At 68.5% G+C, this 56,064-nt stretch carries 51 protein-coding genes (1 of these 51 only partly in view); 12 read left to right on the forward strand and 39 right to left on the reverse strand.

Annotation, left to right across the window (positions count from 1 at the left end):
* From D571_RS0112630 to D571_RS0112655, 6 genes are all read right to left on the reverse strand, one after another.
* On the reverse strand, positions 1–1,711 hold a 1,711-nt coding region (locus tag D571_RS0112630), incomplete at its 3' end, for a methyl-accepting chemotaxis protein (RefSeq protein ID WP_018937057.1).
* A 15-nt stretch (positions 1,712–1,726) separates the two neighbouring features.
* Positions 1,727–2,482: a ParA family protein gene (locus tag D571_RS0112635; protein WP_018937058.1), complete on the reverse strand. Its 756-nt coding sequence runs from the start codon at positions 2,480–2,482 to the stop codon at positions 1,727–1,729.
* Between the two features lie 13 nt (positions 2,483–2,495).
* Entirely contained in the window at positions 2,496–3,017 is a 522-nt protein-coding gene (locus D571_RS0112640; RefSeq protein WP_018869624.1) for a chemotaxis protein CheW, read from the reverse strand.
* 21 nt (positions 3,018–3,038) lie between these two features.
* Positions 3,039–5,105: a chemotaxis protein CheA gene (locus D571_RS0112645; protein WP_018937059.1), complete on the reverse strand. Its 2,067-nt coding sequence runs from the start codon at positions 5,103–5,105 to the stop codon at positions 3,039–3,041.
* A gap of 2 nt (positions 5,106–5,107) precedes the next feature.
* Complete coding sequence (locus D571_RS0112650) at positions 5,108–5,470, reverse strand: response regulator (protein WP_018937060.1); 363 nt, start codon at positions 5,468–5,470, stop codon at positions 5,108–5,110.
* A 295-nt stretch (positions 5,471–5,765) separates the two neighbouring features.
* Complete coding sequence (locus D571_RS0112655; protein WP_018937061.1) at positions 5,766–6,068, reverse strand: lipid asymmetry maintenance protein MlaB; 303 nt, start codon at positions 6,066–6,068, stop codon at positions 5,766–5,768.
* 110 nt (positions 6,069–6,178) lie between these two features.
* Between D571_RS0112655 and D571_RS0112660 the strand changes: the two genes are divergently transcribed.
* Entirely contained in the window at positions 6,179–8,251 is a 2,073-nt protein-coding gene (locus D571_RS0112660; RefSeq protein WP_018937062.1) for a GNAT family N-acetyltransferase, read from the forward strand.
* Here the strand turns inward: D571_RS0112660 and D571_RS0112665 are convergent.
* Both D571_RS0112665 and D571_RS0112670 read right to left on the reverse strand, forming a co-directional pair.
* Positions 8,248–9,672 carry a hypothetical protein gene (locus D571_RS0112665; RefSeq protein WP_018937063.1) on the reverse strand — a complete coding sequence of 475 codons (1,425 nt, stop codon included), beginning with the start codon at positions 9,670–9,672 and terminating at the stop codon, positions 8,248–8,250. The genes D571_RS0112660 and D571_RS0112665 overlap by 4 nt on opposite strands.
* 16 nt (positions 9,673–9,688) lie before the next feature.
* Positions 9,689–10,180 (reverse strand): universal stress protein, encoded by a 492-nt coding sequence (locus tag D571_RS0112670; RefSeq protein WP_018937064.1) that lies wholly within the window; start codon positions 10,178–10,180, stop codon positions 9,689–9,691.
* 289 nt (positions 10,181–10,469) lie between these two features.
* Between D571_RS0112670 and D571_RS0112675 the strand changes: the two genes are divergently transcribed.
* Positions 10,470–11,975 (forward strand): SulP family inorganic anion transporter, encoded by a 1,506-nt coding sequence (locus tag D571_RS0112675; protein WP_018937065.1) that lies wholly within the window; start codon positions 10,470–10,472, stop codon positions 11,973–11,975.
* 39 nt (positions 11,976–12,014) lie between these two features.
* Here the strand turns inward: D571_RS0112675 and D571_RS0112680 are convergent, their stop codons facing one another.
* From D571_RS0112680 to D571_RS0112695, 4 genes are all read right to left on the reverse strand, one after another.
* Complete coding sequence (locus D571_RS0112680) at positions 12,015–13,019, reverse strand: hydrolase (protein WP_018937066.1); 1,005 nt, start codon at positions 13,017–13,019, stop codon at positions 12,015–12,017.
* Between the two features lie 97 nt (positions 13,020–13,116).
* A complete protein-coding gene (locus tag D571_RS0112685; RefSeq protein WP_018937067.1) occupies positions 13,117–13,533 on the reverse strand; it encodes an HIRAN domain-containing protein in 417 nt (138 codons plus the stop codon).
* 99 nt (positions 13,534–13,632) lie between these two features.
* Entirely contained in the window at positions 13,633–14,598 is a 966-nt protein-coding gene (locus D571_RS0112690) for a YafY family protein (RefSeq protein ID WP_018937068.1), read from the reverse strand.
* 20 nt (positions 14,599–14,618) lie between these two features.
* Positions 14,619–17,300, reverse strand: coding sequence for a bifunctional acetate--CoA ligase family protein/GNAT family N-acetyltransferase (locus D571_RS0112695; RefSeq protein WP_018937069.1), 2,682 nt, complete (start codon positions 17,298–17,300; stop codon positions 14,619–14,621).
* A 60-nt stretch (positions 17,301–17,360) separates the two neighbouring features.
* On the opposite strand from D571_RS0112695, the gene D571_RS0112700 reads away from it, so the two are divergent.
* Positions 17,361–18,284, forward strand: a complete 924-nt coding sequence (locus D571_RS0112700; protein WP_018937070.1) for a histone deacetylase family protein — start codon at positions 17,361–17,363, stop codon at positions 18,282–18,284.
* A gap of 7 nt (positions 18,285–18,291) precedes the next feature.
* Here D571_RS0112700 and D571_RS0112705 read toward each other — a convergent pair whose 3' ends face one another.
* The 5 genes from D571_RS0112705 to dksA form a co-directional block, all read right to left on the reverse strand.
* Complete coding sequence (locus tag D571_RS0112705; RefSeq protein ID WP_018937071.1) at positions 18,292–21,243, reverse strand: PAS domain S-box protein; 2,952 nt, start codon at positions 21,241–21,243, stop codon at positions 18,292–18,294.
* A 76-nt stretch (positions 21,244–21,319) separates the two neighbouring features.
* Positions 21,320–23,611 carry a bifunctional diguanylate cyclase/phosphodiesterase gene (locus D571_RS0112710; RefSeq protein WP_018937072.1) on the reverse strand — a complete coding sequence of 764 codons (2,292 nt, stop codon included), beginning with the start codon at positions 23,609–23,611 and terminating at the stop codon, positions 21,320–21,322.
* A 125-nt stretch (positions 23,612–23,736) separates the two neighbouring features.
* The gene (locus tag D571_RS0112715) at positions 23,737–24,375 is read right to left on the reverse strand and encodes a DUF1826 domain-containing protein (protein ID WP_018937073.1); all 639 of its coding nucleotides are present in this window, start codon (positions 24,373–24,375) and stop codon (positions 23,737–23,739) included.
* On the reverse strand, positions 24,372–25,631 hold the full coding sequence (zigA, locus tag D571_RS0112720; protein ID WP_018937074.1) for a zinc metallochaperone GTPase ZigA: 1,260 nt from the start codon (positions 25,629–25,631) through the stop codon (positions 24,372–24,374). The genes D571_RS0112715 and zigA overlap by 4 nt, the downstream gene beginning before the upstream one ends.
* Before the next feature lie 28 nt (positions 25,632–25,659).
* Entirely contained in the window at positions 25,660–26,088 is a 429-nt protein-coding gene (gene dksA / locus D571_RS0112725) for an RNA polymerase-binding protein DksA (protein WP_018937075.1), read from the reverse strand.
* Between the two features lie 76 nt (positions 26,089–26,164).
* On the opposite strand from dksA, the gene folE2 reads away from it, so the two are divergent.
* Positions 26,165–27,079 carry a GTP cyclohydrolase FolE2 gene (gene folE2 / locus D571_RS0112730; protein ID WP_018937076.1) on the forward strand — a complete coding sequence of 305 codons (915 nt, stop codon included), beginning with the start codon at positions 26,165–26,167 and terminating at the stop codon, positions 27,077–27,079.
* 15 nt (positions 27,080–27,094) lie between these two features.
* Here the strand turns inward: folE2 and D571_RS0112735 are convergent, their stop codons facing one another.
* The 13 genes from D571_RS0112735 to D571_RS0112795 all read right to left on the reverse strand — a co-directional run bounded on the left by D571_RS0112735 (position 27,095) and on the right by D571_RS0112795 (position 41,523).
* Positions 27,095–27,955, reverse strand: a complete 861-nt coding sequence (locus tag D571_RS0112735) for a class I SAM-dependent methyltransferase (protein ID WP_018937077.1) — start codon at positions 27,953–27,955, stop codon at positions 27,095–27,097.
* A 31-nt stretch (positions 27,956–27,986) separates the two neighbouring features.
* Positions 27,987–28,763: a metal ABC transporter permease gene (locus tag D571_RS0112740; RefSeq protein ID WP_018937078.1), complete on the reverse strand. Its 777-nt coding sequence runs from the start codon at positions 28,761–28,763 to the stop codon at positions 27,987–27,989.
* The gene (locus tag D571_RS0112745; protein ID WP_018937079.1) at positions 28,756–29,364 is read right to left on the reverse strand and encodes an ABC transporter ATP-binding protein; all 609 of its coding nucleotides are present in this window, start codon (positions 29,362–29,364) and stop codon (positions 28,756–28,758) included. Before D571_RS0112745 ends, D571_RS0112740 begins: the two co-directional genes overlap by 8 nt.
* Before the next feature lie 9 nt (positions 29,365–29,373).
* Positions 29,374–30,297: a metal ABC transporter substrate-binding protein gene (locus D571_RS0112750; RefSeq protein ID WP_018937080.1), complete on the reverse strand. Its 924-nt coding sequence runs from the start codon at positions 30,295–30,297 to the stop codon at positions 29,374–29,376.
* 24 nt (positions 30,298–30,321) lie between these two features.
* Positions 30,322–31,644, reverse strand: coding sequence for a hypothetical protein (locus tag D571_RS0112755; RefSeq protein ID WP_018937081.1), 1,323 nt, complete (start codon positions 31,642–31,644; stop codon positions 30,322–30,324).
* 324 nt (positions 31,645–31,968) lie between these two features.
* Positions 31,969–32,493, reverse strand: a complete 525-nt coding sequence (locus tag D571_RS0112760) for a DNA-deoxyinosine glycosylase (RefSeq protein WP_018937082.1) — start codon at positions 32,491–32,493, stop codon at positions 31,969–31,971.
* Between the two features lie 25 nt (positions 32,494–32,518).
* Positions 32,519–32,995 (reverse strand): Fur family transcriptional regulator, encoded by a 477-nt coding sequence (locus D571_RS0112765; protein ID WP_018937083.1) that lies wholly within the window; start codon positions 32,993–32,995, stop codon positions 32,519–32,521.
* Between the two features lie 64 nt (positions 32,996–33,059).
* Entirely contained in the window at positions 33,060–34,361 is a 1,302-nt protein-coding gene (locus tag D571_RS0112770; protein WP_018937084.1) for a diguanylate cyclase, read from the reverse strand.
* Positions 34,358–34,825, reverse strand: a complete 468-nt coding sequence (locus D571_RS0112775) for a response regulator (RefSeq protein ID WP_018937085.1) — start codon at positions 34,823–34,825, stop codon at positions 34,358–34,360. Before D571_RS0112775 ends, D571_RS0112770 begins: the two co-directional genes overlap by 4 nt.
* 94 nt (positions 34,826–34,919) lie before the next feature.
* The gene (locus D571_RS0112780) at positions 34,920–38,291 is read right to left on the reverse strand and encodes a PAS domain S-box protein (protein ID WP_018937086.1); all 3,372 of its coding nucleotides are present in this window, start codon (positions 38,289–38,291) and stop codon (positions 34,920–34,922) included.
* A gap of 108 nt (positions 38,292–38,399) precedes the next feature.
* Positions 38,400–39,413 (reverse strand): alpha-L-glutamate ligase-like protein, encoded by a 1,014-nt coding sequence (locus D571_RS0112785; RefSeq protein ID WP_018937087.1) that lies wholly within the window; start codon positions 39,411–39,413, stop codon positions 38,400–38,402.
* Positions 39,413–40,948 (reverse strand): inactive transglutaminase family protein, encoded by a 1,536-nt coding sequence (locus tag D571_RS0112790; RefSeq protein WP_018937088.1) that lies wholly within the window; start codon positions 40,946–40,948, stop codon positions 39,413–39,415. Before D571_RS0112790 ends, D571_RS0112785 begins: the two co-directional genes overlap by 1 nt.
* Positions 40,945–41,523 (reverse strand): RimK/LysX family protein, encoded by a 579-nt coding sequence (locus D571_RS0112795; RefSeq protein WP_018937089.1) that lies wholly within the window; start codon positions 41,521–41,523, stop codon positions 40,945–40,947. The genes D571_RS0112790 and D571_RS0112795 overlap by 4 nt, the downstream gene beginning before the upstream one ends.
* Positions 41,524–41,622: 99 nt before the next feature.
* Between D571_RS0112795 and ppsA the strand changes: the two genes are divergently transcribed.
* Positions 41,623–43,998: a phosphoenolpyruvate synthase gene (ppsA, locus tag D571_RS0112800; RefSeq protein WP_018937090.1), complete on the forward strand. Its 2,376-nt coding sequence runs from the start codon at positions 41,623–41,625 to the stop codon at positions 43,996–43,998.
* Positions 43,999–44,001: 3 nt separating this feature from the next.
* On the forward strand, positions 44,002–44,838 hold the full coding sequence (locus tag D571_RS0112805) for a pyruvate, water dikinase regulatory protein (RefSeq protein WP_018937091.1): 837 nt from the start codon (positions 44,002–44,004) through the stop codon (positions 44,836–44,838).
* Positions 44,839–44,845: 7 nt separating this feature from the next.
* Here D571_RS0112805 and cysQ read toward each other — a convergent pair whose 3' ends face one another.
* Genes cysQ through D571_RS0112820 form a run of 3 tightly spaced genes read right to left on the reverse strand, consistent with a single transcriptional unit; the run spans position 44,846 to position 47,062 of the window.
* Positions 44,846–45,697: a 3'(2'),5'-bisphosphate nucleotidase CysQ gene (gene cysQ, locus D571_RS0112810; RefSeq protein ID WP_018937092.1), complete on the reverse strand. Its 852-nt coding sequence runs from the start codon at positions 45,695–45,697 to the stop codon at positions 44,846–44,848.
* Positions 45,694–46,245 (reverse strand): ADP compounds hydrolase NudE, encoded by a 552-nt coding sequence (nudE, locus tag D571_RS0112815; RefSeq protein WP_018937093.1) that lies wholly within the window; start codon positions 46,243–46,245, stop codon positions 45,694–45,696. The genes cysQ and nudE overlap by 4 nt, the downstream gene beginning before the upstream one ends.
* A 55-nt stretch (positions 46,246–46,300) precedes the next feature.
* Positions 46,301–47,062 (reverse strand): hypothetical protein, encoded by a 762-nt coding sequence (locus tag D571_RS0112820; protein WP_026287848.1) that lies wholly within the window; start codon positions 47,060–47,062, stop codon positions 46,301–46,303.
* Between the two features lie 31 nt (positions 47,063–47,093).
* Between D571_RS0112820 and D571_RS0112825 the strand changes: the two genes are divergently transcribed.
* Entirely contained in the window at positions 47,094–47,798 is a 705-nt protein-coding gene (locus tag D571_RS0112825; protein WP_018937095.1) for an HAD family hydrolase, read from the forward strand.
* Here D571_RS0112825 and D571_RS0112830 read toward each other — a convergent pair.
* Positions 47,791–48,042 (reverse strand): hypothetical protein, encoded by a 252-nt coding sequence (locus tag D571_RS0112830; RefSeq protein ID WP_018937096.1) that lies wholly within the window; start codon positions 48,040–48,042, stop codon positions 47,791–47,793. The genes D571_RS0112825 and D571_RS0112830 overlap by 8 nt on opposite strands.
* Entirely contained in the window at positions 48,039–48,680 is a 642-nt protein-coding gene (locus tag D571_RS0112835) for a 7-cyano-7-deazaguanine synthase (protein WP_018937097.1), read from the reverse strand. The genes D571_RS0112830 and D571_RS0112835 overlap by 4 nt, the downstream gene beginning before the upstream one ends.
* Before the next feature lie 125 nt (positions 48,681–48,805).
* On the opposite strand from D571_RS0112835, the gene D571_RS0112840 reads away from it, so the two are divergent.
* Complete coding sequence (locus tag D571_RS0112840) at positions 48,806–49,300, forward strand: TerB family tellurite resistance protein (protein ID WP_018937098.1); 495 nt, start codon at positions 48,806–48,808, stop codon at positions 49,298–49,300.
* 15 nt (positions 49,301–49,315) lie between these two features.
* Positions 49,316–49,981: a sulfite exporter TauE/SafE family protein gene (locus D571_RS0112845; protein ID WP_018937099.1), complete on the forward strand. Its 666-nt coding sequence runs from the start codon at positions 49,316–49,318 to the stop codon at positions 49,979–49,981.
* A 39-nt stretch (positions 49,982–50,020) separates the two neighbouring features.
* Here the strand turns inward: D571_RS0112845 and D571_RS0112850 are convergent, their stop codons facing one another.
* From D571_RS0112850 to D571_RS0112865, 4 genes are all read right to left on the reverse strand, one after another.
* Positions 50,021–50,473, reverse strand: coding sequence for a DUF4426 domain-containing protein (locus tag D571_RS0112850; protein ID WP_026287850.1), 453 nt, complete (start codon positions 50,471–50,473; stop codon positions 50,021–50,023).
* A gap of 113 nt (positions 50,474–50,586) precedes the next feature.
* Positions 50,587–51,156 (reverse strand): YggT family protein, encoded by a 570-nt coding sequence (locus D571_RS0112855; RefSeq protein WP_018937101.1) that lies wholly within the window; start codon positions 51,154–51,156, stop codon positions 50,587–50,589.
* A gap of 94 nt (positions 51,157–51,250) precedes the next feature.
* On the reverse strand, positions 51,251–52,072 hold the full coding sequence (gene proC / locus D571_RS0112860) for a pyrroline-5-carboxylate reductase (RefSeq protein WP_018937102.1): 822 nt from the start codon (positions 52,070–52,072) through the stop codon (positions 51,251–51,253).
* A 27-nt stretch (positions 52,073–52,099) separates the two neighbouring features.
* Positions 52,100–52,798 (reverse strand): YggS family pyridoxal phosphate-dependent enzyme, encoded by a 699-nt coding sequence (locus D571_RS0112865; RefSeq protein WP_026287851.1) that lies wholly within the window; start codon positions 52,796–52,798, stop codon positions 52,100–52,102.
* 111 nt (positions 52,799–52,909) lie between these two features.
* Here D571_RS0112865 and D571_RS0112870 point away from each other — a divergent pair, with 111 nt between their 5' ends.
* The 3 genes in view from D571_RS0112870 to D571_RS0112880 are tightly spaced (at most 58 nt apart) and all read left to right on the forward strand, a layout consistent with a single transcriptional unit that may run on beyond the window.
* Positions 52,910–53,944, forward strand: a complete 1,035-nt coding sequence (locus tag D571_RS0112870; protein WP_018937104.1) for a type IV pilus twitching motility protein PilT — start codon at positions 52,910–52,912, stop codon at positions 53,942–53,944.
* 58 nt (positions 53,945–54,002) lie between these two features.
* Entirely contained in the window at positions 54,003–55,175 is a 1,173-nt protein-coding gene (locus tag D571_RS0112875; RefSeq protein WP_018937105.1) for a PilT/PilU family type 4a pilus ATPase, read from the forward strand.
* Between the two features lie 58 nt (positions 55,176–55,233).
* Positions 55,234–56,064: the 5' portion of a PilT/PilU family type 4a pilus ATPase gene (locus D571_RS0112880; RefSeq protein ID WP_026287852.1), read on the forward strand. 279 nt of this gene lie beyond the right edge of the window; only the first 831 of its 1,110 coding nucleotides appear in the window; its start codon is at positions 55,234–55,236; its stop codon lies off the right edge, out of view.

A 56,064-nucleotide genomic window follows, 5' to 3' on the forward strand; every position in this document is an offset into this window, starting at 1 on the left:
CCTGTTCGCCGGCGCGGGCGGCCTCGACCGCGGCGTTGAGGGCGAGCAGGTTGGTCTGGAAGGCGATCTCGTCGATGACGCCGATGATGTCGGCGATCTTCTTGGAGGACTGGTTGATCTCGCCCATGGCGCCGACGGCCTTGCTGACGACTTCGCCGCCTTCGGTGGCCTTGTCGCGCGCGGCGATGGCGAGCTGGTTGGCTTGTTTGGAGTTGTCGGCGTTGGACTTCACGGTGGAGGTCATCTCTTCCATGGAAGAGGCGGTTTCCTCCAGCGAGGAGGCCTGTTCCTCGGTGCGCTGGGAGAGGTCGGTATTGCCCTGGGCGATCTCGGAGGAGGCCGAGCGGACATTGTTGGCACCCTCGAGGATCTGGCCCACCAGCCGGTCCAGGTTGTCCATGGTTTCGTGGATGGCGTCGCGGAACTCCGCGAACTCGCCGTGGAAGTCGCCCTCCAGCCGTGCGTTCAGGTCGCCTTCGGCCATGGCCTGCATCACGCGCGAGCCTTCGCGCAGCGGCGGTACCACTGCGTCCAGCAGGCCATTGATCTTTTCGCCGACGACCCGGGTGAAGCCGCTGTACTTTTCGGGGTTCAGGCGTTCGCCCAGATTGCCGCTGGCCGCGTCTTCGATCAGCGATGCGATCTCTTCCTCGGCATGCCGGACCTCCGTGACGTCCTGCCACTCCAGCATGTTGCCGGCGTAGTTTCCGTGTGCGTCGATGATGGCGGTGGCATTGATGCGGAAGCGCAGATCCTCCAGAGCGATCTCGGCCTCGTGCGGCAGGCGCGCGGGATTCTGCAGGATCGCGTGCTGGTGCGCAGGGTTTTCGTGGAACCGATCAATGGACTGGCCCACCAGGTTGTGCGGGTCGAAGCCCGCGAAGTGTCGGGCAAAGATTGCCTGATGGCGCTCGAACATCCGCTTCAGCGTCTTATTGGCGAAGGTGATGTTCATGTGCTCGTCGCACATCATCAGGGCGGCCTCGGCGCCATCGATCGCTGCGGCGAAGCGCGCGCGTTCGCGTTCGGAGCGATTGAATTCGGTGATGTCGCTCCACTCCACCATGTTGCCCCGGTAGTTGCCGTCGTCATCCACGACCGCGGTGGCCTCGAGCTTGAATTCGATTCCGCCTACTTCGATGTTCGCGGTCCAGGGCAGACGTTCCGGGTTCTGCAGGATTGCCCGCTGGTGGGCGGGATTCTCGTGGAACTGGTCGATCGACTGGCCCACCAGGTGCTCCGGATCGAAATCGGGGAACCGCTGCCGGATCTGTTGCTTGCGTTCATTCAGCAGGTCCACGACGTGCTGATTCGCATAGATGATGTTCATGTCCGTGTCGCACATCATGACCGACATGCGTGAACCTTCACATGCGGCGCGCATGAACTCGCCGTCGAGTCGTTCTTCGGAGGCGTTGGCGTGCTGCATTTTTTCGGCCATCGTGCTGTCCTCGCTGGAGGCTTGTTTCGGAGTTTCGGTGCGGGCGGACCCGGTGTTCTTGCGGCTGCGGCTCTTCGCCGGTGCCCTGCGGCGCGCGGGGCGGGCCTCGCTCGCGGCGGCGTCACTGGCGTCGCCGGTATCGCCGGTGTCGTCGGACCCGGATGCCTCGGTCTGCGGTGGCTCGTCCGAGGGCCCGGACCGGGATTCGTCGCCGTCGTCCATCCAGCCCAGCGGATCGTTGCCCAGTTTGTTGCGCTTGCGTGTGCTCATTGCGTGTCCCGTCGTTCAGGCCGTTGCCGTCGCGGTTTCCATCAGGTCCCCGGCGAGGGCCCTGAAGTCCCCGGCGGCGCGATGCCGGGGCTGATATTCGAAGATCGTCTGGCCGAAGCTCGGGCTCTCGGCCAGCACCACCGATTCGCGGATCGTGGTGTCCAGCAGTTGCGAGCCGAAGTGCTCGCGGATCCGGTCGCGCACCTCGCGGGCGTGGCGGCGCTGTTCCATGAAGCGCGACAGCACGATCCACTTCGCCCGCGAGCCGCCCAGGCGCTCCTCGATGCCGTGCAGGATGCGCATCAGCCGCGACAGCCCGTTGAGCGAGAGGAAGTCGCCGGCTACCGGGATCAGCATCTCGTCGGCGGCGATGATCGCGTTCATGCCCAGCAGGCCGGCCGATGGCGGACAGTCGATCAGCACGTAGTCGAACGGCTCGTCCATCGCCGCCAGTGCGCGCTGCAGCCGCCAGCCGCGTTGCGCGCCGCCCTCGTTCAGGTTTTCCACTTCCTGCAGATGCTCGCCGGCGGCGACCACCTGCAGGCCGTTGCCGGCCTCGCTGAAGGCGTCGCGCATGCGCGCCTCGCCGTGCAGCACCCGGTCCAGTCCGGCGGGATCCTCCAGGCCGAAGGCCATGGTCAGGTGCCCCTGCGGATCCGCGTCGATCGCCAGCACGCGGTTTCCGGCCAGTGCCAGCGCGTGCGACAGGTTCAGCGTCACCGTGGTCTTGCCGACGCCGCCTTTCTGGTTGATCACCGCGAACGTGCGCATGGGTCGTTATGCCTCAGGCGCCCTGTTCTTCCCGGATCGCGTCTTCGCTGGCGATCAGGCCGGGGCCGAGCAGGGTGTCGATGTCCAGCACCAGGATCATCTTTTCCTCCACCGTGGCCAGGCCGCGCACGAAGTCGATGCCGATGCGGGTGCCGAAATCCGGGGCCGGCTGCAGGTTGTCGTCGCCGATGCTGTACACCTCGGAGACCGCGTCCACCACGATGCCCATCACCCGTTCACGGTCCTCGCTGATCACCCGCAGCATGATCACCACCGTGGTGGGGCCGTACTCCAGCGGCTCCATGCCGAAGCGCAGGCGCATGTCGATGATCGGCACGATCATGCCGCGCACGTTGATCACGCCGCGGATGTAGTCCGGCGTGTTGGGCAGCGGGGTGGGGCGTTCCCAGCCCTTGATCTCCTGCACGCGGAGGATGTCCACCCCGTATTCCTCGTCGGCCAGGATGAAGGTGAGGTACTGGTCCTCCCCGGCGGTGGCCGGGTCCTGGATGGACTGGGTCGCGTCGTTAGCCATTGCGTTGGACTCCATTGGTCATCATGCAGCGCGGGTGTCGCGTCCGGCGGCCATTCGGGCGATGCCCGCGACGTCCAGGATCAGCGCCACCTGGCCGTCGCCGAGAATGGTGGCCCCGGCCGTACCCGGCACCCGGCGGAAATTGGTTTCGAGCGTCTTGATCACGACCTGCTGCTGCCCCAGCAGGTCATCCACCCGCAGGGCCACGCGCTGGTTGTCCGCCTCGGCCACCACCAGCAGGGCCCGATCCGGCATCGGCGTGGGTTCGGCCTGGCCGAACAGCGCGGCCAGATCGACCACCGGGATGTATTCGTCGCGCAGTCGATACAGCGGCAGCTTGCCGAAGGCCTGTTTCACGTTCTCCGGCTCGGTCTGCAGTGACTCGACGATCGCGATCAGCGGGATCACGAAGGTCTCGTCGTGGATCTTCAGCAGCTGGCCGTCCATGATCGACAGGGTCAGCGGCAGGCGAATGGTGATCCGCGAGCCGCGGCCCGGCTCGGAATGCAGCTCGATGTTGCCGCCCAGGCCGCGGATGTTCTTCTTCACCACGTCCATGCCCACGCCGCGGCCGGACAGGTCCGACAGCTTCTCCGCGGTGGAAAGTCCGGGCTCGAAGATGTACTGCAGGATCTCGTGCGGTTCCGGCGTCTGGTCCGGCCGCAGCAGACCGGCGGCGCGGGCCTTCTCCAGGATGCGGTCGGAGTTCATCCCGCGGCCGTCGTCGCGGATCTCGATCACCACGTTGCCGCCGCGATGGTAGGCCTCCAGCGTGACCCGGCCGGTGGGATCCTTGCCGGCCGCGCTGCGCTCGTCGGGCATCTCGATGCCGTGGTCGATGGCGTTGCGCACCAGGTGCACCAGCGGGTCGCCCAGGTGCTCCAGAACGGTCTTGTCGATCTCGGTGAGCTCGCCCTCCATCTGCAGGTCGATCTGCTTGCCGAGCTGGCCGGAGAGGTCGTGGACCAGGCGGGGGAAGCGGTTGAACACCTGAGCGATGGGCACCATGCGGATGCCCATTACACTTTCCTGCAGCTCGCGGGTATTGCGCTCCAGTTCGGCCAGCCCCGAGCGCAGGCGCTCGATCTGCTGCTCCACGCGCGACGGGTCTTCTTCCAGCTGCTCGCTGATGTCGGTGAGCATCGACTGGGTGATGACCAGCTCGCCGACCATGTCGATCAGCGCGTCGATCTTGGCGGCGTTGACCCGCATGGAGCTGGATTCGGTCGGCTTCGAGGCCGTGCGTGCGGGTGCTCCGCCCGCGCTCTCTTCACTGCCGGCGGGCGCGGATTCCGGGCCGGAGCCGTCCGGGGGCGGATCCGCCGGGGCTTGCGCTCCGGCGCTGTCGCCCGCGGTTTCGAGCGGTTCGATGGTCAGGTCGCATTCGTCCTCGACCCATTCGAAGACCTCCTCGATGTCGGCACGTTCCACGTCGCCGCGCAGCTCGAGGGTCCAGGCCAGGTAGCTGGCCTCCGGCTCATAGCCTTCCAGCGTCTCGGGCAGGCCGTCGGGCTGACTGGACACCGTCAGCTCGCCCAGTTCTTCCAGTACCTCGAACATGCGCAGGGGATCGTTGCCGGTGCGCAGCATATCGGCATGCGGGCGGAAGTCGATGCGCCAGCCACCCGATGCGCCGTCGTCGCCCCCGTCGGCGTTGCCGGAGCCAGCGTCATCGCTGCCCCCTCCGGTCGCCGGTGCCGGGGTGTCCTCGCCCAGCGTGGCCTCGATCAGTGCGCGCACCTCGGCCGCCTCGGCCGGGTCGGCTTCGCCACCATCGCGAGCCGCCTGCAGCTGGCCGCGCAGCACGTCCACCGCGCGCAGCAGCAGGTTCACGATCTCCGGTGTCGCTTCCTGCTGACCGTTGCGCATGCGGTCGAGCAGGGTCTCCATGCCGTGGGTGAATTCGGAGATCGCGCTGAACCCGAAGGTCCCGGCGCCGCCCTTGATCGAGTGGGCCGCGCGGAAGATCGTGTGCAGGGTCTCCTCGTCGCCCTCGCTGAGCGCGAGCAGCTCGGTCTCCATGTGATCCAGCCCCTCGAAACTCTCTTCGAGGAACGCCTCGATGAACTGGGACATGTCCATGGACATGGCTAGCGCAGGACCTTGTTGACCGTGCTCATCAGCTTCTCCGGATCGAAGGGCTTGACCAGCCAGCCGGTGGCGCCGGCGGCCTTGCCTTCCTGCTTCTTCTCCGGACCGGCCTCGGTGGTGAGCACCAGGATGGGCGTGAACTTGTAGTCGGGCAGCTTGCGCAGCTCGCGGGTCAGCTCCAGGCCGTCCTTGCCGGGCATGTTCACGTCGGTGATGACCAGGTCGGCCTTCAGCCCCTGCGCCTTGCTCAGGCCATCGTTGCCGTCGCGACCCTCGGTCACCTCGTGTCCGGCCTGCTTGAGCGCGAAGCTCACCATCTGTCGCATCGAGGACGAGTCGTCCACCACCAGCACCTTAGCCATTGCGTGCCCCTGTTATCCGGTTGTATTGAGCGGTTGCGAGACCCGTGGAGCCTGCCGGCAAACCCTTTGCCGGTCCCGCCGCGGGTGTCGCGAGAAAACTTGTACAAACACTGTACAGCAAAGATGGACCCCCGTCACAGAATGTAACGGGGGCAAACGAAGAAACTTGAGTCAATCGGCCGCAGGCAGGGGGGAGAGGGTGGAGGCAAATCCTTGACCGATCTTCCACAAATGGCGCGGCCTTTTTGCGGGGTTTCCGTTGGTTTTTACGGATGTATCAGCCGTTCGTCGTGGATCAGGCGGCGGTCCCGCCGTGATCTTCCATGACCAGTGCGTGCAGTCCCAGACGCTGCAGACCCTCTTCCAGAGCCGGCGTCGGGTATTCGATGTGCATGGGCTGCTTGCGGCGCCGTGCCTCGCGGCGCAGCATGGCCAGCAGCTGCAGGCCGGCGGTGTCCACGTCCTGCACGCTGTTCGCGTCCAGGCGCAGGGCGGCGCCGCGGTCCAGGGTCTCGCGGGCCTGTTCGGTCAGCGCCTCGACCGCGTCGATCCGCAGCCGTTCCGGCAGTTCGATGGCCGGGTGGTCGTGGGTGCTCATGCGGGCTCCTGCTTCAGGCTGCGGTTCTCCGCAGCGGTGGGTTTATATCGATGTGTCGGCGCGATATGGAAATAATTGAGGCCCGTGAACCCCCGTTGAGTTCCCCCGTAATGAAGTCCGTTGCCCACCTGCATCGCCGGACGGTCGTGCTGCCGGATCGCCCGGAGGTGCGCGAACGCGCAGGTGAGTGGCTGCGGACCCTGGCGCGCAACGTGGATGTGCTGTGGGTTGGCGGTGCCGCGCCCGTGGCGGGCCTTCCCTCGGTCCGGCCGGCACAGGCCGGAGACTGGCTGGGCCGCGAGCGCGACGCGGTGGTATTCGAGGCCGGCGAGGTGCCGGCGGCGGATGCGCTGGCGATCGTGGGTGGCATCCTGCGCGGCGGGGGCGTGCTGGTGCTGCTGGCGGCGGAACCGGCCGCCACTCCCTTCGGCCAGCGCTGGCGGCGGGCCCTGGCCGAAACAATGGTGGAACACCCCGATCCCGAGCGGCCGGGCGACTGGCCAAATCCGCGGAAGGCGCGGGAAGACGGGGACTGGACCCCCGGGCAGCGGCAGGTGCTGGAGGCGCTGCGCGCCCCGGAGGACGGCGGTGCGCGACGCTGCGATGTGGTGATCGCCCCGCGCGGGCGGGGCAAGTCCACCGTGCTGGGGGAATGGCTGGGCGAACGGTTGCAGGCGCCGGATGCTGTGCCGGCCGATTCCATCGCCGTCACGGCGCCCGCCCCGGCGGCGGCCGAACGGCTGCTCGCCCGCGCCACGCAGGTGATCGCCCGTGACCGCGGCGGGGCGGATGCGAAGCTGCCCGCGGCGTTCGATCCCGCGACGCGCTATTGCGCTCCCGCCGTGCTCCTGGACTCCGCCGCGCAGCCCGAGTGGCTGATCGTGGACGAGGCCGCGGCCATCCCGGTGGAGCGCCTGCTGGAGCTGACCCGGCGCGCCCGCCGGGTGGTCCTGGCGACCACCACCGGCGGGTTCGAGGGCAGCGGTCAGGGGTTCCGCCTGCGGGTGCTGCCGGCGCTGGAACGGGCCGGCCTGCGACCGCGGATCCTGCGCCTGCATGAACCCGTGCGCTGGGCCGCTGGCGATCCGCTGGAAGACTGGATCAACCGGCTGTTCCTGCTGGAGGCGGCCAGCCACGAGCCGCCGCCCCAGGCCGTGCGTCTGGTTTGGCGCTCGCCGGCCGAGCTCGCGGGCAACGCCGCCCGTCTGCAGGCGCTGACCGGCCTGCTGGCCGACGCGCATTACCGCACCCGTCCCTCCGATCTGCAGCGCTGGCTGGATGATCCCGACCTGCATGTGCTGCTGCTGGAAGGCGTGCGCGACGGTGCCCTGTTCGGGGCGGTGCTGGTGCAGGCCGAGCCGGGGCTGGCGCCGGAGCTGGCGGACGCGGTGTGGGCCGGCGAGCGGCGGCCGCCGGGGCGCTTCCTGCCGTGTACTCTGGCTGCAGTAGGTTCTTTTTCACTGGCGGGCCAGACCGCCTGGCGGATCCACCGGATCGCGGTGCATCCCGCCTGGCAGGGGCGCGGGCTCGGCACGCGCCTGCTGCGCGCGGTGGCCGACCGCGCCGCGCGCGACGGGGTGGCCCTGCTGGGCGCGGCGTTCGGGGTGACCCCGGGCATGCTGCACTTCTGGCGGCGCGAGGGCTTTGCGCCGGTGCGTCTGGGCGTGCGCCCGGATCCGGCGAGCGGGCAGGTCACGCTGATCGTGATGCGTACGCTGGCCGAGGCCGGCGAGGCGGAGCCGGCGCTGGCGGCGGTGCAGGGGGCGTTCGCTCGCGACTGGCCGTTATGGCGAACGCTGGCTGCGGAGCAGCTGGACAGTGCCACCACCCGGGCCATCGAGCAGAGCCTGCCGGCGCCGGACGAGCACGGTGAAGTCGAGGCGGACGATCGCGCCTCGATCGAAGCGTTTGCCCATCGCTGCCGCAGCTTCGAGTGGGCACTGCCGGCACTGCGCCGGGCCCTGATGGCCGACACTCCGCCGGATCGCGAGCCAGATCAGAACCCGAGCCAGGATTCGGGCCAGGACTCGGACCGGGCCCTGCTGCATGCCGCCTGCGTGCAGCAGCAGGACTGGGCGGCCCTGCAAGCGCTGGCCGGGGTCTCCGGCCGGCGCGGGGTCATCCGTCGCCTGCGCGAGGCGGCGGCCCGGTGGCTGGCCGGGAGCCGGCCCGAGATCCGCTAGTCCACCCGCACCAGACGCGAGCTGACCAGCTCGCCGTGGCGCAGCATCGCGTCGTACAGGGCCTCGCTGCGTGCGGCCAGTTCGGCGTCGTCGTCCCAGGCCCCGGGGCGGTCGAATGCGTCACCGGCGCGGTACCCGTTGCCCACGGCCTGCACGAAGGCCGCCGCCGCGCGGGTGGTAACGGTCGGGTCGCTGACCGAGCCGTCGCCATGGTCCAGGCGGGCCGGCACGTAGTCGCCGTCGAGCTGGTATTCGAGCGCGCCGAGGAATATGCGGTCCAGTGCCCGGCCCACCTTCTGCTCCAGTTCGGGGTGGCGTTCACCCATCAGGCCGGAGGTGCCGTCGCGCTCGCGCAGGATGGAAAACCCGCCGGTGACCTGGTGTACGAAGCGCCACTGGCCGCCGACATCCACCTCGTCCGACGCGGCCATGGCCCGGCCGTCGACAAATTCCAGGCGCGCCGGCAGGCCCCAGTCACGCAGCGGCCCGTGTCCGTCCAGCACGGCCGTGGTGATGGCCGCGGCGCGATCCGCCAGGGTTTCCGCCCGTTCCTGGTCGTCATCGTCTCCGTACAGCGCGAGCATTTCATACAGGCCCTTGTGCCCGCGCAGCAGGGCACCGAGCTGATCGACGGACCACTTGGCACCCTCGTCCAGCACGTAGATCCCGGCGTCCGCGTCCCAGGCCTCGTCGGCCCGGTCCGCGACCGCGCGGGCGACCGCCACCAGATCGTCACGCGAATGGCCCAGCCAGCCGGCCAGCGCGTCCAGGTCGAGCTGGCCCATGTCATCTGCGCCACCCGGCTTGTCCTGGCGGACCCAGGCATAGGCCGAGGCGTGCAGCGCATCCATGCCGTAGGCGAAGGCCTCGGCATCGCTGGCGCCGGCACCGTGGATTCGGCCGTCTTCGTGGCGCGTGTTGACCAGATGGTTCTCCAGCTGCGAGATCATCGGACTGGGCTGGTGGGTGAGGTCATCGTACAGCCCGAGGTCCTCGAACCGGCCCGCGCTGTGGTGCATGTGATAGAGATAGCCGGCCTCGGCATAGGCGGACGGGCCGGCCTCGTCCTCCGCACCGGCATGCGACCGCAGGCGGCCCTGGTCGAGGAACGCCCCCTGGGCATAGTCCAGCAGTTCCAGCCAGCGTTCGCCGACCGCCTGCATCGGCTTTCCGGCCAGTTCCGGGCGATAGCCTTCATGGCCCATCTCGCTGTCGCGCATCAGCCGGCCCTTGACCGTCAGGGCCCCGAGGGCGGCAAAGGTATCTTCCGCCCGTGCGCCGTCGACGGAGACCAGCGGCTGGCCGTCGCGGTCCAGGGTCTGGGCGACGGTGGCGGTGCCGGTGTCCGCATGGGCGGCGCCTCCGGCGAGGCTGAGCGCCGCGATCAGGGTGCTGCCGAATCGAGTCGTTGCAGCCATCATGAAACCTCCTGTGCCATCAATCGTGCTGTTCAAAGCCGGGCGGAAGATTTTCGCGCATCGCATCGCTCAGGGGGACATCGTGCACCACCATGACCGGCAGGCTGGCGTGGCGCACCAGCCATTCGGTGGCCGAGCCCGACAGCATGCTGGCGAGCTGGCTGCGTCCGCGGGTGCCCATCACGATCAGTTCGCCATCCCACTCCTCGGCCAGGCGCGAGATCTCCTCGGGCGCACTGCCCACGGCCACCGCGCATTCCTCGTCTTCCCGTGCCCATTCCTTCAGCCGGGCGTGGGCCTGATCCTCCGCCGACTGGCGCATCTCTTTCGAATGCAGCGGCGAGGACCCGGGCCCGGCCATCGCCCCGGCGGCGCTGTCGCGGGCAACGTCCGCGGGCTTGAGTACGTGCAGCAGGCGGCGCGTGGCGCCGGGGCAGTGGTGCCGGGCGATGGCCAGGGCCGCAGCCGAGGCGGAAGAAAAATCGATGGCGATGACGACGCGTTGCAGCATGCGGAAATCCTGGCTTTCGGCGGTGCGTGGCGGGGTAGTCCCGTGGGTGCGCCGGCCGCTGGTTCAGGCCGGACGGGCGAAGTGGTAGAATCCTGCGCCTTTCGCACAGGCGCGATCTCCGAGCACTCACCTGCCGGCGCCTGTCATCGAGCGCCGTAACTGGTGGCCACGGAGCGCCTAGCAGTACCCCACTGGCTGGTATCCGTCAATCCCACCCGTCTTATCGCTGTTGTGTGGCCGAGGCCGCGCTCAGGGCCGGCGCGACAAAGCTCTGATTGGGAGATTTGCCGTGCAGCAGAAGCTACAGGCCTTCTGGCAACGCCAGCGCGATATCTGGTTCTTCAACGTCCGTGCCGACCTGATCGCCGGCATGGTCGTGGCGCTCGCTCTGATCCCCGAGGCGATCGCGTTTTCCATCATCGCCGGGGTGGACCCGTCCGTGGGGCTGTACGCGTCCTTCTCCATGGCGGTGGTGATCGCGTTCACCGGTGGCCGCCCGGGCATGATCTCCGCCGCCACCGGGGCCATGGCCCTGCTGATGGTCACTCTGGTGGCGGAACACGGGCTGCAGTACCTGCTGGCCGCGACCCTGCTGACCGGGGTGATCCAGCTGCTGTTCGCCTGGGCCCGGCTGGGTCGCTACATGATGTTCATTCCGCGCACCGTAATGGTCGGGTTCGTGAACGCGCTGGCGATCCTGATCTTCATGTCGCAGGTGCCGTACCTGGTGGACGGTGACACCACCATGTGGGTGCTGGTCTCCGTCGGCCTGCTGATCCTGTACGGCCTGCCGCTGATCCCGGGTTATCCCAGACTGCTGCCGCCCCCGCTGGTGGCCATCGTGGCGCTGACCATCGTGGTCTATTTCATGGGCCTGCCGACCATGGAAGTGGGCGACATGGGCGAGCTGCCCGACGGCCTGCCGGTGTTCCTGTTCCCCGACATCCCGTGGAACCTCGAGACCCTGCAGATCATCTTCCCCACCGCGTTCTCGCTGGCGGTGGTCGGGCTGCTGGAATCGCTGATGACCGCACAGGTGGTGGACGACCTGACCGACACCCCCTCGGGCAAGAACCGCGAGGCCCAGGGCCAGGGCATCGCCAACATCGTGACCGGCTTCTTCGGCGGCATGGCCGGCTGCGCGATGATCGGGCAGTCGGTCATCAACATCAAATCCGGCGGCCTGGGGCGGCTGTCCACCCTGTCGGCGGGCATCTTCCTGCTGATCCTGATCGTGTTCCTCGGCGACCTGGTCTCCATCATCCCGATGGCCGCACTGGTGGCCGTGATGATCATGGTCTCCATCGCCACCTTCGACTGGAGCTCGCTGACCACCCTGCACAAGCTCCCGCGCACCGATGCCACCGTGCTCATCGTGACCGTGGGCGTGACCGTGGTGACCCACGACCTGTCGCTGGGCGTGTTCGCCGGCGTGCTGCTCAGTGCGGTGTTCTTCGCGCGCAAGATGGTCAATGCCGTGCACGTGGACAGCGAGCGGCCCGAGGGCAGCCGGGTGCGTACCTACCGCGTGCGCGGGCAGCTGTTCTTCGTGGCCGTGGACAAGTTCATCGACAGCTTCGACTATCGCGAACGCATCCATCACGTGGTCATCGACCTCAGTGAGGCCTCGCTGTGGGACAGCTCCGCGGTGGCCGCCATCGACAAGGTGGTGGGCAAGTTCCGCCGCAACGGCATGGAAGTGGAAGTGAAGGCCCCACCCGGCCAGAGCGGCGAACTCCATTCCCGGCTCGCGCAGCACGACAAGGACGGCGGCGGCGAACCCGGGGGCCACTGATCCGCGCCGGCACGTGACCCTGCGCCCCGGGGCGTTCGGCTATCGCCCGGCGCCGGTGTTCAGCGCCGCCTCCAGGTGCGCGCTGATGTGGTCGGCGATGCGGGTGTCCAGCCAGTAACGGGGGCGCCCGGGAACGTCTCCGGCCACAAAGCCCACATGCCCGCCGCGTGCCTGCAGCTCCAGCCCGATCCCGGGGCCCAGTTCGCGGGTGGCGGGAACGCTGGTGGCCGGGACGAACGGATCGTCGGCGGCATGCAGGATGAGGGTCGGCTGGCGGATCGCGCCCAGGCGCGGGCGGCAGCTGGCGCGGGCGTAGTAGTCGGCGCTGTCGCGAAAGCCGTGGAGCGGGGCGGTGATGCGCTCGTCGAACTCGCGCAGCCGGCGCATGCGGCGCAGTTCCGCCAGCGGCAGCGGGGCATCGTCGCGTGCTGCGAACTTGCGCAGCGTCACCCGGCGCAGACCGCGCATCAGATGCCACTGGTAGACCCGCGCGAAGCCGCGCTCCAGTGCATCGGCGCTGGCGGCCAGATCGAACGGCACCGAGACCGCCACCGCCGTGGCCAGCGGCATGTCGCCGCGCTCCCCCAGCCACGACAGCAGCATGGAACCGCTCAGGGAAAACCCGCAGACCGCCATCGGCCGGGCGGGATCGCGCCGGTGCAGGGTCTCCACCACATGATCCAGGTCGTCCCACGCAGCCGCGTGATAGCTGCGGCGCAGCCGGTTGGGGTGCGAACCGGCCCCGCGCGAGATCAGCACCGCGCTGCCGATCCCGCGCCGCGCCAGCGCCGCCACCACGCCCAGGGCGTAGCCCGAGGTCTCGTCGCCGCCCAGACCGTGGCCCACCAGCACCAGACCGCGGCCCGGCGGCCCCCAGGCCAGCTCGAGGAAATCCCCGTCCGGCAGTTCCAGGCGTTCGTGCTCCAGCCGCACCGGCGGCGGCGCACGAAACAGTGCCGGAAAGACCGTCTGCGCATGGCGCCCCGGTAGCCACCAGGCCGGTCGGAACGCCGGATCCGTCTTGCCCTCGGGCGGGTCGCTCAACCTCTGGCCTCCTCGATCGCCACCGGATGGTTTCGCGGACAGCGAGCAGGCCATGAAGTGCCCCGACCGGCCCGGCCAACGGGCGGTGGGGCGCGCCTTACTTGCCCGGCCTCCGCCGGCGGTAGACCCCCAGCTCCAGGCGCTCCCAGGGGTCTTCGCTGTCGCGCTTGTCGATGATGCGGGCCACCAGCTCCTCGTTGCGGTCCAGCAGCTCCGCCGCCATGTCGTTCTCCTCGCGCGGCAGATACCCCAGCTGGTGATCCAGCCAGCACACCGCCACCGCGTTCGGATCGGCCGGATTCAGCCGTTCGCGCTGCACCGTCAGCCCCTGCCCGCGGCGCAGATGCGGCCACAGCCGCGGCGCCTCGTGATGCCGATACCCCGCCAGCGGGATCCGCTGCAGAAGTTCTTCCGTGGTCGCCGTGTTCTGAATCCGGTCGCGCCGCGCATAATAACCGCGCAGCACCGGAACGGGCCGGGCCTGATCGGGAATACGGGAACCGTTGCGTTGCATGGGAACCTCCGGGTTCGTGTTGCCAGTACCCGTATCCCACCACAGGCGGTGGCTCACACAGTGAGCCACCCCGCACGGAGGTGGTGTGGCGAGTGAGGTTCAGGCGTAGCGGGCGGCGGCCTCGCGCAGGGTGTCGGCGACGCGCTGGCGCAGGGATTCGGGGGCGATGACTTCCACGCCGGGGCCGTGGCGCAGGATCTCCTGGATCAGTTCGGTGGGGTCGGAGTAGGGGATCTGCAGTTCCCAGGTGTCGCCGCGGTACTGGCCGATCTGTTCGGGGTGCCAGGTTTCGTCGGCGACCCAGCGGGCGTGTTCGGGGGTGAAGCGCAGTACGGCCCATTCGCTGGCGGGGCCGGTGAAGATGCCGAAGGCGGCGCCGATGTGGCGGTCGAGGTCGGCATCGGCTTCTTCGCGCAGCGGGGTGTCCTGCACGGGGGTGGCGGCGCGGATGCGTTCCAGCGCGAAGGTGCGCAGGGCTTCGGCGTTTTCGCACCAGGCGATCAGGTACCAGTTATCGCGGTAGTAGAGCAGGCGCTGCGGGTGGATGCGGCGGCGGGTGGCGCTGTCGCGGGCGCGGCCGTGGTATTCGATGTCCAGCGGGCGGCCGGCGAGGGTGGCTTCGGCGGCGACGCGGAAGGTGTCGGCGGCACTGGTGCGGTGGGCCTGGGGCTGGATCTGGATGCGCCGGCGCAGTTCGGCGGGGTCGTGGCCGCCGGTCTCCAGCAGGCGGCGGATGCGCGCCTTCATCGGGCCGATGACGGGGGCGAGCAGGCCCGGCTGCATGTCTTCCAGCAGCTGTTCCATGGTGAGCAGGGCGAGCAGCTCGGATTCGTTGAACCACAGCCCGGGCAGCTCGAAGGCCGGGGCGTCGGGGGCGTAGCGGTAGCCGTTGGCCTGCGCGTCGTACTCGATGGGCGCCTGCATGAAGTCGCGCATGTATTCGATGTCGCGCTTGAGGGTGGCGCGCGACACCCCGAGCTGCTCCACCAGCTGCGCCAGCGAGGGCGGCTGGTGGCTTTCCTTGAGCCGCCGGTGCAGGTGGAAGATGCGTTCGGCGCGGTTCATGGGCGCGGCGGACCCCGGCGTCAGTGCAGCCGGCGGCTGACGCGCACGATCTCGTCGTCGGAGGTGAGGATCTCGCGCTGGAAGCCGTGGCGCCGGGCGAGGGCGAGCATGCCGTCGTTCTGGCGCAGGACCTCGCCGAACAGTTCGCGCAGGCCGTTGCGGCGGGCGGAGTCGACGATGGCCTCCATCAGCAGGGAGCCCACGCCGCGGCCCTGCCAGGCGTCGCTGACGACCACGGCGAATTCGGCGCTCTCGCCGTCGGGCTCGGTGGTGTAGCGGGCCACACCCACCTGGACTTCCTGACCGTCGGCGTGATCCACGGCGATGAAGGCCATCTCGCGGTCGTAGTCGATCTGGGTGAAACGCACCAGCATCTCCGGGGTGAGTTCGTCCAGCGAACGCATGAAGCGCAGGTAGCGGGTCTTTTCCGACAGGCTGCGCACGAAGGCCTGTTCGATGGCGGCGTCTTCCGGACGGATCGGCCGCAGTTCCAGCTCGTGGCCGTCGCGCGTGGTCACGTTGCGGGCGACGTGCCCGGGGTAGGGGTGGATGGCCATGTGCGAGTAGTGGCGGGTGTCGTGCCCGGGCTCGGCGAGCTCGATACGGGCGTCCACCGCCATCACGCCGTTCTCGCCGGCCTGCAGCGGGTTGATGTCCAGCGAGGCCAGTTCGGGCAGTTCGCAGGCCATCTCCGAGACCCGCAGCAGGACCTGTTCGATGGCCTCGCGCGGTACCGGCGGCGCGCCGCGGAACTCGCCCAGGGTGCGCGCGGCGCGGGTCTGGTCCACCAGCCGTTCGGCCAGCGAGCGGTTCAGCGGCGGCAGGGCGATGGCCTGGTCGCCGATGACTTCCACCGCGGTGCCGCCCAGGCCGAAGGCGATCACCGGGCCGAACACCGGGTCGCGCGAGATCCCGAGCAGCAGTTCGCGCGCATGCCCGACCTCGGACATGCGCTCCACGGTCACGCCCTCGACCCTGGCATCGGGGAAGCGCTCGCGGATCTGGTCCAGCATCTCCTGGGTCTGCTGGCGCACGGTCTGCACGCTGCGCAGGTTCAGGCGTACGCCACCGAAATCGCTCTTGTGGCTGATCCCGGTTGCGCTGATCTTGAGCGCCACCGGAAAGCCCAGGGTCTCGGCGGCCAGCATCGCGTCGGCCGGGTCGCGCGCGAGGATGCTGGGGTTGGTGGGCACGTGGAAGGCGGCCAGCACGGCCTTGGACTCGCGGATGCTGAGGACCTTGCGGCCATCGTTGCGCGCGTTCTGCAGTATCAGGCGGGCGCCCTCGACGTCCGACGGCGTCTCGTCGCTCACCGGGCCCGGGGTCTGCAGCAGCATGCGCTGGTTGCGGCGGTGTTCGATCAGCCAGGCGAAGGTCTCGATCGCGGCCTCGGGGGTGCGGTACTGCGGGATCCCGGCCTCGTCGAAGCGCCGGCGCGCGCGGGCCACCAGCGGGTCGCCCATCCAGCAGGCGAGCACCGGCTTGTGGCTGTTGCGGGCCTGTTCGATCACGGCCTCGGCGCAGGCGTCCGGGTCGGTCATGGCCTGCGGGGTCAGCAGTACCACGGCCATGCTCACCCCGGGGTCGGCCAGCGTGATGCGCAGCGCCTCGCCGTAGCGTTCGGCGGTGGCGTCACCGAGGATGTCGATCGGGTTGCCGTGCGACCAGTGGCTGGGGAGCAGGGCGTTCAGCGCGTCCATGCTCTTGTCCGACAGGCTGGCCAGGTCCAGGTCGAGGTCGGCGGCGCGGTCGACGGCCATCACCCCGGGGCCGCCACCGTTCGTGAGGATCGCGAGGTTCTCGCCCCGCAGGCGCATGCCCCGGGCGAGGATCTGTGCTGCGGAGAACCACTGCGACACGCGCTCGACGCGGACCACGCCCGCGCGTTCCAGCGCGGCATCGAACACCGCGTCGGAGCCCATCATCGCGCCGGTGTGGGTGGCCGCGGCCTGGGCGGTGGCGGCGTGGCGCGCCGATTTCAGCACGACCACGGGTTTCATGCGGGCGGCCGCGCGCAGGCCGGAGAGGAAACGCCGCGTGTGGCGGATGCCCTCGACGTACAGCAGGATCCCCTGGGTCTCGGGGTCGACCGCGAGGTAGTCCAGCAGCTCGCCGAAGTCGACGTCGGCGGCGTCGCCGGTGGAGGCCACCCCGGAAAAGCCGATGCCGGTGGACTGCGCCCAGTCCAGCACCGCGGTGACCAGCGCGCCGGAACTGGAGACCAGCCCCAGCTTGCCGGGCAGCGCCTGGTTGTGGCTGAAGGTGGCGTTCAGGCCGATGCGCGGGCGCATGATGCCGAGGCAGTTGGGGCCGATCAGGCGCATGCGGTAGCGCTGCGCGATCTCCACGCATTCCTGCTGCAGGCGCTGGCCCTCGCGCCCGGCCTCGCCGAAGCCGGCCGACAGGATCACCGCGCCGCGCAGACCGGCCTCGCCGCAGTTACGCAGGATCGCCGGCACTGCGCGCGCCGGGGTGGCGATCAGGGCGAGGTCCACGCGGTGCTCGCCGGGGCGCAGCTCGGGCACGCAGGGCAGGCCCTGCACCGTGTCATGCTTGGGATTGACCGGGACCAGCGTGCCTTCGTAGCCGGCGGTCAGCAGGTTGGCCAGGATCGTCTGGCCCACGGCCCCCTCGCGCTCGGTGGCGCCGAACACGGCCACGCCTCGGGGGTTGAAGATCTTGTCGAGGATATGGGTGCCCATGCATGCTGCCTGCGTTGGTGGATCCGATGAATTGGTGCTGCCCGGAGGGGCCTTCATAACATGAATCTTGCCTTCCTATCTCCCGATGCCGGGCTGGAACATGACAACGGACCCGGGCACCCGGAGTGTCCCGAGCGGCTGACCGCGATCCGCGACCAGCTGGTGGCCGGCGGGCTGGACCCGTGGATCCTGCACCGCGAGGCGCTGCCGGCCGGGCGCGCCGATCTGCTGCGGGTCCATACCGAGAACCATGTGGCGCGGGTACTGCGGCATGTGCCGGCGGGCGAGCGGATCATGCTCGACGGCGACACCGCACTGTCCCCCGGCAGCCACGAGGCGGCCCTGCTGGCGGCGGGTGCAGGCATGACCGCGGTGGACTGGGTGATGGGCGCGCGGGGCCGGCGGGGGTTCTGCGCGGTGCGTCCGCCGGGGCACCATGCCCGCGCCGACCGTGCCGCGGGCTTCTGTCTGTTCAACAACGTGGTGATCGCCGCCCGCCACGCTCAGGCCCGCCACGGCGTCCGCCGCATCGCGATCGTGGACTTCGACGTGCATCACGGCGATGGTACCGAGGCGCTGGTGGCCGGGGATCCGTCCATCCTGTTCGCGTCGTCCTTCGAGCATCCCGCCTACCCCGGGTCGGGCGTAACGCCGCTGGGCGACAACTGCCTCAACGTGCCCGTGCCCGGCGGGTCATCCGGCGGACAGTGGCGCGAGGCGGTGGCCGCGGCCTGGTTCGAGCAGTGGGATGCGTTCGCACCCGAGCTGGTGCTGGTGTCGGCCGGCTTTGACGCCCACCGTGAGGACGAACTCTCGCGCCTGGCCCTGAGCGAGGACGACTACGCCTGGATCAGCGCGCGCATTGTGGAGCTGGCCGAGCGGCACGCGCAGGGGCGGGTGGTCTCCATGCTGGAAGGCGGTTATGCCCTGCACGCGCTGGGGCGCAGCGTGGCCGCGCATCTGCGTGAACTCGGGGGCTTCTGAACCGCCTTCAGTCGTGCACCGCGACGCGGTTGCGACCGTGGCGCTTGGCATCGTACAGGGCGTCGTCGGCGCGCTTGAAGGTGTCCTTCAGCGGTTCCCCCTGCCGGTGTTGCGCCACACCGATACTGATGGTCAGACGGCCGGAGCCGGGGAAGGTTGTGTCGCTAACGCGGGCGCGCAGGGTCTCGGCTACCTTGCGCGCGCGGCGTAGTTCGGTTGAGGGCAGCAGCACCATGAACTCCTCGCCACCCCAGCGGCCGATTACGTCGGATTTGCGCAGGCGGTCCTGCAGCACCCCGACGAGCTGCTGCAGGACTTCGTCGCCCACGTCGTGGCCGAAGGTATCGTTCACGTCCTTGAACCGGTCCAGGTCCAGCAGCAGGATCGAGAACGCATCGCCGTGGCGATCGGCGCGGTGGGCCTCCTGTTCCAGCAGGCTCTCCAGGTGGCGCCGGTTGGCTACACCGGTCAGGCGGTCATGCAGGGCCTGGCGCTCCAGCTCCGCCTCCAGGTGTTTCTGCCGCGAGATGTCATGGAACACCGCCACGAAGTGGCGGCTCGAGCCGTTGTCGTCACCGTTCAAGCCCGTGATCGACATATACAGGGGGATCAGCGTGCCGTCCTTGCGCCGGTCCCAGATCTCGCCTTCCCAGTGGCCCTGTTCGTCGAGCTGGCCGAACAGGTCCAGGTAGAACTCGCGGTCATGCTCGCCCGACTTGATAAGGTCGCGCGGGGTCTGGCCCAGCACCTCTCCGGCGTCGTACCCGGTGATCTCCTCGAAGGCGCGGTTCGCGCGCAGGATGTGCCCGTCGGCGTCGGTGATGAAGATCGCGTGGCTGGCCTGGAAGGTCGCGGCCAGCAGGCGCAGTTCCTCTTCCAGTTCCCGGCGCTCGCTGATGTCCACCAGGTAACCATGGTAGTGGTCCACCGCGCCGAACTCGTCGCGCTCGATGGTGGTGTAGTCCAGCATCCAGCGCCAGCCGCCATCGCGGTGGCGCAAGCGGTAGGGGGTATGCTGATAGTTGATGTGGTCGCTGGCGGTATGGGCGATGACCTCCCGGCCCATGCGCTCGCGGTCTTCGGGGTGCACCAGCCGGTCGTGGGGTGTCTGCGGGTCCATCAGTTCCTGCGGCTCGTAGCCGAGGACTTCCTGTACGTTGGGCGAGACATACTGGATGGGCCACCCCGGGGCATTGTCCCAGGCAAAGATCACCGTCGGGCCGGCCATGAACAGGTTGCGCTCGCGTTCCAGAGCCAGGCGCTGTTCGCGCCGCGTCAGCTCGTGGCCGATCCATTGCGCCATCAGGGTGATCAGGTCGCGTTCGAAGGGCACGAAGGGCTCGCGCGGGGTCCGCGCGACGAAGCTCAGCACCGCCCGCAGTTCACCGTTCACGTACACCGGCATGCCGAAGCATGCACTGGCCCCGGGGGCCTCGGAGATGCTGCAGCCATCCACCCGGGAAGCCGGTTCGTGGTAGCCGACCGGGCCCGGGTGCCGCAGGGCGTTGTCACAGAACGGGGCCCCGCTGTCGCCGGGGCGCCCCGGGGCCTCCGGCCAGTCGCCGGCGGCCTCGAGGATGCGCCGGCTGCCGTCGTCCACCCGCACCAGGCGGCCATGGTCCATCGCGAATTCGCGCAGGCCGAGTTCCAGCAGGGCGCTCAGCTTGCCGGCGTCCTCCGTGTCCGCGGTGCTGGTGATCCGGTGCAGCTCCTGCAGGGCGTTCTGGCGGCGCTGTTCCAGCGCCTCGCGGGCCTTCTCCGGACGGATGTCGCGTATGATGGTGGAGTAATACTCGGGCTCGCCGTCTGCACCGAAGTGGGCAATGATGCGCTGGGACACGGGAATCTGATGTCCGTCGATGTCCAGCAGCGCGGACTCGCCTTCCCAGAAACCGGTACGGCGCGCGGCCGGAAACCCTTTCTGTTGCAGTTGGCGCCTGGCCCATTCGGGGTGAAGCCATTCGCCCGCATGTTCTCCGGAGAAAAAGTCCTGATCCCGCTGCGGGTCCGCGTCACCTTCCGCTCCGGGCAGTCCGACCAGCTCCTTGCCCCCGCGGTTGACGTACAGCACGTGTCCCGTGGCATCCGCCATGGACACGAAATCCGGCGTGGCCTCGAGGATCTGGATCAGCCGTTCGCGGCTGCGTTCCGCTTCGCGCTGCTCGGTGACGTCGACCCCCACCCCCTGAAACGCGGTGATCCGGCCGTCCGCGTCGAAGAACGCCCGGTTGCTCCACAGGATGGTGCGCAGCTCCCCGTCGGCCCGCGGCAGGGTGTTCTCGATATGCCCCACCGGCCGCTCCGGGGTAAAGCTTTCCAGGTGCGCGCGGACCCGCGCGACGTCTGCTTCGGGCGTCCAGTCCAGCCAGCGCTGGCCCAGCAATTCCTGCGGTGTTCGACCCTGGAACTCCAGCATCGCACGGTTGGCATGCAGGAGCGTGGTGTCCGGGAGGTAGCGGGTGACCAGATGCGGGTGGTCGTCCACCAGGCTGCGGTACAGTGCCTCTTGCTGGGCCAGCTCGCGGCGCGCACGGTGGCGGGTCACCGCATGATTGAGGGTGCGCTGGAGCAGCTCATCGCTCAGGCGGTTCTTGCTGAGGAAATCCTCGGCGCCGGCCTCGATGGCGTGCGCGCCAGTGCCCGAGTGGTCGTCGCCGGTGAGCACCACCACGGGGATCTCGCGCGTCGGTGACAGCACCCGCTGCAGGGTCCGGTCCGGGCCCGAGTCGGGCAGGTTCAGGTCCAGCAGGATCGCATCGAACGCGGTGGCGTCGCGTGCCAGAAGCTCGAGGGCCTCCTGCAGCCGGCGGCAGTGTTCGGTGCTGAACCGGGTGTTGCCCGTCGGGATGGCCAGCAGATCGCGGACCAGGGCCGCATCGTCGGAGCTGTCCTCGACCAGCAGAACACTGAGGCGGGGGGATTCCTCGGGCCTTGGGGTCTCGGACGCTCGGGGCGGCATCGGCTCCTTCCGTGCATGGTTCTCATTGTGCAGGATAACCCCTGCTTCCCTGCGAATACAGCGACGGTGCGCGGGTTCAGTCGGGAGCGGGTGCGGCGGACCACTCCGCCGGGGGTGTCCACCGCGTCAGCCAGCCTTCCAGGGCGTCCGGCAGCATCGGGCGGGCGATGGCATAGCCCTGACCGTTCTCGCAGCCCATGGCCAGCAGGGCCCGACCCTGTTCGATGGTCTCCACGCCCTCGGCGATCACCCAACGGTCGAATGCGCGGGCCAGGCCCACCACCGCCTCGATGATGGCGCGGTCATCGGCGTCTTCCAGCATGTCGCGGACATAGCTGCGGTCCATCTTCAGCGCGTTGGCGGGCACGCGCTTGATGTAGGTCAGGGACGAATAGCCGGTGCCGAAATCGTCGATGCTCATGGATACCCCCAGTTCGCGGACCGCGCGCATGTTCGCCTCCGCGGCGGCGGCGTTCCCGAAGGCGGTGCTCTCCAGCACCTCGATCTCGAGGTCGCCGCGCGGGATCTCCGGGTGGCGGTCCAGGATGTTTTCCAGACGTCGGGGCAGGTCGCCGCTCTCCAGCTGCATCGCGCCAATGTTGATGCTGACCGGCAGGTGACGGCCGTCCTCGCGCCACCGCTCCATCTGGCGCATGGCCTCCTCCAGCATGTATTCGCCGAGCTCGACGGAGACCGGATCGTTCTCGATGGCCGGCAGGAACTCGCCCGGCGTCAGCCGGCCGCGTTCCGGGTGCCGCCAGCGCACCAGGGCCTCCACGCCCAGGATCGTGCCGGTGCGCATGTTGACCTTGGGCTGGTATTCCACGCTGAGTTCGTTGCGGTGGATCGCGTGGCGGAAGGCACTGATGGTGCGATGCCGGCTGGCGACACGCTGGTACTGGCGGTGGTCGAAGTATTCCCAGGCCCGGTCGCGGCGCAGCTTGGATTCGTACAGCGCGTGATCGGCCTGGCGCAGCAGCGTTTCCGGGTCGAGGCCGCTGCGTGGCGGGCGGATCGAGATCCCGGCGCTGACCGAGATGTTCTCGCTGGCGCTGCCGGGGCCCTTGTCGGACACCGGCACGTGACGCCCGGCCTCGATCACGGTACCCATGATCTCTTCCAGGCGTTCGATCGCCCCGGAGCTGCGCAGCACCAGGATGAACTCGTCGCCGCCGCGGCGTCCGAGCAGGGCATCGTCATTCAGACGTTCGCGCCAGCGGCGGCTCAGTTCGGCCAGGATCCGGTCCCCGGCCGCCGTGCCCAGGCGGTCGTTCAGTGCGCCGAAATCGTCCACGTCGATGGAGATCAGGGCCAGGGCCGTATCGTCGTGTTCGGTAGTAACCTGCTCCAGCGCCTGCATGATCCCGGCCCGGTTGGGCAGGCCCGTCAGCGGATCATTGAACGAACGCCATTTCAGTTCGCGGCGGTGTTCCAGCTCGCGGGTCATGTCCTCGTAGAAGGCGACGCGCAGCCTGCGGCCGTGATCGCGGAGTTCGCCGCCGCGAGTGATGCGGACCGGGACATCGCGCTGCGTGGCGGTGCGCACCCGGCTGTACAGCGGCGGACTGTCGTGTCCGGCGGGGGCCTCGGGCGGTGCCGTCAGGTGCGCGGCAATCCGCTCGCGTTCGTCGTCCGGGTGCAGATTGGTGATGGGCCGCTGCTTCAGCTCGTCCTCCGCGTGGCCGGTCATCCTGCAGGCGGCGGGGTTGGCGTCGAGCACGCTGCCGTCTTCGGCATCTAGGATCAGCAGGGGGTGGATGAAGCAGTCGAACAGGGTGCGAAAGCGGTTCTCGGCCTCTTCCTGCCCGCGCGAGGCCAGATGCCGGGCGAACTGCGAGACCTGGCGCTCGATATGCACGTAGGTGTTGAGCAGGGATTCCAGGCCGGTCGGCGACTGTTCGCGGAAATGCCGCGTGGCGCGTTCGCGCGCTTCGGCCACCCCGACGCCGGCCTCCAGGGCGTTGATGGCGGCGGCCATCTGCTTGTCGCTTCGCAGGATGTGCAGGGTCAGCCAGCGGACCAGAAACTCGAGCAACGGCTGCAGGCGGTACTCCTCGGGCCCTTCCAGGGCGGCGATGCGGTCCAGTTCGTCGATAAAGCCGGCGTGCGCGCGGCAGTGATCGGCGAACCACTCGTCATCCTGAAACGCCCGCGCCCAGATGCCTTCCTCGGTCTCGAAGTGATACCGCGCGTAGGCCCGCAGCTCGACCACGATCTCGTCGGCCGTGGCCTCATCGGTGCCCTCCAGCACCGTACGCGCCAGGCGGTTGATGAGGTCCACCAGGTAATGATGCTGGCGGTCCACCTCCGGGATGCGGGTCAGGAATTCCTCACCCCAGGGAAAAATCTCGAATTCGTCCGTGTTCATCGCCCGGTTCCGTTTCCTGCGGATACTGCTGCGCAGAGTGTACGCACCGAAGGGCGGGTTTTCCTACAGGCTGGCTGCGGAAATTCGGGCCGTCGCCCTGCGTCTTCCCGGGCCCGGCGTTTCCTTCAGGCGTCCAGGCGCAGGACGAGCCGCGGGTCGCCCGCAACCGGCTGCGGGGAACGGTGCACCGCGGCCTGTCCGGCGCCGCCGGGAAAGCGTTCGCCCTTCATCAGGATCACGTGCCCGCGGGCGATCCGCAGGGGGGCATGGCCGGCGAGCACGCCGTCGTTGTCGCCGCAGCCCAGGCGGCTGCGGTCGACGTGGCGATCATCCACGTATTCGGTGCCGGGCCCGGTGTAGCTGCACAGCATGCGCAGCTCCAGCTGGTCCACGTGGAAAAGCGGGCAGGGTTGTTCGTCCAGCACTTCCAGCTGGGCGCGCAGGATCACGCGCCGGGTGACCACCGCGAAGTTGCGGGCCAGGTGTTCGATGTCGAGGGCCAGGTGATGGATTTCGAACGGCCGCGTTCCCGCCGCCTCCAGCAGGCCGGTGCGGATCTGGTCCGGCCGGCCCCGGAGGTCGAGTTGCAGCCCGGGGCTCTGTTCCGCCAGGGCCTGTGCCTGCAGCCGCAGCTCATCCGTTTCCGGACGACGCCAGATCAGGGCGTTGACGTCCTCGCGCCGAATGCCATGCAGCTCGGCGGCCCGGTCGATGAAGCGATGTCGGGATACCGCACTCGCGCGGGAGTGTGGTTGCGTGCTCACGAGATTACCTCGGGTTCCTCTTCGGCCGCTTCCGTACTGCTCTGCAGCCGCCACTCGGGGAACGGATCGCGATAGTCGGCCCAGGCCTCGGCGCCGGCAGCCAGTTCCCGGTCGTCCAGCAGGCAGGCATCCAGGCGCTGGCGGATGGAGTCGGGATCCATGTCGATGCCGATCACCACGATCTCCTGGCGGCGGTCGCCGTAGCGCTCGTCCCAGTGGGGCGCGACGTGGTCCTGCCACCAGTCGGCGTCCACCGGCCGGCGTTCCGGTGGCACCGAGGCCCACCAGAAGCCGGCGGCGTGATGGGTCAGCGCGCCGCCGGCCTGCGACAGCGTGCCCACCCAGTCCGGTCGTGACGCCAGCCAGAACCAGCCCTTGCTGCGGATCACGCCGGGCCATTCCCGGTGCAGGAGGTCGAAGAAACGACCGGGGTGGAACGGCCGGGTCGCCCGATAGACGAAGCTGTGGATCCCGTACTCCTCGGTTTCGGGAGTGTGGTTGCCCATCAGTTCCTGCGCCCAGCCCGGGGCCTGGGCGGCGCGGTCGAAATCGAAGCGTCCGGTGCCGAGCAGTTCACGCGGCTGCACTCGTCCATGGTCGATCTCGATTACGTGTGCATTCCGGTTCAGGGCCCGCACTACGCGATGCGCCTGGCGGCGCTGCTCGTCGGTGGCGCGGTCGATCTTGTTCAGCAGGATGACGTCGGCGAACTCGATCTGGTCGACCAGCAGGTCGACCACGGTGCGTTCGTCGTCCTCGCCCAGCGACTCGCCGCGTTCAGCGAGGTCATCGGGGGAGGCGTAGTCCTGCAGCAAGGAGGCGGTATCCACCACCGTAGCCATGGTGTCCAGACGCGCCACGTCATCCAGCGATGCGCCCTTCTCGTCGCGGAAGGCGAACGTGCTGGCGACCGGCATCGGCTCGGAGATGCCCGTCGACTCGATCAGCAGGTAATCGTACTGGCCCGATTCCGCCAGGCGGCGCACCTCCACCAGCAGGTCGTCGCGCAGGGTGCAGCAGATGCACCCGTTGCTCATCTCCACGGTGCGGGCATCGGTTCGCGACACGCCGTCCTGATCACCGTGGTCGCCGTGATCGCCCCGTACCAGGGCGCCGTCGATGTTGATCTCGCTCATGTCGTTGACGATCACGGCGATCTTCAGTCCCTCCTGATTGTGCAGCAGGTGGTTGAGGACGGTGGTCTTGCCGGCGCCGAGGAATCCGGATAGGACGGTTACGGGCAGACGTTCGGTCATGGCGGGCTCCCGGGGTTTGTGATGGATGTTACTCATGGAACAGGTGCTCGGTGGCTTCCATGCGTTCCTTGGCCTCCACGCTGAGTGTGGCGGTGGGTCGGGCCAGGAGTCGGGGCAAGCCGATGGGCTCCCCGGTCTGGTCGCAGAAGCCGTAATCACCGGCTTCAATGCGATAAAGGGCTTCGTCGATCTTTCTCAACAGCCGGTTTTCGCGTCCCCGGATACGCAGTTCGAGCTGGCGGTTCTCCTCTTCGCTGGCTCGGTCCAGTTCGTCCGCGGCCTGACTGCTCTGGCGCAGGTCGGTGCGCACCTGCTCGATATCGTCGAGTACCTGTTCGCGCATGGCCTGCAGGCGTGCGCGGAAGAACTCGAGCTGCTGCGGGTTCATGTAAGCCTCCTCGGGCATCGCGAGGAGCTCGTCTTCGGTGCGTGGGATGTTATGGATCGTCTCGCTCATGGCGTTATACTATAACGTTACTGATGCACGGTCACAACGGCCCCGCGCCGGTGACCCGACCCTTGCGGGAGACACCATGGATTCAGCCAGCGAACACTCGAGCACCGACCTGCCGGACGTGGCGACCGGGACGTCGCGTCGCGCCTCGACCCTGGACTGGGTGGGCATGGAGCGCATTGCACTGCCACTGCAGGTGGCAGGACAGCCGGTCGCCGCGCGCGCCGATGCCGGGGTCAGTCTCGACGACCCGGAGGTCCGCGGCATCCACATGTCGCGGCTGTATCTGGCTCTGCGCATGCTGATCCACCGCGAACTGGACTGCGCGCGGCTGGGCCACGTGCTGGATGCGTTCCTCGAGTCGCACGAGGGGCTTTCGGGGCGCGCCGCGCTCTCGCTGGAGGGCGAGGCGTTACTGGAGCGCCCGGCGATGGTCAGCCCCCTGGCGGGCTGGAAGGCGTATCCGTTCCGGGTGGATGCGGAGAAGGACCGCAATGGCATGCAGATCCGGTTCGCGGTCGAGATCGGGTATTCGTCGACCTGCCCGTGTTCCGCCGCACTGGCCCGCCAGGCGATTCAGGAGCGCTACGACCGCGATTTCGGCGCGAAATCGCCCGTCCCGGATCAACTGCGCGCATGGCTGGGCAGCGAGGCCGGCATCATGGCGACACCCCACAGCCAGCGCAGCCGGGCGTGGGTGGAGGTGGGCGTGCGGCCGGATGCCGAGACCTTTCCGTTCCGCTTCGTGGTCGATCGGGTCGAGCAGGCGCTGGGTACCGCGCTGCAGACGGCCGTCAAACGGGCGGACGAGCAGGCGTTCGCTGTGGCCAACGGTGCGAACCCGATGTTCTGCGAGGATGCCGCGCGGCGACTCGACGAGGCCCTGGAGGCCCCGTTCGGGGCGCGCGGTTACCGCATCCATGTGCGCCACGAGGAGAGCCTGCATGCGCACGATGCGGTGGCGCGGGTCGAGCGGCCGCCGCGCGGGGCCTGAGGCCGTGCAGCAGGGCTATGCCCGTTCTCCGGCCTGCTCCCCGGCCTGACCGTGGAAACGCTGCAGCGGGTCCTCGAAGCTGCGGTGACGGTCGGCCATGGGCTCCGCCGAGATCAGATAGTCGGCACCGTACTTGAGGCCTTCCTTCTGCCGGGCCATCGGCAGGGCGCGGGCGCGCAGCTGCTCGATGTAGCCACGCATGGACTCGGCGGTCTCCGGATCGGTGAAATGATCCAGTTGTCGCAGCGCGAGGTCGAGCTGCCCGTTCACGAAGCGTTCGCGGTAGCGGATCGGGAAGTAGCGCGTCTCCATCACCCGGAAGCCCGCCTGGCCCAGCTGGCGGAGCACCCAGGGCGAGGGATACTCGCGGTATGGCATGCTGCCGCTGAGCAGCAGGCAGGCATCGCGGACGCGGCCGATCTCGCGCACCAGGCGTCCGGCCTCGGTGTCGGGTTCGCTGGGCACGTAGGGTTCCACGCCGATGATGTATAGCCGCTGGCCGACATGCGGACGGATGCGGTGCAGGGCCTGCTCCTGCCAGTAGGGAGAGAAACCCTCGATGGCACCGATGAAGTAGTCCAGCAGGACGGTGTCGAAACGTTCGCCGTACAGCAGGTGTTCGGAGTGCCAGTTGCCCACCAGCACGCGGTCCTGTGGCCGGCGCCGGTCGCCCGCCGCCTCCTGCACCGTGCGCGCCATGTTCTGCGAGGCGGTGATGGCGGTCCAGCGTTCGGTGTCGAGCGCGGTGATCCACTCGATGGACTTGCGGCCGGTCCCGGCATCGAGAAAGCTGCCCCAGGGCAGCGATCCCTGCATCTGCTCGATGGCCTGAAAGATCGGCGAGCTCGTGCCCGAGCCCTGCGGCTTTTCACTCATGGTGTTTCCTTTGTTGCAGAGGTCCGGAGAATCAGGCAGCGCGCCGCAGGGCCGCGCCCGCCCGCGCCAGCAGCGCGAGCAGCAGTAGCACGACCACCAGTACCGGGGCGAAGGGCTGGTCCAGCGGCAGGCTGATGGTCCAGGCGACGAGGAAGCCTGCGATCGCCAGGCCCTGGCTCCACAGCAGCGCACCCGTCAGGCCGCGGGCCAGAAACGCCGCCCCCCAGGCCGGCAGCAGCAGGGTGGCCAGCGCCGCGGGCATGCCCAGCACCATGCTCCCGAGGACGATCACGGCAACCAGCCATGCGGTCTCCAGCCAGCGCGCGATCGCCGGCGGTGCCGGCGCGGCGGACACGTCCGGGGCCAGCTGGGCGTGCAGCCAGACCCGGCGCAGCCAGGGCCACAAGACCGCGCTGGCCACCGCGGCGACCAACACCGCGATCAGCTCGTTCGGGCCGGCGAAATACAGCTGCCCCTCCGCCCACGCGGCGGCGGCAAGGCTCGCCTGCGAGAAGTTGGCCGCCAGCAGGGTGACCGCGGCCAGTCCGCCCAGGAACAGCGCCAGCGGCAGGCGTTCGGCATCGCGGACACGCTGCAGCAGGGCCATCACCCCGGCCCCCAGGGCCAGCGCGACCGGCAGCACCGGCCAGTGCAGGACCGAGGCCAGCACGCCACCGGCGGCGGCCCACTGGCCCAGCGCCAGCGCCTGCCAGACCGAGCCGCGCAGGAACAGGCCACTGCCGGCCAGCGCCAGCACCAGCGTGATCAGGAATCCGGCCACGAAAGGCGTCAGCAGCAGATCAGTCATGGGCGTCGAGGTAGTCCTGCAGGGGGTGGCGCTCCACGCCGAGGGTGCCCAGCAGTTCGTCGTCGTGGCTGGTCATCACCAGAGTGGTACTCGCGGGCAGGGCGGTGATGAGTTCTATCGCATCGGCGCGGACCTCGGCGTCCAGGTGGTTGGCGGGCTCGTCCAGCAGCACCAGGTGGGGGCGGCCGGTGTCGGCGCCGGTCTCCGCTGGCGCCAGTACGGAGGCCAGGCGCAGGAGCTGCCACTGGCCGCCGCTGAGGTGGTCCAGACGCCGGCGCAGCAGTGCCCGGATGCGAGGGTGTTCGGGCACGCGCGTACCCATGGCCCGGAACCAGTCGTGTCCGGACAGGGGCCATGGGTGCGGGCGCGGATGATCCTGAGCCAGCAGGCTGATGCGGGTGCCGGGGGCGGTGGTGAGCCGCCCCCCGTGCACCCGCGCCTGCCCCGTCAGGCATTTGAGCAGCAGCGACTTCCCGGACCCGTTGGGCCCGGTGATCGCCCAGCGTGCCCCGCCCGGGACCGCCAGACTGAGCGGCCCGAGGACGGGGCGGTCGAATCCCGGGCGCGCGGCCCGGGCCTCGATGACGGGGGAGTCGGACATCCGCGCAGCCTAGCGCGTGCGGAAGGTGGATGCCCAGGTTTCCATCAGCTCGAGGTAGCCATCCAGCCCGGCATCCTGCGGCGGATCCAGCGGGACCGCGTGGCTGTCCCAGCCGAGCTCGCGTTCGAGGAACTCGGCCCCGCGCGGCGGCTGGAACTCGGCGTACAGCACGTGGCCGTCCATGCCTTCCAGTTCGCCAACCAGGCTTTGCAGGTGACGCCCGGTGGGCGGAATGCCCGGGGCCGGTTCGAGGTAGCCGACGACATTGGCGGGCAGCCACTCCTCGAGATAGTCGAGATCCTCGTGATAGACCACGATGTTCTGGTCGGGTGCCAGTTCACTGGCGAGATGCTCGGCATGCTCGCGCAGCCGTTGTGCCGTCTCTTCCGCGCGTTCGCGGTAGACGTCCGCATTGGCCGAATCGAGCTCCGCGAGCCGTTCGCCCAGGGCCAGGCCGACCTCCGCCATGCGCAGGGGGTCGGTGTTGAAGTGCGGATTGCCCTCTTCATGGACGTGGCCCATGTTGGGCCCGTCCTGGGTGATGGAACGACGCAGCTCGACCTTGCCGGCGGCATAGAAATGCCCGCGCTGGCCCTCGTTGATGGCCGGGTTGGACGCGCCACGGGTGGCGGCCGGCAGCCAGCCTTCCTCCAGACCGGCGCCCAGTTCCAGCAGCAGGTCGGCGTTGCGCATCGCGGCCATGAAGCTGGGCCGTGCATCCAGATAATGGGCGTCGCGATCGGGGGGAGCGAGCACGCGTACGCTCGTCTGCTCGCCGCCGATCTCGCGCGCCAGCGCGCCGAGGCTGGAGGTGGTCGCGACGACGTTCAGTTCACTGGCGGCGGCCTGCCCCGGCAGCGTAAGGGCGGCGAGCAGTGCCAGCCCCGAGAGGCCGGCGGTTGCGAAGGTTTTCGGGATCGGTTGTTTCAACATGCTGGGCTCCTTGAAGCGGCCGGATCAGAAGCGGTGGGCGCCGTGGGCGCCAAGGGCGACGTTGACCTGGAACAGGAATTCCAGTCCCCGATCACGGTCCCCGTGGTCGTCGACAAAGTCGTTCTGCGTCAGCTGGGCGCGCAGGAATACCGGCTCCACCGGACGGAAGGTGACCTGGGCCGAATGGCGGTACGAGGTATCGAAGGACGGGATGGTGGTATCTTGGCCGTCACGCTCGATGCGGCCGTCATTGGTCAGGCCCAGTGCCTCGGTCCGCAGGCCGGCCTCCCAGCGGGGCGCGAAGCCGTAGACGCCCTGTACGTATAGGCCGTCCTGCTTGGACTTGCCGCTACCCTCGATGCCATGGCGTTCATGGTCGGTATCAAACTGTCGGCGCTGGTAATCGAGGTCGACCTCGCGGTAGAAGTACTCGCCCTGTACGCGCCAGTCGCCATGGCCGTAGGCGCGTCCGGAACTGTACTTGTACACCGCGTCCAGGCCGGCGAACCACGCATCACCATCCCACTCCTCGAGGCCGGAACCATGTTCGGTTTCCTCTTGCCAGGTGTTGGCATAGCCACCGGAGACACCGAACTGGGCCGCATGATCCGGACCCAGTTCCGGGCCGAACTTGGCGAACGCGGTGATCAGGCGGGGCCCGGACACATCGGAGAATGAAGAGTGGATTTCGTTGGGCGGATCGTCATCGTCGGAGTGAGAGCCGCCACCCCCCTCGTACGGGATAAAGCTGTTGTCACCCTGCAGGAGCTCGATACCCAGCTGGGTGTAGGTCGCGGTCGGCGCGACCCAGGTGGCCTGTACGCCGGTCTCCTGGATGCCATGGTTGCCGAACAGGTATTCGTTCACCAGCGGACGGTCGACGAAGTCCCAGTCGTGGACGTGGCGGCTGTTGATGTAGCCGATCTCCGACAGGAACTTGCCCGCTTTCAGCTGGAGGCCGGCCGGCAGGGCGCGGGTGGTCAGATAGGCCTCTTCGATCTCGATGTCGTCCTCGTCGAAGCCAACCATCAGGGTACCGTCCAGCAGGCCGCCCAGGCTGGCTTCGAACACCAGTTCGTTGTGGCCGAGATTGAAGCCGTCGTCGAAGGAATGGTCGTGGTCGTGATCATGCCCGTGGCCATGGTCGTGTCCGTCGTCGAACCCGGCGGGTTCGTGGATCCCTTCGCTCATCTCATTGTAGTAGATCCCTTCCAGGATCAGCGAGATATCCATTCCCCAGTCCGATCCCGAATCGTCCGGGGCCTGGGCGACGGCCAGGGCCGGCGTGGCGCAGGCCAGCACGGTCAGGCCCGTCAGGGCATTGCGGTGGTGTCGTGGGTGCAGCATGAGTCTTCTCCCCTGGATGAGTCTGGCGTGTCCTCACGCACGGCCATACCGACGTTATGGAATAACGTGAGCGGACAAGAACGATATAATGTAACGGTATGCGGACACAAGGGACCCCGGGCCGGCACGGGAGAATGCACGCGGGCGACAAGAAAAAGCCGCCCGGGACAACGGGCGGCGAAACGCAGCGGAGGTGGAGGGACGGGGAAGCGAACAGGTCCCGTCCCGGCGACACGCCAGTGTCCGACAACAATCGCGTATCTGAATGCGAATTATACGCATCTGCGTTCAGATGTCAACGAGTCAACGGGGGTGGGAGGTGTGTCAGGGCGCCGGGGCGCCCAGTCCGGCCAGGCGGAAGGCTTCTGCCCAGCGTTCGAGCTTGGCCTCGAGATCGAGGCGGGCATTGGCCGGGCTGGTGGAGGGCAGGCGCACCGCGGTCACGCCCAGCGCCCGGGTCTCGCGGATGCGGCGGGCACTTTCCGCGCCGTTGTGCACGATCAGGCGCAAGTCGGGGGCTTCGCGCGTCAGCCGGCCGAGGTCGTTGGGCTGCGGGTTGCGGATGGCGCTGTCGAGACTGCCTTCGCGTGCGCAGGCGCCGTAGATGTCCCACAGCCCGACCCCGCAGTCGAGCAGGCGGGCGTAGCGCTCGGGCCAGGGCAGCTCCGGGAACGGCGGGCCGAGGATGCGCGCCATGATCGGCCAGAACTGGTTGCGCGGATGGGCGTAATAGGCGGCCGCCTCCAGCGAGGCGACCCCGGGGAAGCTGCCCAGCACCACGGCCCGGGTATCCGCGCGCAGCACGGGCTCGAACGCCCGCAACACCGGACTGGAAAGCGGCACGGTCATCCCCGGAGCATTCCGGCGAGCCGGATCAGGTCGGCTGGCAGTCGCGGCACAGGCCGTGGAGTTCCACGGTTCGGGTCTCGATGGCGAAGCCCGTCTCGGCCGCGGCGGCGTCCAGGGCGTGGCTGGCGGTGTCCGGGGTGTGGAACTCGATGATCCGGCCGCAGCCGTCGCAGATCATCAGTGCGGATTCGTGGCGTTCCCCGGGGTGGCTGCAGGCGACGAAGCCGTTGAGGCTCTCGATGCGGTGGATCAGCCCCTGTTCCAGCAGGAAGGCGAGCGTGCGGTAGACCGTCGGCGGCTTGATGCTGCGGTCCTCGGATGACAGGGCGTGGATCAGGTCGTAGGCCTTGATCACGCCGTCGGTGCGCAGGATCTGTTCCAGGATGCGCCGACGCTGCTCGGTCAGGCGCGCGCCACGGCGGGTGCAGACGCGTTCGGCGTCGTCCAGGGCCTGCCGGATCGCGGTGTCGTCGGGGACGGGTGCCTGAGAAGCCGTACTCATGGGGCCAGCTTAAGCAAACCGGGCGTGGCGTGCACGCGGCCGCGTCGGATCGGGGGGTTGGAGCTCATTGCAGCAGTGACATCGGAGGGGCCTCCGCGTCCGCGTCTTCCCCGGGGTCGTGGTGGTGGTAGACCACACAGTTGCGCCCGGCGCGCTTCGCCTCGTAGAGGGCATTGTCCAGGCGTTTGAGCAGGGTGTCGGGGTCGTCTTCGCGGTGAAAGATGGTGACCCCGAGGCTGACGGTGACTTCGCCCGCGGCCCCGACCGGCGTCGAGGCGACCTCGCGACGCATCCGCTCGGCCATCCGGCGGGTGCCCTCCGGCCCGGTTTCGGGCAGCAGCACCACGAATTCCTCGCCGCCCCAGCGGGCCAGGAAATCCGAGCGCCGCAGGGTGTCGGCGATACGGCGTGACAGCTCCACCAGTACGTGGTCTCCGACATCGTGCCCATGGGTGTCGTTGAGACGCTTGAAGTGGTCGATGTCGAACAGGATGGCGCCCGCGTCGCTTCCGTAGCGTCGCGTACGGGCCAGCGCCCGCTCCAGCTCCGCATCGAAGCGCTGGCGATTGTACAGCCCGGTCAGGCGGTCGGTGGTGGCCTCCCGTTCCAGTTCCGCCTCCAGACGCTTCTGCTCCGAGATGTCGTGGAACACGGCCACGTAGTACTCGAGCTGGCCGGCGCTATCGTGGACCGCGTTGATGCTTTCCCACTGGGGATACACGGTCCCGTCGCGGCGGCGGTTCCAGATCTCGCCTTCCCAGTGCCCGTTGTGCTGGAGTTCCGTCCACATCCGGTTGTAGAACTCCAGGTCCTGGTAGCCGGACTGCAGGATGCGCGGGTTCTGGCCCAGGATCTCGTCCTCCTCGTAACCCGTGATGCGGGTGAAGGCGGGGTTGGCGCGCAGGACCCGCCCGCGGGGGTCGGTCACCAGGATTGCCTGGGCACTGTCGAAGGCGGCGGCCATCAGGCGCAGTTCCCGCTGGCTGCGATAGCGTTCCATCGCGTAATGGAGGGTGCGCGCCAGCAGGGTGGGCTGCAGGTCATCCTTGGGCAGGAAGTCCTGGGCCCCGAGGCGGATCGCACCGGTGCCGGTGCCCCGCTCCTGGTGGCCGGTCATCACCACCACCGGCACGCGTGCCCGGGTCGCCAGCAGTCCGCGCAGGGTGTCCAGACCCTGCGAATCGGGCAGGCCCAGATCCAGCAGGGCGATACTGAAGGGGCGGTCCTCCAGCAGCTGCAGCGCCTGGTCCAGGCGCGTGGCGCGTTCCACTACATAGCCGGGGCCGGAGGCTTCCTCCAGCAGGTCCTCGACCAGGTCGGCGTCGGCCGGATTGTCCTCGACCAGCAGGAGACGATGCGGGGTCACGGGCACCTCCGGGACGGGTCCGACGGGGGCAGGTCCGCACGCGAGGGCAGGCAGACGGTGTCGATCCAGAAATCGCCCAGGCTGCCGATCAGGTCGAGGAATTCGTCAAAATCCACCGGCTTGGTCAGGAAGGCATTGGCTCGATGGGAGTACGAGTGCACGATGTCATCCGGTGCCGAGGAGGTGGTGAGAACCACGATCGGCAGGGTCTGCAGCTGCGGATCGTTCTTGACCGCGGCCAGCACCTGACGGCCGTCCATGCGGGGCATGTTGAGATCCAGCAGCAGCAGGTCGGCCCGGGGTGCGTCGGCGTACGGACCCTCACCGCGCAGATACGCCATCGCTTCCACCCCGTCGCGTACCGGGCGCAGGTCGGCCGAGAATTGATGGTGCTCGAAGGCCTCTTGCAGCAGCTCGACGTCTTCCGGCGAGTCTTCGGCGAGCAGGATGGTGACGGGTCTCATCGGGTTCCGGTTCCGCGGTGGCAAGCCTCAAGGTGCGCGTAGTCTAGCGACGGGATCGTGGCCGATGCGATTGTCCGCATCTACGCGCTGGAGTTCAGGGGGCACCGGCCGCATCCGCTGACTGCCGCGGCAAGGTGAAGCGAAGCGTCGTGCCGTGGCCCTCGCCGTCGGACTCGGCCCGAATCCGTCCGCCGTGGCGCTCGACGATTCGCCGGGCCAGCGCCAGCCCGGCGCCGGTGCCCGCGTACTCGCCACGGCCGTGCAGGCGCTGGAAGACCTGGAAGATGCGTCCGATCTGTTCCGGATCGATGCCGATGCCGTTGTCGCTCACCCGGATCTCCCAGTGATCGCCCCGGTCCGTGCAGCCCACGTGGATCTCCGGGGTGGCTTCGGGAGCGCGGTACTTGATGGCGTTGGACAGCAGGTTCTGGAACAGCCGCATCAGCTGGCCGGCGTCCCCCTGCACCGTGGGCAGTGCCTCGCGGGTGATGCGGGCCCCGCTGTCCGCAATCGCGGCCTGCAGATTGTCGCTGGCGTCGTCCAGTGCGCGGTCCAGCGCCACCGGCGCGAAGGCCTCGCCCATGCGCTGAACACGGGAGTACTCCAGCAGGTCCTGGATCATTTGCCGCATGCGCGCGGCTGCGTCGGTGGCGGTGTCGATGTAGCGCCGGGCCTTGTCGTCCAGGGCGTCGGCATGGCGTCGCTCCAGCAGCCCGAGGTAGCTGTTGATGATGCGCAGCGGTTCCTGCAGGTCGTGCGAGACCGCATAGGCGAACTGCTCCAGCTCCGCATTGGAACGTTCCAGTTCCATCTCGATGCGCTTGCGCTCGGTGATGTCGCGGATGATCGTCGAGGTCTGGGCGATCGCACCGTCCGCGTCGCGATGGATCAGCACCACCTGCGACGCCGGTCGTTCGCGGCCCTCGGCGTCCAGCAGAGCGGTCTCCCCCTGCCACAGGCCGTGTTCCATCGCGGCCGGCAGGGCCTCCGTGCGGACGCGCTTCAGCGCCCAGGGCGGGTGAACGCGCTCGATCGTGCCTTCCACGGTGTCCATCTCGCGCGGCAGGCCGGCGCGGTTCCAGCCGGTCTCGGGGTCCCAGTGGTCGGCGAGCTCGGGCTCCGGCAGGCCCATCAGCCGGCGGCCGGCGGCGTTGAGATAGAGCATCGCCCCGTCCGGGCCGTGCATCGAGACCACGTCCGGGGTGCTGTCGAGGATCGAGACCAGACGCCGCAGGCTGTCCTCCAGCTGGCGTTGTTCGGTGATGTCCTGCACCGTGCCCAGCATGCGGATCGGCTGGCCGGTGTCGTCGAATTCGGTGTGGCCGCGTTCCCGAACCGTGCGAATCTCGCCGTCCGGTTGCACCACGCGATGCACGATGTCGTAAGGATCGCCGGCGAAGGAGGTCTCCAGCGCGGCCTGTACTGCCGCGCGGTCATGCGGGTGGACCGCTTCCATGAAGGTTTCGTGGGTGACCGGGCCGTCCTCGGGCCGGCGGCCGAAGATGCGGTAGATCTCGTCCGACCAGCGGATCTCGTTGACTCGGAAATCCGAGATCCAGCTGCCCATGCGCGCGATCCGCTGCGCCTGGTTGAGTTCCGCCTCGCGCTGACGCAGCGCCTGCTCGGCCGCGACCCGGGTGCTGATGTCCACCAGCACGCCGTTCCAGACCGTGCTGCCGTCGTCCTGACGTTCCGGGGTGGCTCGGCCGTCCAGCCATACCTCGCCCCGTTGCGGGTGCCGCACGCGGAAGCGCAGCTGCCAGGGTTCGAGGTTCTCCCGCGAACGGGCCGTACTGGCGAGGACTGCCTCCACGTCCTCCGGATGGATGCGCGAGAACATGCGCGCGGCATCCCCGGCGGCCTCCGCGGCGGGCAGACCGGTGAGCCGCTCCAGGCCCTCGCCAAAATACGGGAAGCTGGCGTTGCCGTCGGTGTCCTCGCGGTATTGATACAGGGCGCCGGGCAGGTGTCGGGCGATGGTCCGCAGCCGGGTCTCGTTCTCCACGCGCTCGCTGATGTCCTGGAAGGACACCACCGCCCCGGTCGGCTCGCCCTCGGGGCCATGCAGGGGGGCGGCGTAGACCAGCACCGGGAAGGCGTGTCCGTCGGCGCGCCAGAATGTGTCTTCCCAGGCCTCCAGCGGCTCGCCGGTCTGCAGCACGCGGTAGATGGGGCAGTTCTCCAGCGGATAGGGACGCCCGTCGGCATGGCTGTGATGGGAGGTCGCATGGGATGGCAGGCCCAGGGCGTCAGCCTCGCGTTCGAAGCCGAGCAAACGGCATGCCGCCGGATTCAGGAAGGTGTATCGGCCTTCGCGGTCCAGGCCGAACACCCCCTCGGCAAGGCTCTCCAGCAGCTGGTTCCGGAATGCCTCGGCTGCGCGGATCGCGGAGATCTCGTGGAGGATGGTGGAATAGCGCCGCACCGCGCCGGAGTCATCGTGATGCGCCACGATGGTCTGGGACACCGGGATCAGGCTGCCATCCGCCGTCCGAATTTCCGTCTCGCCGCGCCACACGCCATCGCGTGCCGCGGTCGGCAGGGCCTCTTCGCGTACTCGCCGAGCTGCGGACGCGGGATGGAAATCATTGATCGTGCGTACGCCCGACTTTGCCCGGTCGGTCAGGCCCAGGACTCGGTCGAACGCTGGGTTCTGGTACAGGATGTAGCCCTCGGCGTCGGCCATGCCGATCAGGTCGGGGGTGGCCTCGAGGATCTGCAGCAGCTCGCGGTGTTCGCGTTCCGCCCGGTGGTGCTCGGTGACATCGTGGATGATGGAGTGCAGGTACTGCTTGCCGCGCAGCCACACCGGACCGGAGTAGACCTCCACGTCGCGGATGTCGCCGCCGGCCACCCGGTGGCGGAAGCGGAAATACAGCCGTTCTTCCGCCGCTGCACGTTCCATTTCCGCGCGCACCTCCGCGGCGGAGAGGGTGTTGATCTCCTGGATATGTCGGCCTTTCAGCTCATCGACCGACCAGCCATAAAAGGCTGCGGCGGCCGGGTTGGCGTCCACGATGCGCCCGTCATCGGGGTCGATCAGCAGCTTCACGGCCACGTTCCCGGTGAAGGTCTGCTGATAGAAGTGCTGCAGCTCGTCGTGCTCGGTCTCGGCAGCCTTGCGCGCGTCGATGTTGGTGGCGGTGAGGGCCAGGCGCGGGGTGCGGTCATTGGCGTCGGGCAGGCGGCTCAGCGCCAGCTCCACCCACACCGGCGGTCCCTGCCGGGGGAGCACGCGGCATTCGCCGTGCCACTCGCCGGTGTCGCGGTGAATCAGCGAACGGATCGCGGCCGTTACCTGGTCCGCCTCGGAGGACGTCACCCACTCCGTCAGCGCCTGTCCGGAGAGGGTGTCCGCTTCCCGGCCCAGCAGTCCGCACAGGTGCCGGTTGGCTGCGTGCAGGCAACCATCGGCGTCCACCACGGCCATACCGACCGGGGCGTGTTCGAAGAAGGCGGATTGCATGTGCTCGGGATCCATGGCGCGTAACCCGCCGCTGGTCGGCCGGCGGGTCGGGAACGGTGGCGCCAATTCTGCCACGCGGCGCCTGCCCGCACGAAGCCGGCCCCGGTGTCAGTCGTCGTGGCGTTCGTGTGGCACGGGTCCGAGGCCGACCGGTACACAGCCGAAGTGCGCGGCGGCCCACGCGGCCCGTGACGCCGGGGGCTCATCGCTGACCTTCGCCACGCGTTCGTCCACCGCCTGCAGACGCGGTTGCAGGCCCTGTCCGTTGGCGATCTGGATCGCCAGTCCGGGGCGGGCATTGAGTTCCAGGATCAGAGGGCCGCGGTGGCGGTCGATCACGACGTCCACGCCCAGATAGCCGAGTCCGCTGAGTTCACGGCAGCCCGCGGCCAGTTCCATCAGCTTGTCCCAGCCCGGGATGGCGAGATCCACCAGGCTGGCCTCGGTATCCGGGTGAACCCGGATCGGCTGGTTGTGCTGGACACCGCCGAGGGTCGCGCCGCTGGCCAGGTCGATGCCGGTCCCCACCGCACCCTGGTGGAGATTGGCCTTGCCATCCGACTCCTGGGTCGGCAGGCGCAGCATCGCCATCACGGGATAGCCGCGATAGACCACGGTGCGGATATCCGGGACCCCGGTATGTGCGACCTCCGTGAAGACCTCGGAGAATTGCACCCGTTCCTCGATCAGTGCGGCATCCGGCCGCCCGCCGAGGCTGTACATCCCGGACAGAATCCCGGATATGTGGTCCTGCAGCCCGTTGCTGTCGAGCATGCGTCCGCTGGCCTTGCGCATGCGCTCGCCACGCCAGCCGGTGACCACCAGGATGCCGTCGCCGGCCGCCCCGTGGGCCGGCTTGATGACGAAGCCTTCGGTCTGCTCCTGCAGGGTGTCCGCGAGCCTGCGCAGCTGGTGGTGGCTGTGGATCACCCCGATCAGGCCGGGGACCGCCAGTCCGGCCTCGGTGGCCAGCTGCTTGGTCAGGCGCTTGTTGTCCACCCTCGGGTAATGCCGCCGCGGGTTGTGCTCGGCGATGTAACTGGCGTTGCGCGCGTTCATGCCGAGGATGCCCTGGCGACGCAGGGTGGAAGGGCGCACGAAGCGGGGCCACCAGCCGGCCATCAGTCGTTTCGCCTCAGGGCATCCTGCATCCGGCCGAAGCGGAACAGTTCGGTCAGGCGATAGCCGGTATAGCGTCCCAGCAGCAGGGTCACGGCGAGGATGACCAGCAGCAGCTCGGGGAACACGAACAGCAGGTGTTCGAGCTGGCGACTGGCCATCAGGCCATAGGCCGCGGCGGCCACGATCAGGCTGCCGACCCCCTGGGAGATCGCATCCGCCGGGCCGTGTTCCTCCCACACGACCGACATGCGTTCGATGGTCATGGCCAGGATCACCATCGGGAACAGCGACAGGGCCAGCGCGCGTTCCAGCCCCAGATGGTGGGCCAGGATCGAGAGCGCCAGCATCAGCATGATCACCACGCTCACCACCGCGGCCAGGCGCGGCACCAGCAACAGTCGCAGGTGTTCCAGATAGAAGCGGACCGCCAGCCCCAGCGACACGATCAGGGTGAACAGGATGATCCCGGCCAGCAGCTGAGTCTCGCGGAACGACAGGGCAATGAGCACCGGCATGAAGGTGCCGAAGGTCTGGATACCGACCACGTTGCGCAGCAGCACGATGATCATCGCCCCCAGCGGAACCATCAGCAGCACGCGGTAAGTGTTCTGCGTGCCCAGCGGCAGCTCCAGTGGCGAGAAATCGAGGATCCGGGTGTCCATGGTCTCTCCCAGGCGCTGGGCGGTGCCCACTGCGTCCTGCACGCTGCGGGTCACCGAGAAGCGCAGTTCCTCGTCGCTGCCATTGTCGATGTCCAGCAGCGGCGAGTCGCCGTGACTCCACACCACCACGTTCTCGGGATAGTCCACGCTGCCGTCCAGCGGGTGGATGGGCACCCAGCGCTCGGTGTCGTGTACCTCCAGCCAGGTCTCCGGCTCGATGTTGCGCTGGCCTTCACGCAGCGGGATGACGGTGACCGCGCGGGCCGGAATGCGGGCGACGGAAAGCAGGTCGATCAGGGTCTGCGTGCGCAGTTCGCGGTCGCCCCCGTCCATCACGAACAGCGACGCGTTGCCGTTGGCATCCCCGCTGGCGAGATCCCGGGTCAGCACCGTGGCGAAGCTGCGGATGCCGGAGGACCGTTCGCGGGCATGCTGGACCAGCGCACCGGCAGCGGAGTCGAAGGGTTCTTCCCACTCGCGCGGCGCCACCGGTCCGGGGTAGTCCTCGTCATCGCGGTCGCCGCCATCGCGGTAGAGCGTGGTGCGATAGTACAGTGTCTGTTCTCCCCGGGGCTCGCGCGAGGTCCACTGGGCGATGCGGTCATCGCGGGCCTGGGAGGTGGTCAGGCCATAGCCGCGGGAGACGAAATTCTCATCGAGGCGGGCGTAGTTGGGCAGGCGCTCGGGGATGCGCAGCCGGACGTCGGTCGCGCCGCCGGTCGGCTGGTAACGGATGCGCGCTTCGACCAGCCAGGTATCGGCCATGGCGCCGGGTTGCAGCGGCATATCGAGCGCCGTGACCTTGTAATAGAAGATGCCCAGACCCGTGCCCAGCAGGAGCAGGATCAGCAGCGGCAGATGCAGGCGTCTCATTCGGCGTTGTGGCCTGGTTCAGCGTCCTCGGGGCAGTCCGGTGCCCGCAGGTGCTCGTTGCCCGAGTCCACCAGGACGTGCCCGGCCATGTGGCTGCGCCCCACCAGCAGCTGGTAGGTGAGCTGTGTGCGGTCGACCAGGGTGGTTTCGGCCTCGATCCGCTGGCCGCCCATGCACAGATCGAGACGCACCACATGGCGTTCGTCGGGGTCGCCACTGTGGCGACGGATGCGGGCGGTGCGCTCGATCGGGCGTTCGAGGGTGATGCGCGCGTCTTCGTCCGCGGGGTCGACCACCTCGAACCGGATCCATTCCTCGTCGTCGCGCTCGAAGGTCTCCTGCTCCAGGGCATTGATCGACGAGGAGGTCGCACCGGTATCCATGCGCGCCTCGAGCACCAGGCCCTCGCCCACAACCGCGACGTCTTCCACGGTCCCGAGGATCTCCATCGTGGTCGGATCCTGCTCCCGCTCCGGCGTATCCCCGGCCTCTGCGGCCAGGGGCAGCGGAACGCTCAGCAGCAGGGCAGCGGAAAAAGCCGGGGCAAGTTTGAGTACACTGGCGGGCAGGCGCATTCAGTCGTCTGTCGTTCGGGGCGGAGTTAACAGAGTGTAATACAAGCGGACGATGAGCACCCGAACGCGATTCACACTGCCGTTATCAAGGAGCTGGCCATGAGCTGGGTGATCGATCTTGCCGACCTGACCATGAACGACGTTGCCGAGACCGGTGGCAAGAACGCCTCGCTGGGCGAGCTGCTGGGGCAGCTGGGGACCGCCGGGGTTCGGGTGCCCGGCGGTTTCGCCACCACCGCGTCGGCGTTTCGCACGTTCCTGGCGCGCGACGGACTGGATGCCCGCATCAAGGAGCGCCTGGCCGGGCTGGATATCAACGACATCGAGGCCCTGCGCGACGCCGGCCGCGAGGTGCGCGGCTGGATCGAGGCCGCCCCGCTGCCCGCGGAGCTGGAAGACGCGATCCGCGAGCATTACGCGAAGCTGGGCGAGGACGTGCCGGTGGCGGTGCGCTCGTCGGCCACCGCCGAGGACCTGCCCGAGGCCTCGTTCGCCGGCCAGCAGGAGACCTTCCTCAACGTGCGCGGCATCGATGCGCTGCTGCAGCGGGTGCGCGAGTGCTTCGCCAGCCTGTACAACGACCGTGCCATCGCCTACCGCGTGCACAACGGCTTTGCCCACGACGAGGTGGCGCTGTCCGCCGGGGTGCAGCGCATGGTGCGCTCGGACATCGGCGCCTCCGGGGTCATCTTTACCCTCGACACCGAAACCGGCTTCCGTGACGCAGTGTTCATCACCGGCGCCTGGGGCCTGGGCGAGACCGTGGTGCAGGGGTCGGTGAACCCCGACGAATATCAGGTGTACAAGCCGGCGCTGGCCGCCGGCAAGCGCGCGGTGATCGGCCGCACGCTGGGCACCAAGGCGATCCGCATGGTGCTGACCGAGGACGGCACGCAGACCGAGGATACCCCGGAAGAGCTGCGCCGGCGTTTCTGCCTGTCGGATGCCGACGCCGAGCAGCTGGGCCGTTTTGCGGTGGCGATCGAGCAGCACTACGGCCGGCCGATGGACATCGAGTGGGCGCAGGACGGCGAGACCGGCGAGCTGTTCATCGTGCAGGCGCGCCCGGAGACGGTGGAGAGCCGGGTGGAGATCGGCGGCGGCGAGACCTACCGGCTGGGCGAACACGAGGCCGAGCCGCTGGTGACCGGGCGTGCGATCGGCTCACGCATCGGCAGCGGCGTGGTGCGGGTGCTCGAGTCGCCCGACGAGATGCACCGCATGGAAGAGGGCGACATCCTGGTGGCGGACATGACCGATCCCGACTGGGAGCCGATCATGAAGCGCGCCGCGGCCATTGTAACCAACCGCGGCGGGCGTACCTGCCACGCGGCGATCATCGCGCGCGAGATGGGCGTGCCGGCGGTGGTCGGCTGCGGCGATGCCACCGAAAAGCTGAGCGACGGCTTCGAGGCCACGGTGTCCTGCGCCGAGGGCGACGACGGCTACGTGTACCCGGGGCACATCCCCTTCGAGGTGGAGCAGGCCAGCCCGGAGGAGCTGCCGGAGCTGCCGCTCAAGCTGATGCTCAACGTCGCCAACCCCGGGCGTGCCTATGCCTTCTCGCAGCTGCCGCACGCGGGCATCGGCCTGGCGCGGCTGGAGTTCATCATCAACGGCACCATCGGCGTGCATCCGCTCGCGCTGCTGGACTATGCCGAGGATCCGCAGCGGCTGGAGCCGGCGGTGCGCGAACGGATCGCCGAGCGCCTGCACGGCTTCGATGACGGCCCGCGCGAATTCTTCGTGCGCAAGCTGTCGGAAGGGCTGGCGACCCTGGCGGCGGCCTTCGCGCCGGAGCCGGTGATCGTGCGGCTGTCGGACTTCAAGTCGAACGAATACGCGCATCTGATCGGCGGGACCGGCTACGAGCCGGAGGAGGAGAACCCGATGCTGGGGTTCCGCGGGGCCTCGCGCTACCGCGCCTCGGTGTTCCGCCCGGCGTTCGCGATGGAATGCGAGGCGCTGCGCCGGGTGCGTGACGAGATGGGCCTGGACAACGTGCAGATCATGGTGCCGTTCGTGCGCACCCTGAAGGAGGCGGACGACGTCCTGCAGGTGCTGGAGGAGGAAGGCCTGAAGCGCGGCGAGAACGGCCTGAAGGTCGTGATGATGTGCGAGATCCCGTCCAACGCCCTGCTGGCGGATGCCTTCCTCGAACGTTTCGACGGGTTCTCCATCGGCTCCAACGACCTGACCCAGCTGACGCTGGGCGTGGACCGTGACTCCGGGCTGGTGGCGGACTCCTTCGACGAGCGCGACGATGCGGTGAAGCAGCTGCTGGCGCTGGCCATCCAGGCGGCGCGGCGGAAGGACAAGTACGTGGGGATCTGCGGTCAGGCGCCGTCGGACTACCCCGAGCTGGCCGGCTGGCTGATGGAACAGGGCATCGACTCGCTGTCGCTCAATCCGGATGCGCTGATCTCCACCTGGAAGAGTCTTGCGCAGCTGCGCCAGGCCGGCGGCCAGGGCTGAACGATGGGCGCCGGCGACCCGGGCGAACCCCGCTGCCCGCAGGTCTATCTGGTATCTGACGGTACCGGCATCACTGCGGAGACCCTCGCGCGGTCGCTGTTCACCCAGTTCCCGGCGCTGGCGCCGGACTGGCATCGCCTGCCCTTCGTGCAGTCGCCGGGGCGTCTCTCTTCGGCGTTCGCGCGCATCGAACAGGGGCCACAGCCGGCGCTGGTGGTGGCGACCCTGGCGGATGGCCAGCTGCGGGCCCAGCTGGAGCACTGCCCGGTGCCGGTGATCGACGTGCTCGGGGAACATCTGGGACGTCTGGAGGCGATCCTGGGGGCGCAGGCCGAAGCGATGCCGGGGCGGGCCCACGGGCGCGGCGATGCCGAACGTTACGACCGCCGGATCGATGCCCTCAACTACACCCTGGCGCACGACGACGGCCTGGCCAGTACCGATCTGGCGGTGGCCGACGTGGTGCTGCTGGGGGCATCGCGCTCGGGCAAGACCCCCACCAGCCTGTATCTGGCGATGCACTACGGCCTGTTCGCGGCCAATTACCCGCTGGTGCCGGAGGACCTGGATCACGGCGGGACGCCGCACATGCCGCAGCCCCTGCGCGGGCTGGAAGGACGCATGGTCGGGCTGACCATTCATCCGCAGCGTCTGGCCCAGATCCGCGAGGCGCGGCGCCCGGGCAGCCGTTACGCCAGTCTGGAGCAGTGCCGCTCCGAGACCCGCGCGATCGCGACCTTCCTTGAGGTCTGGGAGATCCCGCAGCTGGACGTGACCGAGCGCTCGGTGGAGGAGATCTCCACCCGGGTGCGCGACCTGCTGGACCCGCCGGCGCGCTGAGCGCGCTTTACGCGGCGTCGGGCAGTCCGAGGCGGGCGAGCCAGTCGGCGGGGTCGCCGTTGCAGACCAGGAATTCGGGGTTCAGCAGGCTGTCGCGGGTGTTGTAGCGCAGGTCGTTGCCGTCGAGGTCGGTGACGCGGCCGCCGGCCGCGCGCACCACCGCGTGGGCGGCGGCGGTATCCCACTCCGAGGTCGGTCCCAGGCGCGGGTAGATGTCGGCGCTGCCTTCGGCGACCAGGCACAGCTTCATCGAGCTGCCGAGGCTGACCAGCTCGTGCGGGCCAAGGCGTTCCAGTACCGCGTTCAGGCGCTCGGCGCCGTGCGAGCGGCTGCCGGCCACCCGGACCGTTTCTTCCGGGGAGCGCGGCGTGGACACGTGGATGGGCGTGCGCGGTGCGTCACCGTCGCGGCGGAAGGCCTCGCCGTCGATCTGCCCGGCGTACAGGCGCTGCAGCACCGGGCACCAGACCACGCCCAGCACCGGTTCGTGGTTGTGGATCAGGGCGATGTTGACGGTGAACTCGCCGCTGCGCTTCACGAACTCGCGGGTGCCGTCCAGCGGGTCGATCAGCCAGTAGGTATCCCACGCGCGGCGGGTTTCGGCCGGGATGTCCTGACCTTCTTCCGACAGCACCGGCCACTGCGGGGCGATCTCGCGCAGACCGTCGCTGATCACGCGATGGGCGGCCAGATCGGCCTCGGTCAGCGGCGAGCGGTCGTCCTTCTCGGTGACGGCAAAGCGGGTCTCGTAGATCTCGAGGATCGCGCGGCCGGCGTCCTCGGCCACGGTGCCGACCTCGTTGAGCAGGGCGGACAGGGCCGCGCCTTCGGGCGCGGCGACGGATGCATTGTCGGTCAAGATCGATTCCTCAGGTGTTCGCGAATCATGTACAGCGCGGCGATGGAGCGGGCCTCGGTGCAGTCTTCGCGCTGCACCAGTTCCTCCAGGGCATCCAGGGGCCAGGGTACGACCTCGATCGCTTCGGGTTCGTCACCTTCGGCGCGCTGCTCGTAGAGGTCCTCGGCCAGGACCAGGTGGGTCTGATGGCTCATGTAGCCGGGGGCCACGGTCAGGCTGCCCATCGCCGTGAGGCGACGGCCGGCATAACCGACCTCCTCCATGATTTCGCGATTGGCCGCGGTGACGATCTCCTCCCCGTATTCCATGCGCCCCTTGGGCAGGCCGAGCTCGTAGCGGTGGGTCCCGGCCGCGTATTCGCGGATGAGGAGGACATGGCCGTCGTCGCGGACCGGGGCGATGATCACGGCCCCGTTGCCGCGGCTGACCAGGCGTTCGAAACAGGCGTGGGCCCCGTTGCTGAATTCCAGGTCCAGCTCCTCCACTTCGAACAGGCGGCTGCGGGCCACCGTGCGGCGTTCGTGGACGGCGGGCTTGTCGCGGCTCATTGCGGGTCCATCGGTCGGGGCGTCCGGGAGCAGACAGGCCGCTCCCGGACGCGGGTCACTCGTCGCGGCTCAGCCGGATCCGGGTCTCCAGCTGGCCCTCGAAGGTGGTGTCCAGGATCATGCCGTGCTCGAAATCCCGGACGTCCACGCCGGGCTGCCGTTCGGGGATGGTGTCTTCCAGCGACAGGTCCAGATCCCCCCAGGACAGCGTGAGCGTCACGCGCATGGGGAAATAGCCGTCCAGGAAGCGGCGCATGAACGGCCCGTTCTCCAGCACGTACTCGCCGTTGCCCCGGCTCTCGACCACGCGCATCTCGGCTTCGACACACAGCTCCGAGGCCTCGGTGACGCCCGTGAGGACGACCCGGTCGTCCTCGGCCCAGGCATCTTCGACCTCGTCGGCGCTGGCCACCCGCAGGCCCCGGATATTCGGCTCATTGTACACGATGGACATACGGCTGATCTCGGCCAGGCCACTGTGGCACTGGCGCAGCCGGACCCATCCGTCGTTCAGGCTGTCTTCGTCGAGGGTCAGGTGGTTGTCGTGGTGATGCAGCGGCGTGTCACGCTCTTCCGGCGGCTCGGCGTAGATCTGCAGTTCCGGGCTGGTGGTCTGGGCGTCCTCGGGATCCACCTGACCGGGGCCCGGGGGGGCGTCCTCCCACAGGCTGTCGTCCTCCAGCGGATCGTAGTCCGGGTCATCCGGGTCCAGGGCCATGGCGGGTGCCGTCGCCAGAGCGCCGCCCAGGGCCAGGATCAGTCCCGTCGCAATCGCGCCGGGTCCTCGTGCGGTTCGTGTTTCGGTTATTCTGTGCATGGTCAATCCCGTCATTGCTTCCCCACATCCCATGGACTCGCAGACCCGCGCGAAAAATCCCGAGACGCCCGCCGCGCCGGTGGACTGGTCGCGGGTGGATACCGTGCTGTTCGACATGGACGGCACGCTGCTGGACCTGCATTTCGACAACCGGTTCTGGGGGGAGCTGATCCCGCAGGAATACATGCGCTGCCAGCCCGATGACCCGGAATGTGCCCGGCGGCGTCTGGAAGACGAGATGCAGCGGGTGCGCGGGCGGCTGGAGTGGTACTGCGTCGACCACTGGACGCAGTTCACCGGTCTCGACGTGCTCGCGCTCAAGCGCGAGCTGGCCCACCACGTCGCGATCAAGCCGCACGCCATCGAGGTCCTGGACCGGATCGCGGCCAGCGGGCGCGAGCGCGTGCTGGTGACCAACGCGCATCCCGAGGTGTATGCCTTCAAGCACCGCCTGACCGGGATCGGGGACCATCTTGACCGCATTGTCTCCGCTCATGACCTGTTCTGCGCCAAGGAGGACGCGACCTTCTGGGAGCGCCTGCAGGCGGTGGCACCCCACGACCCTGCGCGCACCCTGCTGGTCGACGACAACCTGCATGCGCTTGCCAGCGCGCACAGGGCGGGTATCGCCCAGCTGCGCGGCATGCGCTACCCGGACGAGCGCGGTGCCCCGATGGCCAGCGATGACCGGGTGCTGCTGGAGGACCTGTCGGATCTGCTGGACGGGCTCACTTGACCGGCGTGGGCATGTTCCGGATCCGGTCCAGACGGATGTGCACCGTCTCGCCCTCGCAGGTGCCCTCCAGCCAGTGATGCCCGTGGTCGTCCGCGGTGACCTCGCGCGGGGTGACCCGGCCCATCCAGGCGCGGCCGGCGTCGGGACCGTCATCGGGTCCGGCCCAGTGCAGCTGCAGGGTCTCGCCGGTCAGGATGGCGATTTCCAGGCGTTCGAGGATGTGGCGCGGGGTTTCTTCGGTCATGGTGTCCGTGGTCCGGGTGGCTGGCGGTAGTCGGTCGGGTCGGGGACGCCGGCGGCGGTGAAGGCGGCCTGGCGGGCGTGGCACTGGGGGCAGCGGCCGCAATGGCGTTCCTGACCCAGCAGGCAGCTCCACGTCAGGCCCCACGGCACCCCGTCCTCTGCGCCCCGACGGATGATATCGGCCTTGCCGAGTTCCTGCAGCGGCGCGGCCACCGACAGGCCGGGAACCAGCCGGGCGGCCAGCGAGCCGAAGTCCTGCAGGAAGGCCGCGCGGCTGCCCGGGCCGTGGCCGGCGTCCTCGCGGTTGAGCGCGAGCAGGATGCGTCCGGCACCGTGGTGTTGGGCCAGGTTGACCGCCAGGGCCAGGATCAGCAAATTGCGCTGCGGCAGCGGGACATGCCCGACCCAGTCGGAACGCCGGGTGAACGCCTCGCGCAGGGCCCCGGTTTCCACGGTCTCCAGCCGCACGCCCTCGGCTTCGGCCAAGGCGTGTACGGCAGCCCGCTCACGTGCGGCATTGCGCTGCCCGTAGTCGGTCCAGGCGGCGACGACGGGGCGGTTTTCGGTGCACCATCGGCGCAGCAGCGCGGCGCTTTCGATGCCGCCGGAGAGCAGGAGCAGGTCGGGTTGCGGGTCCATGGCTACAAATTATGGGCCGTGCGGGAACGCCGCCAGAGACCGGGCCGGGGCCGGGGTGGTCGCCGCGGAACCCGGGGGCATGGTCATGGCCTCAACCATGGGCCTTCACCGGGAGCAGACAGACGATGATTGAGCAGTTGCGGGCGCGCTGGCAGCAGCTGATGCGCGCCGAACGCAGTGACAGCGAGACCGGCGACGAACAGGAGCGCCTGCAGCGGGCCGCAGCCGCGCTGATGATGGAGGTGTGCCGGGCCGACTTCCAGCTGGTGGATGCGGAGCTGGAGACCGTTCGCAACAACCTGATCGAGATGTTCGGACTGGACGACGAGGCGGCCGATGCGCTGCTGGACATCGCGCGGGAAAAGAGCGATGCGCTGGTCTCCCTGCATCCGGTGGTGCGCGAGGTGAACGCTGCCTTCGATGCTGATCAGAAGGAGGCGATCATGAAGGCGCTGTGGCGTTCGGCCTTGGCCAACGACGAGCTGCACAAGCGTCAGGAGGCGGTGATCCGGCACCTGGCCGATCTGCTCTACGTGCCGCACGCCACGTTCATCCGCACCAAGCTGGCGGTGCTGGAGGAGCGTGGCGAGGCACCGGAAGAACAGGGCGGCCGGGAATGACGGTCGCACGGCATCATGGCTGATCCGGGTACGCTGCTGGCGGCCGCCGCGGTGGGCATCCTCGGCGGGGTGCACTGCCTCGGGATGTGCGGCGGCATCGTGGGGGCCATTTCCATGGGGCATGCCGGGCGCCGTGGCCCGGTGTGGCCGCTGCTGCTGGGTTACAACATCGGCCGCATGACCAGCTATGTCATCGCCGGGGCGCTGGCGGGGTGGCTGGGTGCCACGCTGCTCGGTGGGCTGCCCGCGGGGCAGACCATCCTGCAGGTGGTGGCTGCGATCTTCCTGATCCTGCTGGGGCTCTATATCGCCGGGTGGTGGCCGGTGCTGGCGCGCCTGGAGCAGGTGGGCGGCGTGCTGTGGCGCCGCATCGAGCCGCTGGGGCGCCCGTTCCTGCCGGTACGTAATCCCGGTCAGGCACTGGTTGTGGGCGGGTTGTGGGGCTGGCTGCCCTGCGGCCTGGTCTATAGCGTGCTGGCCTGGTCGCTGAGCGCCGGCGGCGCGCTGGAGGGTGCGGCGCTGATGGCGGCGTTCGCGCTGGGGACCCTGCCCAATCTGCTGCTGATGGGCGTGTTCGCGGCGAAGCTGGCGGGATTCGTGCGCCGGCCCTGGGTGCGCCGGGGTGCCGGCGCGGCCATCGCCCTGTATGGGGTCGGGATGCTGGTGGCTCTCCTGGTCTAGAACGGCCCGGAGCGGCAGGCGCCGCCCCGGGCACGGACGTCAGTCGACGTAGAATTTCTGCTCGAACTCGATCGGCAGCACCTCGTCCGAACCCGCCGGCGTGATCTCCAGGTTGAAGGTCATCTCCTCGCCTGCGCGCACGGTGAGCTCGGAGAGCTGATAGATCGCGTCACCATCCTCGATCTCGCGAAAGCGCAGACTGCGCGATTGCTGGTTCATGTTGACCGCGTTGCCGCTGATGTCGGCCGACACGGCCTGCAGGCCGTCGTCGGTGCGCTCCATCACGGTGATGTTGAGCATTGCCCGGTTGCTGCTGCGCCGGACGTCATAGGCGCGGGCGACCTCGGGCGACAGGAAAGTGGTGTTGATGACGTTGTAGTAGACCACGTGATCGTCGAATCCGGCCTCGTTCGCGTTCGCCACCGAACTGCCGAGGGCGAGGGCGGCCACGATCGAGACGACGCCACCGAGAACACGCTGCACTCTTGTCATATCGGACTCCTCATTCGCTTGAATCATGCCCCGGGATCCATACCGGAGCCGGGCGGCGGGTTCCGCCCCTGATTCGAGTCTAGTCCGTCTGACGCGATTTGCGCAGCCGGATCTCAGAAGATGCCGCGCACGAAGATGGTCAGGATATACAGCCCGACCAGGGCGATCATCGGCGAGAAGTCGATCGCTCCGGTGGACGGAAGCATGCGCCGCAGGGGGCCGAGGATCGGGCGGTTCACGTCGGCGGCAAGGCGCGCGATGGGGTTGTAGCCGCCTCCACCACCGGCCTGCACCCAGCTCATCACCACCTCCACGATCAGGGCGATGATGAACACCCAGATCGCGGTGATCAGGAGTTCGCGGATGGCCACCAGCAGCAGGACCAGAGCGTCGGCCTCCAGGCCCAGGATCGCGACGCGCAGCCACAGTTCGAGGAACTTGAGCGCGATCATCAGCACGATGGCAGCGGTGTCGACCCGTCCGATCGAGGGAAGGATCGGCCGCAGCAGGTTCAGCGGCGGCGTGGTCAGCATCAGGATGGTCTGCGAGATCGGGTTGCGGTAGTCGGCCCGCACCAGCCCGAAGATGACCCGCAGCATCAGCAGGATGATCGCGATGCCAAAGGCAACGCCGATAAGGAAGGTGAGGATCTCCTGGCCGGTGGACATGGCTCCGGGGTTCATGCTCGCTCCTGATGGTCTGCGCGGATGCGCGTGAAGACGCGTATTTTCCTCCAGGGGCGCCGCCGCGCCAAGGGACAGGCCCCCGGCGTAAGCGTCAGCCGCGTCCGAGTTCCTCGCTGCGGTGGGCTGCGGCCTGCATGGCGCGGCGCAGCAGACCGCGCAGGTCGCCCTGTTCCAGCGCGTTCACGGCCTGTTCGGTGGTGCCGCCGGGCGATGTGACGCGGCGGCGAAGCTCAGCGGCGTCTTCGGGACTGTTGGCGGCCAGGCGGGTGGCGCCGGCCAGGGTCCCCAGGGTCAGTTCGCGTGCGGTCTCCGGGGGCAGGCCCAGTTCCTCGGCGGCGGCCTGCATCGCTTCGATGATCAGGAAGACGTAGGCGGGGCCGCTGCCGGAGGTTGCGGTGACCGCATGCATCAGTTCTTCATCTTTCACCCACAGGGCACGGCCGACGGCCTCCATCAGCGCCGTGGCGGCCCCGCGGTCGTCAGCGGTAACTCCGGGGGCGGCGAACAGACCGGTGACACCCGCGCCCACCAGGGCCGGCGTATTGGGCATGGCCCGCACGATGCGCGCCTGCGACCCCAGCCATTCCCCGAGGCGGGCGGTGGTGACCCCGGCGGCCACGGAGACCACCAGCGGCGAGCCGGCGTTCACTGCGTCGCGCAGTCCGGGCGCGACCTCGGGCAGGGTCTGCGGCTTGACCGCCAGGACTAGGATTTCGGTGTCGCTGGCGAGTTCTTGCGGGCTGCCGGCGCCCAGGCCGGGGAAGCGGCCTTGCAGGGCGTCGATGCGGTCGGGGCGGGTATCGGCGATCGCCAGCTCGCCGGCGGGGCGCCCGCTGTCGACCAGCCCCTGGATCAGGGCCTCGCCCATGTTGCCGGCGCCGATGAAAGCGACTTTGCGGGAATGCGGGGGCATGCGGACTCCGGTGCAGGAAGGGTGGGTTCAGGCCGGGCGCGGCCCGAACAGGTCGGTGCCGATCCGGACCAACGTCGCGCCTTCGAGGATGGCGGCTTCCAGATCGCCTGACATCCCCATGGACAGGGTATCGAGTTCGTGGCCGCGACGGCAGAGGTCGTCGCGCAGCTCGCGCAGGCGGGCGAACGGGACGCGCTGGCTCTCGGGATCTGTCTGTGCCGCCGGCAGGGTCATCAGGCCGCGCAGGCGCAGCCGGGGAAGGGCGGTGATCGCATCGGCCAGCGCCGGCAGGGCCTCGGGTGTCACCCCGGCCTTCTGTGGTTCGGCCGAGACGTTCACCTGGATGCAGACCTCCAGCGGGCCATGTGCATCAGGGCGCTGATCGTGCAACCGACGTGCGATCTTCTCGCGCTCCAGGGTGTGCACCCAGGCCGCGCGTTCGGCCACGGCGCGGGTCTTGTTGCTCTGCAATGGACCGATGAAATGCCATTCGATGCCGGCCGGCTCCGGGGGAGCTTCCAGGGCGTCGTGCTTGTCGACCAGCTCCTGCACGTAGTTTTCGCCGAAGGCCCGCTGACCTTGTTTCAGCAGGCCGCGGATTGCGTCGGTGTCGCGGGTCTTGCTGACCGCCAGCAGGCGCACGGACGCGGGGTCCCGTCCGGCGCGGTCGCAGGCCGCGGTGATGCGGGCGTGAACTCGTTCAAGGGCGTCATCTGGTGTGCTCATTGGCCTATGATATAGTCCTTAAGACATGATCAGAAGTGGTGTCTTTCGGGGCGCCATCCACGGTCGTCACGAACGGAGCTCGTGAAGGCCCGGAGCAACGGGGGGGAATGGATGGATATCACGCAGCTGCTGGCGTTTTCGGTCAAGAACGGTGCCTCGGACCTTCACATCTCCGCGGGCATGCCGCCGATGGTGCGCATCGATGGCGACATGCGCCGGGTGAATGTCCCGGTGATGGACCACAAGGAGGTCCAGGGGCTGATCTACGACATCATGAACGATCGTCAGCGCAAGGACTACGAAGAGTTCCTGGAGACTGACTTCTCGTTCGAGGTGTCGGGTCTGGCGCGCTTCCGCGTCAATGCCTTCAACCAGGACCGTGGTGCCGCGGCGGTGTTCCGTACCATTCCCTCCAAGGTCCTGACTCTGGAGGAGCTGGCCACGCCCAGAATCTTCGAGGAGATCGCCAATTACCCGCGCGGGCTGGTGCTGGTGACCGGGCCCACCGGTTCGGGAAAATCGACCACGCTGGCGGCGATGGTCAACCATCGCAACGAGAACGATTACGGGCACATCCTCACCATCGAGGACCCGATCGAGTTCGTGCATGAATCGAAGAAATCGCTGATGAACCAGCGCGAGGTGCATCGCGACACCCACGGCTTCTCCGAGGCCCTGCGCTCGGCGCTGCGTGAAGACCCGGATACCATCCTGGTCGGCGAGCTGCGTGATCTCGAAACCATCCGCCTGGCGCTGACCGCGGCCGAGACCGGACACCTGGTGTTCGGCACCCTGCACACCAGTTCCGCGCCCAAGACCATCGACCGCATCATCGACGTGTTCCCGGCGGCGGAAAAGGACATGGTGCGGGCGATGCTGTCGGAATCCATGCGTGCGGTAATCTCGCAGACCCTGATGAAGAAGATCGGAGGAGGCCGTATCGCGGCCCACGAGATCATGCTGGGGACGCCGGCGATCCGGAACCTGATCCGCGAGAACAAGATTGCACAGATGTATTCCACCATTCAGACCAGCGCCGGTACCGGGATGCAGACCCTGGACCAGTGTCTGAAGGATATGCTCGCTCAGGGGCAGATCAGCCGCGAGGATGCCCGGCGCAAGGCCGTGAACCCCGACGCGCTGTAACGGCGCGCCACCGCCGTGACCCGCCCGGCCAGGCGGTCACGCCAACCGGAGGATGCCCATGGATCGTGACAAGGCGATCAAATACATGCACGACCTGATGAAGGCCCTGGTGGACCGGGGCGGGTCGGACCTGTTCATTACCGTGGGCATGCCGCCGGCGGCCAAGATCGACGGGCGGGTGGTACCGCTGACCGAGCAGCAGTTGAGCCCGTCGCACACCCAGGCGCTGGCGCGCGCGATGATGAACGACAAGCAGTCGGCGGAGTTCGAGCGCAACCAGGAGTGCAACTTCGCAGTCGGGCTGGCAACGATCTCGCGTTTTCGTGTGAACGTCTTCACCCAGCGCGGCAGCGTGGGGATGGTCATGCGCGTGATCAACTCGGAGATCCCTCGCTTCGAGGACATCCGCATGCCGCCGCAGCTGGAAAAGATCACCATGGAGAAGCGCGGCCTGGTGATCTTCGTCGGCGGGACCGGCTCGGGCAAGTCGACCTCGCTGGCGGCGATGATCGGTCACCGTAACCGCTCTGCGTCGGATCATATCGTGACCATCGAGGATCCGATCGAATTCGTCCACCATCACGAAAGGAGCATCGTGACCCAGCGTGAGGTCGGGGTGGATACCCAGGACTACCAGATCGCGCTGAAGAATACGCTGCGTCAGGCCCCCGACGTGATCCTGATCGGCGAGATTCGCGACCGCGAGACCATGGACTACGCGGTGGCCTTCGCCGAGACCGGTCATCTGTGCCTGTCCACGCTGCACGCGAACAGCACCAACCAGGCGCTGGATCGCATCATCAACTTCTTTCCCGAGGACCGGCGCGAACAGCTGCTGATGGATCTTTCGCTGAACCTCAAGGCGGTGGTTTCGCAGCGTCTGGTGCGCCGCGAGGACGACCAGGGCCGGGTCCCGGCGGTGGAGATCCTGATCAATACCCCGCTAATGGCCGATCTAATGCTGAAGGGCGCGGTGCACGACATGAAGGAGCTGATCTCGCGTTCGCGCGAGCAGGGCATGCAGACCTTCGACCAGGCCCTGTTCGACCTCTACGAGAAAGGCGAGATCAGCTACGACGAGGCCCTGCGCAACGCCGACTCGGTGAACGACCTGCGCCTGCGCATCAAGCTCGACAGTGAACGGGCGCGACGCGATGGCGCTCCGGCGGTGGCCGACACTGGTGAGGGCATCTCGGTGGAAGAAGATCCGGAGGAATTCCGTGTCCGCTGAAACCCAGGACAATCAGGGGGGCGCCCAGTCCGGCGAGGGCGAGGCCCGTCCGCGCCAGATGCAGATCGAGCCCTATCTCAAGCTGATGGCGCAGAAGGCCGCGTCGGACCTGTTCTTCCTGACCGGTGCACCGGCGTCGATCAAGGTCGATGGCGTGCTGCAGCCCATCGCACGGCGGGCATTGGTGCCCGGGCAGACCGAGGGCATCGCCCGCGAGATGATGAACGAGCACCAGGCGCGCATCTTCGAACAGGAGACCGCGGTCAATTTCGGGATCACGCGTCAGGGGCTGGGGCGATTCCGCGTGAACGTCTATCGCCAGCGCGGTGAAGTGGCGATGGTCATTCGTTACATCCGCAGCGCGATCCCCACCATCGAGCAGCTGGGTCTGCCGCCCGTCCTGAAGGACTTCATGAACTACCGCGACGGCCTGATCCTGGTCGTGGGTTCCACCGGGACCGGGAAGTCCACGACCCTGGCCTCGATGATCGACCACCGGCTGACCATCGACACCGGGCACATCCTCACCGTCGAGGATCCGATCGAATTCCTGTTCCGGCATAAAAAGGCGATCGTCGGCCAGCGCGAGGTGGGCATTGATACGCCAAGCTACGAACACGCCCTGCAGGAAGGCATGCGCGAGGCACCGGACGTGATCATGGTCGGCGAGGTGCGCAACCGCGAGACCATGCGCGCCGCGCTCAACTATGCCGACACCGGTCATCTGGTGCTGTCCACCCTGCATGCCACCAACGCCTCGCAGGCCCTGGACCGCATCATCAACCTGTTCCCCGAGGATCACCGTTCGCAGATCCTCTCGGATCTGTCTCTGAACCTGCGGGCGATCATTGGCCAGCGGCTGTTGCAGAAGAAGGACGGTTCCCGTGCC

It is taken from the genome of Thioalkalivibrio sp. ALJ24 (assembly GCF_000377785.1).
In the GTDB taxonomy this organism is placed as follows: Bacteria; Pseudomonadota; Gammaproteobacteria; order Ectothiorhodospirales; family Ectothiorhodospiraceae; genus Thioalkalivibrio.

What these genes read in the sequence shown, in the direction of transcription:
- D571_RS0112665 (WP_018937063.1), bottom strand. Translation starts at nt 9,672, where the DNA reads ATGATGGCTGCAACGACTCGATTCGGCAGCACCCTGATCGCGGCGCTC.
- D571_RS0112760 (WP_018937082.1), bottom strand. Translation starts at nt 32,493, where the DNA reads ATGACCGTGCCGCTTTCCAGTCCGGTGTTGCGGGCGTTCGAGCCCGTG.
- D571_RS0112805 (WP_018937091.1), top strand. Translation starts at nt 44,002, where the DNA reads ATGGGCGCCGGCGACCCGGGCGAACCCCGCTGCCCGCAGGTCTATCTG.
- D571_RS0112650 (WP_018937060.1), bottom strand. Translation starts at nt 5,470, where the DNA reads ATGGCTAAGGTGCTGGTGGTGGACGACTCGTCCTCGATGCGACAGATG.
- D571_RS0112795 (WP_018937089.1), bottom strand. Translation starts at nt 41,523, where the DNA reads ATGCGCCTGCCCGCCAGTGTACTCAAACTTGCCCCGGCTTTTTCCGCT.
- D571_RS0112875 (WP_018937105.1), top strand. Translation starts at nt 54,003, where the DNA reads ATGGATCGTGACAAGGCGATCAAATACATGCACGACCTGATGAAGGCC.
- D571_RS0112775 (WP_018937085.1), bottom strand. Translation starts at nt 34,825, where the DNA reads ATGAGACCCGTCACCATCCTGCTCGCCGAAGACTCGCCGGAAGACGTC.
- D571_RS0112685 (WP_018937067.1), bottom strand. Translation starts at nt 13,533, where the DNA reads ATGCAACGCAACGGTTCCCGTATTCCCGATCAGGCCCGGCCCGTTCCG.
- dksA (WP_018937075.1), bottom strand. Translation starts at nt 26,088, where the DNA reads ATGAGCGAGACGATCCATAACATCCCACGCACCGAAGACGAGCTCCTC.
- folE2 (WP_018937076.1), top strand. Translation starts at nt 26,165, where the DNA reads ATGGATTCAGCCAGCGAACACTCGAGCACCGACCTGCCGGACGTGGCG.
- D571_RS0112735 (WP_018937077.1), bottom strand. Translation starts at nt 27,955, where the DNA reads ATGAGTGAAAAGCCGCAGGGCTCGGGCACGAGCTCGCCGATCTTTCAG.
- D571_RS0112825 (WP_018937095.1), top strand. Translation starts at nt 47,094, where the DNA reads ATGGACTCGCAGACCCGCGCGAAAAATCCCGAGACGCCCGCCGCGCCG.
- D571_RS0112690 (WP_018937068.1), bottom strand. Translation starts at nt 14,598, where the DNA reads ATGAACCGCGCCGAACGCATCTTCCACCTGCACCGGCGGCTCAAGGAA.
- D571_RS0112855 (WP_018937101.1), bottom strand. Translation starts at nt 51,156, where the DNA reads ATGAACCCCGGAGCCATGTCCACCGGCCAGGAGATCCTCACCTTCCTT.
- D571_RS0112865 (WP_026287851.1), bottom strand. Translation starts at nt 52,798, where the DNA reads ATGAGCACACCAGATGACGCCCTTGAACGAGTTCACGCCCGCATCACC.
- D571_RS0112695 (WP_018937069.1), bottom strand. Translation starts at nt 17,300, where the DNA reads ATGGGCACCCATATCCTCGACAAGATCTTCAACCCCCGAGGCGTGGCC.
- proC (WP_018937102.1), bottom strand. Translation starts at nt 52,072, where the DNA reads ATGCCCCCGCATTCCCGCAAAGTCGCTTTCATCGGCGCCGGCAACATG.
- D571_RS0112635 (WP_018937058.1), bottom strand. Translation starts at nt 2,482, where the DNA reads ATGCGCACGTTCGCGGTGATCAACCAGAAAGGCGGCGTCGGCAAGACC.
- D571_RS0112640 (WP_018869624.1), bottom strand. Translation starts at nt 3,017, where the DNA reads ATGGCTAACGACGCGACCCAGTCCATCCAGGACCCGGCCACCGCCGGG.
- D571_RS0112830 (WP_018937096.1), bottom strand. Translation starts at nt 48,042, where the DNA reads ATGACCGAAGAAACCCCGCGCCACATCCTCGAACGCCTGGAAATCGCC.
- D571_RS0112660 (WP_018937062.1), top strand. Translation starts at nt 6,179, where the DNA reads ATGAAGTCCGTTGCCCACCTGCATCGCCGGACGGTCGTGCTGCCGGAT.
- D571_RS0112845 (WP_018937099.1), top strand. Translation starts at nt 49,316, where the DNA reads ATGGCTGATCCGGGTACGCTGCTGGCGGCCGCCGCGGTGGGCATCCTC.
- D571_RS0112755 (WP_018937081.1), bottom strand. Translation starts at nt 31,644, where the DNA reads ATGCTGCACCCACGACACCACCGCAATGCCCTGACGGGCCTGACCGTG.
- D571_RS0112785 (WP_018937087.1), bottom strand. Translation starts at nt 39,413, where the DNA reads ATGGCCGGCTGGTGGCCCCGCTTCGTGCGCCCTTCCACCCTGCGTCGC.
- D571_RS0112765 (WP_018937083.1), bottom strand. Translation starts at nt 32,995, where the DNA reads ATGAGTACGGCTTCTCAGGCACCCGTCCCCGACGACACCGCGATCCGG.
- D571_RS0112790 (WP_018937088.1), bottom strand. Translation starts at nt 40,948, where the DNA reads ATGAGACGCCTGCATCTGCCGCTGCTGATCCTGCTCCTGCTGGGCACG.
- D571_RS0112835 (WP_018937097.1), bottom strand. Translation starts at nt 48,680, where the DNA reads ATGGACCCGCAACCCGACCTGCTCCTGCTCTCCGGCGGCATCGAAAGC.
- D571_RS0112820 (WP_026287848.1), bottom strand. Translation starts at nt 47,062, where the DNA reads ATGCACAGAATAACCGAAACACGAACCGCACGAGGACCCGGCGCGATT.
- D571_RS0112655 (WP_018937061.1), bottom strand. Translation starts at nt 6,068, where the DNA reads ATGAGCACCCACGACCACCCGGCCATCGAACTGCCGGAACGGCTGCGG.
- D571_RS0112745 (WP_018937079.1), bottom strand. Translation starts at nt 29,364, where the DNA reads ATGTCCGACTCCCCCGTCATCGAGGCCCGGGCCGCGCGCCCGGGATTC.
- D571_RS0112705 (WP_018937071.1), bottom strand. Translation starts at nt 21,243, where the DNA reads ATGCCGCCCCGAGCGTCCGAGACCCCAAGGCCCGAGGAATCCCCCCGC.
- D571_RS0112700 (WP_018937070.1), top strand. Translation starts at nt 17,361, where the DNA reads ATGAATCTTGCCTTCCTATCTCCCGATGCCGGGCTGGAACATGACAAC.
- D571_RS0112870 (WP_018937104.1), top strand. Translation starts at nt 52,910, where the DNA reads ATGGATATCACGCAGCTGCTGGCGTTTTCGGTCAAGAACGGTGCCTCG.
- D571_RS0112780 (WP_018937086.1), bottom strand. Translation starts at nt 38,291, where the DNA reads ATGCAATCCGCCTTCTTCGAACACGCCCCGGTCGGTATGGCCGTGGTG.
- D571_RS0112740 (WP_018937078.1), bottom strand. Translation starts at nt 28,763, where the DNA reads ATGACTGATCTGCTGCTGACGCCTTTCGTGGCCGGATTCCTGATCACG.
- ppsA (WP_018937090.1), top strand. Translation starts at nt 41,623, where the DNA reads ATGAGCTGGGTGATCGATCTTGCCGACCTGACCATGAACGACGTTGCC.
- D571_RS0112645 (WP_018937059.1), bottom strand. Translation starts at nt 5,105, where the DNA reads ATGTCCATGGACATGTCCCAGTTCATCGAGGCGTTCCTCGAAGAGAGT.
- D571_RS0112850 (WP_026287850.1), bottom strand. Translation starts at nt 50,473, where the DNA reads ATGACAAGAGTGCAGCGTGTTCTCGGTGGCGTCGTCTCGATCGTGGCC.
- D571_RS0112710 (WP_018937072.1), bottom strand. Translation starts at nt 23,611, where the DNA reads ATGAACACGGACGAATTCGAGATTTTTCCCTGGGGTGAGGAATTCCTG.
- D571_RS0112750 (WP_018937080.1), bottom strand. Translation starts at nt 30,297, where the DNA reads ATGTTGAAACAACCGATCCCGAAAACCTTCGCAACCGCCGGCCTCTCG.
- D571_RS0112670 (WP_018937064.1), bottom strand. Translation starts at nt 10,180, where the DNA reads ATGCTGCAACGCGTCGTCATCGCCATCGATTTTTCTTCCGCCTCGGCT.
- nudE (WP_018937093.1), bottom strand. Translation starts at nt 46,245, where the DNA reads ATGAGCCGCGACAAGCCCGCCGTCCACGAACGCCGCACGGTGGCCCGC.
- zigA (WP_018937074.1), bottom strand. Translation starts at nt 25,631, where the DNA reads ATGACCGAACGTCTGCCCGTAACCGTCCTATCCGGATTCCTCGGCGCC.
- D571_RS0112840 (WP_018937098.1), top strand. Translation starts at nt 48,806, where the DNA reads ATGATTGAGCAGTTGCGGGCGCGCTGGCAGCAGCTGATGCGCGCCGAA.